This is a genomic window from Bradyrhizobium sp. UFLA05-153 (assembly GCF_054185185.1).
Genome location: NZ_JBBIAM010000063.1, coordinates 1 through 53,708, shown reverse-complemented (window position 1 = coordinate 53,708; position 53,708 = coordinate 1). Strand labels below are relative to the sequence as shown.

Here is a 53,708-nt window from a genome sequence, read left to right as displayed (position 1 = left end):
CGGGTAGGGCGGGCAGCGCACCGGGCAAGAGGAAATCTCAATCGGCCCCGTGCCCGGGCCGCCAGGGCGGCCAGCAAGAGGCGCCGGATGAGCCGATGCCGTTGTGATGAGGCCGCCGGCGAAAGCGACGATCAGAACGAGTTTCGTGAGACGCTTATTCATCTTTGTGCTCGCTGTTTTCGTGCCGGCATCCGGCCGGTCCGGTGAGCAGTACTGGGCTCACTAGGTGATGCTGGATTGAGCAGGGGTGCGCCGCCCAAAAATTCTTCGGCGTTCAAAATTCAGCTGTGACAAGCATTTAGGCCAACATTAAGAATATTTAATTTTCAGCGTCGAGAGTTCCGCCTTGACCTAATGAACATGGAGATTTCGCCCAAATGCCATTCGATGTGGAAACCGCACTACAGAACGTTCGAGCCATACATTGGCGGACGAACGCTCGCACACACCAAACGACTGAAATCAATCAGGAGAAGTTGGATCGTGCGCGGGAGCTCCAGCTCTCAGGCGATTACGCCGGCGCAAAAGAGTGTGTGGAGGCCGATCCCAATTGGAAGCTTGACGCCAGGGCGTGGCGGTTGGTTGGGCTCATCCATCAAGGCTTGGCGCGCTACGAAGGGAATCCAAAACGTAAAAAAGAGCATTACGATTTGTCCGAGAAAGCAGCTGCAATCGACCGCGGGCTGCGCGTAACGCAAACGGCAGAGGCTGATGTCAACTTGGCGGCAACGCTGCTTGATCAAAAGCGATACAACGAGGCATTAGATGTCGCGATGCGGGCACGCGATACGGCCCCACACTTGCCCACGGCCCACGTGGCCATCCTGGCCATTTACAACCGCCAGCGCCAAAAAGACGCAATAGAATACTTGGATTACTTGGCGCAGCATGAGGCATGGATATTCGAGAACACTATCTTTCGTGATCATCTCGCCACCGACCCCGACTTAGCGGGTCTTTCTGCGCGCATCCATTTGTTCGACAGGAGCTAATCATGAGACGATTTGTCCCCCAACTCCTAACTTTGGCGGGCGCGATCGCATTTTGGATTGCCTCATGGACCCCCCTGATCGCCGCTAGCATCGGCACTCATAACTGAGCGAACGGAAGCTCATAACTGAGACTGAGAACGGAAAGCGAGTGGTACATGACGTACTGCGATCAGGATCTGTTGGACGCTCTGCGGCAAACCGGCTCGGCCGGCGAACGATACAATCGTGCGATTGTGGTCTTCCATGGCTTGTTTTCTCAACACGGTGGAAGAGTGTTAGCTCACATCAAAGGTCGAGCTCGGGCGGCGCGTCTCAAGCCTGACAAGGTGCTGGGCGAAACAATCAAAAATTCTTTGCAGTACCTGGCGGAACAAGCAGAGGAGGCTGCCAAGAAGGAGGCTGCGGAGAAGGAGGCTGCGGAGAAGAAGCCCTCGGACAAGGAGTCTTCGGAGAAAACGAAGTCTTCGGAGAAGGAGTCTTCGGAAAAGAAGTATTTCGAGTTTACCGTCAAACCGGGTTTCGCGAAATGGCTGCTGGTAATTTGTGGCTCCCACAAGTACCCGGGGAACGGTGGCGTCATACCTACACTTCTGAGCGAACGCCGCAAGGCCAACACCCGGGAGCAACTTGTCTGGGAGCACGAAGACCTTCCCGATGAGTCTTCCTATGATGAGGCTGCGCCTACGGCTTTGCTGCAATCAAATGACCTCGATAAGCTTTTTGCGGGCGTAGATTCCGTCGACCGGTGTCTATTTGAGTTCAACAAGACTGGCCTGAGCGGTCCTCCCTCGGCGAACACCGTTGTTGCTCATATCAGCAGGTTCGGACTAACGCGAACTTCTTTGGACCGGTTGTGCCATCGCGCGCAGTTGATGGGATGGCCCAAAAGGAAAAGACCATATCTCATCACGCAAGAAGAGTTGGCGGTGCTGTTCGAGCTGCCCAAGGAGGATGTTACCGACCGCATCCGAACGACAATGCAGCATCTTCGAAATAGAATCGATCGGAGTGATGTGAGCCCTTACCCTCACTGGAGCGTCGCTTGCGGTCGACGAAAAAGCGCCGCCCAGATTGAGTATTGATGGCCTAGGGTCAGGCGATGGAGCGCTGGCCATTGGCTAGGAGGTTAACCGCGAAGTATCGATCGGACCGATGCTGCCGACAGCGCCGCACCGGTGGTTGGGATAACGCCCTGCGCCGCGATGCAGGCGCAGAGCCCCACTCCGGAAGTTCATTTTCTATAGATGTGCCAGACGGCCCTCGCTTCTCAACATGGTGGGGCCGTTCGCATCTCAAGCCGCATGTGCTAGAACCATCTCGTCCCAAGGGCAGCGTGAGCGGCGTGCGAGAAGGGTGATGCCTGACGATATCGACCGCGAGGACATCATACTGAGACGGTGCTGAAGCAGGCGGAATCGCTCTCGGCGGAGTGGGGTGCGGCGTGATTCCCGCGGGTTGGTTTGGCCCGCTTCCCGCCGTGAACAAGACAGACGATGGCCGATGCCGAGGCGTTGCGGCCGATCTCGCCACATGCCGGCCCACCGTATTGCCGAGGTATTGAACGGGCGTGACGTGCCCACCGCGCGCGGCGGCAAGTGGCACGCCAACTCGGTTGCGCGCGTCGTCGCCCGGCTCGGGCTCGCCCGATGAGCCTCTCCCTGGGGGTTGTTTTCTTGGGCGTGGAGATCTGCGCGCTGGGCTCGGGGTAGCGTCGAAGGTGACCGCAAAAGCGAGAGATCCGCTCGTCCTACCTGACCGACCGATACAGTGAACGAAAGGAAGCCGCGGTGAAGCTCGCGCAGCGCACGCGGTTGAATGAAGCAATCTGAGCTGGCGCGGGCTGTCGTATCCAGCTCGTGCTGTTCGGCCCCCCCGTTCAAACCGACTGACGCCGCACCGGCGCCGCGAAGCCATCGCGCGCCGCGACGCTGGCGACGAGATGCTGACCGACATCGCCCGCAATTACAACGTCAGCCACTCGACGATCGGTCACTTGCGATAGACCACCAAGCTCCCCCCGAGCGCCATCTCATTTACTCTTGCGATGTGGCTTGTCACCGGCATCCAACCGGCGCTCCCAAAGTCGCGTGAGCCAGGATCCGGCTTGCAGGAACACCAAGAACACGCCGGCGAGGAAGTGCATCCACAGCAGGTTCGGATCCTTCAGCACCTGCGCGTGACGCCCGAGGTCGATGCGCCGGGTCGGCATGCCCCGGCCGAACGTCCGCGTTGACTGCAAAATCAGGCCCGGCGCATTCGTCGCGGCGGAGATCTCGAAGCCGCGGTCCGATGCGAACGCCGCGCCGTTCCACGCAACCACGCTGTCCGCCGCCGCATCCGGCGGCGTGGACGCGGCGGCTGGCCGGCCGGGACACGGCGATTTGGGTCCCTCGCCAAGCGTCTGGTCCGCATGCGCCTCGGCGCAGACGACCACACCGGGCGGGACGTCGAAGGACATGACCGAATAGACGACTTCCGGCAACGTGACCATGAGGACGCGCTGCAGCGCCAGCGCATAGACATCGACGTTCGCTTTCAGGAGAAGACCCGGCGGCAGCTCGCCGGTCGCGCCCGGCTGCGCAAGCTCCTCGCCGAAGGCGGCCGGACCGCTGATCGGGAAGCGATTGGGCGCGACACCGGAACAGGAGGGGTCGAGGGTGAGCTGCAGCTTGCCGACCACCGGTCCGCCGTCGCCGCTGCTCGACGCCATGTTGGCCGTCGGCCCGTTGGCGGACGGCTCGATGGAGATCGTCAGCTGATCCTTGCCGCCGCGCCGGTATTCCACCCACGCGTTCTGTGCCGGCGTGACGATTGCGCTGACACACCCGAGATCGCGGGAATTCTCGCCGATCACCGCTCCGAACATGCCGCCGGCGCGCAATGTCGACGCATCGGGATTGATGACGCGATAACCGACATACTCCGATGTCGCCTTCAAGGCGGTCCAGTGCGGCGGCAGCGGAAGCAGCCATAGCCACAAGAGGTAAATCAGGAATGCGACAAGGACAGTGCCGAAACGCGCCTGCAGATGTCTATTCGACAACATCGCGCGAACGACGCGCGACGCTTTGTTGGCGGCGGGCGACATTACTTGTTGCCCCAGATCAAATGGAAATCCGTATTGGCGATGCGCCCGAGGTTGTTGACGTAAGTGACACGTAATGCCTCGGGCGTTGCGCCATTGAGGTCGGTCAGCGTGGCGCTGCAGACATCGCTGTAGAGCATCGCCTCCTTGTCCGGCGGCTCGCAACGCCCGACCGCGAGCGTCTTGTCGGATCTGACCAGTGAGATCTGGGCGTGCGAGCCCCTAACGTTCAGGTAGGCGAGCAGTTTTTGCGTGTCGGTCGCCCCCGGTGGCACGGCCGCGACAATGAACGCGTCGCTTGTCCCCGGACAGGTCGAGCCGGAGACGATGCGAATGATCATGTCGGCGGCGGAAAACTGCTGCGCCAACTCACTCGCATACCGCGATTTCGCCTCCACCCGCATGGCCGGCGACCGGGCCGTGGATTTCTGATAACGATTGAGCGCCGAATAGCGGCTGTCCGCCGACGCGATGCGGACGCAGTAGTCGCCCGGCGTACCGGCAAGGGGCAGCACGGCTCCGACCTGGTCGATCCTGAATGGGCCGGCGGCCGCGCCGCGGTGCAAACCTACCAACATCCGCAAGGGATCGGCGAGCGTATCTCGTCCTTTGATACCTTGCTCGAGCAGCGTTTCCGAAAAGCCACCCGGCACAAGGTCCAGCACAGGTTGAGAAGATTGAGCGCGCGCTGATGTCGTGAGCGCGGCCAGCACGAGCGCAACGGCGATCGAACACAGTCCTCGACGCATGCTCCACTCCTATCCTGGCTGCTCAAATTTGCCCAAGGAGCGCCGTTCTGAATTACCGCTGCCAATTCGGTCCGCCTTGTGCAACCAGAGGTTCACGCCTACGATGCACCACAGTGAGCATTCTGTCGAATGAGGATATCACCATGCTCATGCAGCCGTCTCGTGTTCATGGTCTGGTCCATGTTCTGCTCACTTTCCCCATCACTGCATGGGCGCTGTTGCTTTTGGCGACTGCGACAGCATCGGCGGCGACTCCGGCGAGTGATCGCGGAACGACATGCGAGGTCGCGCAACAATCCGCCGACGCACCCAGTCCGAAGCTCGTCGTCACGGTGGATACGCCGGCCGCTTCCGTCCGCACCGGGGATCGCATTGCCATCTCGTGGAAGGCGACCGGCCTGAACCTCGGCTGCCGCACCCCGCTCTACCTCGTGCTGACGACCCCGATGCGGACCCGCTACGAGGGCGACAAGCTCCTGGCCCTGCCTCGCGGCGCGGACGCGCCATATGGCATCAGGTATCGCCAGGACCTGACGCGGGTTTTCATTCCTCTGCATATCGGGCCGGGACAAACGCAGGGCACGCTGGCCGTCAAGATCTATGAGAACGGGCCCCTGCAGCTGGACTGGACGTTGATCGAAGTCCCAAGACTCGTCGCCGATCCACAGAAGCGGACGGATTTCGCCATCGGCGGGGAGCGAACGACGGCGGTGACGCCGCTCGGCAACGGCATCTCGATCGTCAGCGGCAACCCCGCCGTGGTGGTCAGGGACAGCTTTTCCACTGAGGTGCCGACGCAGACGTTCCGCTCCAATTCCGGCGAGTTCGATCTACAGGTTTTCAACGGCTACTATCGCGTTCTCGACGCCAGGACCGGAGAGCTGATCCAGGAGCGCGCGGGCTGGGATCCCAATTTCTCCCCGACCAGCCGGTTCCTCGGCGCGTATGCGGCCGGTCCGGGGTTCGAGATCATCGATCTCTATGCCGGCCAGGTCGTGACCGCGAATGATGTCTTGGTGCGCGAGCACGGGTTTTCCGGCAGCATCAACGTGGCCGCATGGTCGGCGGGCGACACGTTCTTCGCTTTGAGCGTTCAGAACTGGGGCGGCATCGAGCTGCAGCAGAGCCTGGTCGACGGCTCGCAGCGCTCCTTTCCCGCCATCGGCTGCCACTATTGCCCGGGGATCACACAAACGCTGCACCTGGATGGCGATGCCGGCGTCGTCGCGTATGGAGGCGAGTCGCGTGGCTGGGCGAGTCTGTTCGACCGCTCGGCCGGCACGGCGGCCGCAGCAGCGGAAGCCCTCAAGCGCGTCCCGTACCAGCCATGGGAGGATACGGACGATGTTCTCTCGAAGCGGAGAACGGCAATATACGAGCGCCGCACAGCGGTCCAAACGCAGGTTTCGCTGGCGATGATTGGCAGGCTGGCAAAGAGCTCCTTCTTCAAGGCTGATGATTTCTTCAAGCCGGACGCTGATGCTTCGACGGGCACCGACGGCGGCCCGATCGAGCGCCGCTGGCTCTCTCCCGACCAAATGCAGGTCAGCCACGTCTGCCGCAAGAATGAAGACAGGTGTGTCGGCCGACTGGCCGACTGGCAGGCGGGGATGAAGGAACTGGAGGAAGAGGACGCGCGCCTCGTGAAGCTGCGTGTCACGCATAAGAGGACTTCGCTGCCGGTCGCCGAGCACGAAGCGTTCGCCGACGTGCGTCTCATGGCGGCGCGCGGGAGCGGCGGCGGGGACCAGGGCCAGCAGCAGGGCGTTTCAACTCCGGACATTGTCTGGGACCGGCTTGCAGCGCTGCTGCAACCGGCCAAAGGGCCGACGAGATGGAAGAATAGCTCAGAAGGCTCGGCGGTTCGAATTGTGGCCAGCGCTGATGACGATGACGTCGCCGACCAGCCTAAGACCGGGGCGAAACTGTCGCGGCCTGCAAACAAAGGGACCGAGGACGTCGTGACGGTCATCGCCAGAACGATCCCGCGAGCTGAGCGGTTCGTTCGCGAGTACAATGATCGTGAAGAGGAGCAGTTCTGGGGCACCAAGAAGGAAGCAGTCGCCGTCGCGTCTGATATGACGAAGGAGTACGCGCAGTGGAGTGTCGGGGGCCGGAGTTACGTTCTGCTCCGGACTTTCTTCGACAACGGCGAATCAAGCCGCAACTGGCTCTTTTTGATCGAAGGCTCCAGGAACGCCGTCCCACACCTTCACGACCTCACGCACCGGCTGCGCTATCGTGTCGGCACGCGGCCGTCGGGGCTGGATGAGCACGGAAAGCTCGAGACCACACGGGAGTTTGCGACCACGATGGGCTTTGGCGGATGGCCGGAGAGCGTCGACCGCGTTTCCATTGCGTATGATCGCTATCTGCTGGCCTCGGGCACTTGGACCATCGACGATCGCCGATGGCTGCTGATGTACGACCTCCAGGCGGACAAGATCGCCTTTTTCAACCGCGACCTTCCGGACGCATCGACCGAGACGAAGTTCGCCATCACCGCGGACGGGGCCACCATCCTCCAAACCAATTCGAACGGCCACCTCTACTTCTACAACGTCGCCGACGAAAAGCTGGTCCTTTCCGGCCTCGATATCGACGACGAGCTAGTGGTCTACGATCGTCACGGTTATTATTCCTCGACCCCGGAGGGCGCTCAGTTCGTCTTCGTCAAGTTTCCGGGATTGTCCGGCTATAATTCCCTGCACCAGTTTTCGGCGATGCTGAACCGCCCGGATGTCATTCGAAACATCTTGACCGGGAAGACCGATTTGCCCGACCCGGCTCTCAATGCGCCCCCGGAAGTGAGCCTGCAGGCGCAAGCGATCGATTCCGGGAACGCCCGGTCCGCGAAGGTGAAGGTCGATGTGTCCTCGCCCATCGGCCTTCGGCGCTTGCGGATTTTCGTCGATGGCCGGCTGGCCGGGGAGTATCCGCTATCGGGAAGCAGTGGTCTGATTGAGACGACCGTCGGCCTGTTGCCGGAATCGCGCTGGATCACGACGGTAGCTGTCGATACCGCCGGCTACGAGAGCGTACCCCAGGGCAGGGACCTGGCTGGGGCGGGAGCGGCGACGCGGAGCCGGTTGTTCGGCATCACCGTCGGAACCGATCATTACGACGACGCCGGTCTGCCGTCGTTGTCGGTTGCCACGGCCGACGCGCGCAAGTTCCGCCAGGCGCTGATGGACCTCAAGAGCAGCCTGTACAACGCCGTGGAGGTCGAGGGATTCTTCGATGCCGCCGATCTGCGCAGCAGACTGCCTGCGAAGATCCGGGACATCGCTGCAAAAGCCGATGAGCACGATACGATCATGCTGTTCGTCGCAGGACACGGCGTCCGCGATGCAACGACGAGTCAATTCCTGCTAGCCACGCGCGAGAGCGATCTGGACCGGGCACGAGAAACGATGATCAGCTGGGACGAGATCGCCGCGAGCGTCGCCGACGCGAAGGCGCGCGTCATCGTGTTCATCGATGCCTGCCACTCGGGGGCAGCCGGCGCCGCAAACGATGATGCGGTCGCGACGTTCCTTGGCCGCAAAGCGCCGGTTACCCTGATCGCAGCCTCCAAGGGGCGGCAGATCAGCGGAGAGGACGCCGCTGGCGGAATCTTCACCACGACCCTGATCAAGGCGATCGGCGTCGCGCGCAAGGCGACGGATGTCAACGGCAACGGCGCGATCGAGCTGGCCGAGCTGTACGGCACGCTCAAGCGAGACGTCGTGAAAGCGAGCGGACACCAGCAGACGCCGTGGATTGCGCGCAACAACATGGTCGGCGAGACTCCCTTGTTTTGAGAAGAGATGGGATAGGTCCTCCACACCTGCGTGCCTACGGATGCCGACGGGCGTTCCCCGAGCCCGCGATCCGCACGCGGGTCGTGAAGCGGCATCCGGAGGCATCTCTATGATTCCAGCCCTTGCACGCCGCGCAGGCGGTGAAGACGCCGGATGGACGTCGGTATCAGCGATCTCCGCTCGATCCGCATGATCACCCACGTCAACAAGGTCCATCACGTCACCACGATTACCAAGGTCGCCAAGTACCTCGGCGAAGATGAAGATTGGCTGTGGGACATCGCCAACGAGATGGAGACCGAGGACGGCGTCATCCGGATCTATGGCGTCGGAGAAGACGGCGTTCAGGCGTTCGCCGAGTTCGGAATCGAAAATCTCATCGAGCTAATCAGATTCTACAAAGAGAACCCTGGACTGCTCAGGCGCTAACCCTGCGGCCTACGCCGAATGGATACTTTGCTCACTCACGCGTTCCCGTACTTCGAGCGCAGTGCCTTCGCCTCCTCAGCCCGACCGAGCGCATCCAGTGCATCGGCTGTGACAGGGGCAGAGTCGTGGGTCCAGGGGTGCCTCAGGGCCATTGGCTCGCTCGTGGATCGCGAGCGCGGCATTCTCGGCTCGAAGCGCTTCTGCTGCACGGTCATCAGCAGCAGGCGCGCATCGCTGCTCTGATAACGCTGTGTCCGCGCATGCTCTCGGGTCAGCGTAGTCCAGGTGTGAAATGGCTCACACCAGAACCAAGCGAGCACGTGTTACGGTTACCTCGAACACCGTGCAGCTGCCAACGACTGTTGAGAAGCTGCCATGCAAATGAAATTCGTAGATTTCGATCACGTTTTGGGCGGTCCTCGTTACGATATAAAGTCGAACCGAGAAACGTCGGTTTTCTCCGATGGAGTTTGTTGCGAGCTGGCATCTACGGCCGCCGCGATGAAGAATCGCAATCGGCGCCCTCGGGATCGCGGCAAGCCTGATCCTCGGCCGTGCTTCCGCCGCTACCGACGAGGCCAAATCGGCAACTGCCCGCACTGCGGGCTGCGCCCGATATGCGTGCCGCGGCACAAGCCCTCCGAGGAATCCCGCAGCCTTGTCGCAGCGCTGACGGGCACTGCGCAACCGGCAACAACGCCGGGCGCCAGTTACCTGAAGCGCCTGAGACTGGAACTGCGCAACGTCATCCTCGCGCAGACACAACGGCCGCGAACTGGATGCCGCTAACCGGTAGGGGAGGATGCAGATGCGCTCAGCAGCAAATGTGTTTTTCGCATGCCTGGCCGCGGGGGTTCTCGGAGGGTTGTCGACAGTGGCTGCCGCGGACGACAAGCAGACCTGCGCGGACGAGTCAGGCGATATCGCGATCGCGGCGTGCTCGCGTGCGATCGAATCCGGGAGTTGGCAGGGTCGCGATCTTGCGGAGATCTACGGCATTCGCGGTGCGGAACATGCAAACAAGGGCGACCTCGACCGGGCCATCGCCGATTACAACGAGGCGATCCGGCTCGACCCGAGCGATGGCAACGCCTACGAGAACCGCGGCGTCGCCCGGTACAAGAAGGGCTGGCCCACCGCCGCCATCCTCGATTACAACGAGGCGATCCGGCTCGACCCGAATCATGCGTCCACCTACTACTACCGCGCGATGGCATGGTACTACCGGCCGAATTCGGTGTACTACAACAAGGAGGACGACCTCGACCGCGCCATCGCGGACTTCAACGAGTCGATCCGGCTCGACCCGAGACATGCGGCCGCGTACTATTACCGCGGGATCGTAAAACAGCAAAAAGGCGATCACCCAGGCGGCGATTCCGACATAGCGGCTGCGAGGCGAATCGACCCGAACATTGGCAAGTAGCTCGCTACGAGCGGCGAGCGCATCAATGTCAGGCAACGGCTGCGAATCTTCGCTTGGGCCAAACTCGGTGGTCGTCTGTGAAGAACCGGGCTCAAGCGAAATTTTGAGCCGTGACGGTCTCGATGAAGGATCGGATGATGACACGCAAGAGCTCTGCGAGCCATCGCAGGCCTGTACGACGACGAGTTTCCGATCATCTACGTCAACAACAGCTCCGCGAAGTCGAGGCAGATCTTCACGCTCTTCCACGAATTGGGGCACCTGCTTTACCACACGAGCGGGATCGATATTATTGACGATCGGATCATCCAGCACCTGGGCGGCGACGAGCGGAAAATCGAGATCATCTGCAACGGCCTCGCGGCGCGTATCCTGGTGCCCCACGACGTGCTTACCAGCATGCTCAGTGGTAGGCAGCCGAACCGCGAAGCAGCGGCCTACCTAGCCAACCACTTCAGCGTTAGCCGTGAAGTCATCTATCGCAAATTCCTCGAGTGGCCTGATCGACGCAGCCGAGTACACGGAGGCGGCGAAGGAGTGGGATGCCCAGCTCAAGCCGAAGGAATCCGGCTCAGGAAACTACTACAACAGCCAGCACGCCGACCTGGGACAGCGCTACATCGATCTGGCCTTCACGCGCTACCATCAAGGCCGCTTCGATGAGGGCGCGCTTGCCCAGTACCTCGACATCAAGCCGAAGAACCTCCCGACCTTCGAGGCCAAGTTTGGGGGAGGTCACTGATGTATGTACTCGACACCTCGGTGATTTCGACCCTGCACCGCAACTACTACCGGCCGCATTTCGTGTCGCTTTGGAATGCCTTCGACGGCATGCTCGCCGGTGGGCGCTTCACCTCGACGCGAGAGGCGCGGCGTGAGTTGGAAGACCATGGGGGCGAACCGCTCGATTGGGCCAACGCTAACCCGACCTTGTTCAGCGCCCCCGACGCGAACGAAGGTGCCGTTGTAGCTTCAATCTATGCCGTTGATCACTTCCAAACCAATATCGAGCGTCAGAAGATACTGCAGGGCGGTCGCAACGCCGACCCCTTCCTGATCGCCCGGGCGGCCGTGCTCGGCGCAACGGTGGTGACGATGGAGCAGTTCAAGCCGAACGCGGCGAAGATCCCAACATCTGCAAGCACTTCAATGTGCCGTGTGTGGACTTGCGCGGCTTCATGGCGAAGGAAAGTTGGGTGTTCTAAGCAAATTGGCCTGGGGGATTCCGCTCAGCACGCGGCTTCGCTAGGCATGAATCCAAGCACCGGGACTTTGGGCGTCAAAAAACGTAATTTTCTGAATGCCTGTGTTCTTGAGCGCGTCGGATGCCCTCTCGATCATTTTCTGATCGCCTTTGTAAACGCTTACGGCCACCTTCTTTGCGCTCTTCGCGACGCGCTGGACTAGATGTTCGTCCTGGGGCCAGAACCCTAGCCCGTAAAAGGCGACGGCATCGCCGAGCGAGCCAAGCACCTCGATATGGACGCGCGATAGGTAGTTCGATCGGCGGATCGCGGTCAGTTTTTGTTCGGTTGTCCCCTCGCTTACAAACAACGGGGTGACCACCCCTTGCTCCCACTGCTCGGTAATCGTCTGGAGCAGGTTGTCGCCGCCGGCTGCGATTTTTATCTCGCCACCTTCGGCCTCGGTCCCGAGGCAGAGATTGCCATGCGGATAGAAGTAGAGCGTGGCACCATCGGCCTGGTAGGGCTCCCTGAGAACCTGCCAGTCATCTCGAAACGTTGCCTTGCCGTCCGCCGTTATGAACGCGTCTTTGAACCACCGGCCAAGCCCATTGTCGTTGTTCCACATCGCGGCCCAATAAAGCATCAAATCGTAGTTCGCCGACGTCACCGTTTGGAACCCCTTCAGGAAGGAGCCCATCGCCGGGAAATGCTTCTTGACCTCGTCGTAGGCTGGATGGATTGCATGGACTGTTGAGATCAGGGATTTGCGCACCTCAACGTAAGCTTCATCGACGCGCTTGTTGTCGATCTGCAGGGCTTTGTTGACGAGGGTGGCTTGCCAGAGCCGCCTGAGTACCAACTCGAAGTCCGTCGAGTCGAACGAGGTGAACACGGCTCGCGTGTCATCCGTGAGAAAGTTACCATCCTGCGCAGCCTGATAAAGTGATGGGTAGTTGAAGCGGTCGCTTAAGGGGCCTCGAATCCCGTGGCCGCCTCATGCTCGGCACCGGATTGAACTGTTACCTATGTCGCCCGTTGCTCAGACGGGCCGATATCCATGGATTGTCGAGACCGCCTTAACTCGCGACTTCCGGCAGTTCCGCGCACTCATCCCTGCCGGGGCCGCTGAATTGACATTTACTCAATTTGGTCGCGTAATTCTCATTCAACTAAAAGTAACACGGCCGCTAGAATGGAAATCCCGCCGTTTGATGATTTCAGCCGCCTTGCTGCCCGCGGCGAACTCTCGAAATCACTCCTCAAGACCCTGGCAGTCGGTCTGGGAGGTCTGTTGGGTGGTTTCGGGACCAAAGCCCAGGCACAGCCTGCACCTCCGCCATGTGACGTGGCGACCCTGAACACGTGCCTCACGCAAGCTCAAACCAGCGCGCAAGCAAATTTTGAAGCCTGCATTAAGAAATGCACTGCGCTGACTGATCCGCTCATGATGTCTCATAACTGCGCTGCGTGCGGCGAATCCTTTTCCGAAAGATTGAGCATCGCGATGCGCCAGTGCCACAGCATCTCCTGCGGAGGTCGGAACGAATACTGTCCTGATGTCGGGCGTGCTTCCGGGATTGGGTCGATCCCGGCCGTTTGTTGTCCGATAGGAACTCATTATTCCGGGGCGGCCTGTAAGCCCGGCTGTGGGTACTCCTGTCCTCCCGAGTACGTCCTTGATACGGATTTCTGCGTATGCGTGTGCGCACAAGATGTATGCCCTTGAGAGGCACGAACGAGGAGACCACGGTTTGGAGGAGCCGCCATGGAGGCACAGCGCTTCGATGATCTCTGCCGTGTTTTAGCTGCCCCCGGCTCTCGAAGGCGCGTAATGGGAAGCCTGGTTTGGACGCTAGGCGGCGGTGCCGCCCTGTGGCTGGCGGGGCCGAGCACAAGGCCGGCGTCGGCGCTAGCGGCCACGTGTGACATCCAACCTACCACTACCTGCATCCTGATGGTCTGGAAAAACTATGCTCAGGAAGCCGTCAAGTGCGGAAGGCCCAAGCTTGTTGAACCGGGCCGCCCCCCTCCAAGCCTCGCCCAGCACCTCCTTGGGTGGATTATGTGCACGGAGAGCAAGCTGGCCACGGCGCTGCGTGATACGATAACGTGTCGCGAAACCGCGTGCGTCTTGGGCGGCGAGTGTGTTCCCGACGGCGCTACCGGGACGTGCTGCCCGCCCGGCATGCAGGCTTCTGGCGGCGTCTGCTATCCACGATGCCCGCCGTGCCAAAAAGGTATCCCCCCTAATTGCAGTCCTTGCGGTCAGTGCGAGTTTTGTCGCGGTTTCAAGTCAAGAGCCATCGGCTCTTACAGTGTGTGCATCAATGTCGACACACTGGGCCACTATTGGGGAATATGCGCGCCAGGATTTGGGTTCTATAACGGGGGGTGCTGCGACGTCAGTAACTCGTATTGTTGCAACAGCGATCATTGCTGCCGGAACGAAGACTCCTGCTGCCCCGGGATCACCAGGGATACCGTTACCCCGAACGGCATCATTTGTGCTCCTCCAGGCTACCAATGCTGCGGCGATCACGTTTGCACTAAAGATAAGGTATGCTGCGACGACGTGGAGCAAGAGGGATGCTGCGCTCCACCACCTTAATTTCTGCAATGTCGACTGTGACGGGAAGGAATTTTGTGATGATCATTTGTGATTATCATTGGCCAATGAACGCGTAGGCCCCGTATTAAACGAGGAGCTGCCTGAGTGGATGAGGCATTGCTCGTAGCGCGATTGCTCCTCGCCGCGGTCTTCGGCGTCGCCGGGGGCGCTAAGCTCGCCGACTTTCCCGGCTCCACGAAGAACCTACGCGAATTCGGAGTGCCGCGGGCGTTCATCGCTCCAATGGCCTTTGCCCTGCCGCTCATCGAACTTTCCACGGCCGGGCTTGTCGTGCCAGTGTCATCAGCGTGGTGGGGCGCCTTGGGCGCGCTCGTCCTGCTGCTTGTCTTCATAGCTGTTATCGGCGCCAATCTCGTGCAGGGGTATGAGCCGGACTGCCATTGCTTCGGCCAGCTCCACTCGGCACCGGCCGGTTGGCAAACGTTGGCTCGCAATGGCGTCCTCGCAGCCATCGCCGGCTTCGTGGTGTGGCAGGGTCGGCCTCACCCAGGCCCCAGCGCCGTTGCCTGGCTCGGCGCTCTTTCGACAATGCAGGTCGTGCTCCTCATAACTGGACTTGCGATCACAGTTGCCCTCGTCGCGCAGGGATGGCTCCTCGTCCAGCTGCTCCGACAGCATGGACGATTGCTACTGCGCTTAGACGCCCTCGAGAGCGCCCTGCCCAGAGCCCGCGCGGGGCTCTTGCCTCTCCGCCCAGCGCCCAGCGCGCCATCGGGCTTACCAGTGGACGCGCCCGCACCGGGGTTTCGGCTGCCGAACCTCAGTGGCGAATTCGCCACTCTCGACAATCTCCGGGCAGGCGATAGATCCGTGGCGCTCACGTTTGTGGACCCCGGATGTGGCCCCTGCGCCGCCTTAGTCCCCGAACTGGCCCGACTCCAATCTACGTTCGATTTCCTGGTAATGGTGTTGGTTAGTCGCGGCTCGCCACCTGAAAATCGCGAGAAGTTCGGCAGTGACCTCAGCATACCAGTATTGCTACAGGCAAACCGCGAGGTAGCCGAAGCATATCAAGTGCATGGAACGCCGGGTACGGTGGTGGTTCGCCCCGACGGCACAATCGGAAGCGCTGTGGCCCTGGGGGCTGCCGCGATCGTGGAACTACTTGCACGCTCGGCCACGGCTGTGGCCATTCCGGCCGAAGGGTCAACGAGCAGCCATTCCGCCGATGACGCCAAACTCATGGACGTAACTAGTCTCTGACGACCCATCGCTGCGAAGCTCCAATTTCACGCGACCTATATGCGAAACCCCTAGCGAACGCGGCGCGGGCTTCATCGAACGTCGCGGCGTGCCGGTGCGGTGCTCGTCGGGCGCGGTGCCGGGATAGAAGCCGCACGCCCAGCCCCACCAAGACGCATCATATGGCACGCCGGATCGAAGGCCGATGGTGCCGACGTTCACGTCGCCGCAATAGATCTGCCAGTTCTCCTGATCTCGGTTTTGGTCGCGGCAGCGGGTCAATTCGGGCATGGCATGAGCAATCGCATGAGAGAGACAATCCGCGCGATTTCTATCCGACCTCGACTACCATTGTTTCCCGTGTTGCGTACATCGCCATCGTGTCCCGCATCCCTCGCAAGTTGCCCAATGCTTCAGATCTATCGACCGTCAAAGGCGAAATGACGGAAGGACTCCGCATTGTGATCGCCGATTCCGCTGGCGCACGGCTTGCCGGCAAGCGCGGCATCATTCTCGGGCCGGGGTCGACCAGCAACCAGGTCAAGATTCTGTTGGATGGATCCAAGCACTACATACTAATGCACGCGCGATTTGTGGATGTCGTCAGAGCTCCCGATCCATCGCGGGATGCGGTTCTTCACCTTCACCCAGTCGCACGTCCGTGGCCGGTAGCGGCGCTCGCGGTGCTTGTTTCCTTAATCCGCTTACCCTCGGCGTCAACGAGGCTGTGAATCGCTTTTTTTTCGACGCCGCGTAACTATCCCCAGACGTTTCATGCGCCAACCGAGATCGCATTGGCCGACACCTCCGAGAGAACGAGGTGGTACTCAATTACGGAAGATGCCGACCCTAGTTTGGCGGCTGGAATCAGCAGACAATCTGTGATCGAGTGCCGTGAGGGGGGCTCAATGCACATAAAATCGATTCGCATCAAGAATCTGCGCGCCTACTACGATGAAACCATCGATCTCGATAGCCACACCTGTCTGGTGGGGGCGAATGGTGCGGGCAAGTCAACCGTGCTGTGCGCGTTGAACATTTTTTTTCGTGAGACTGAAAGTGCGGCGACCAATCTGAGCAATCTGGAAAGAGAGGACTTCCATCGCGGTGATTCCAACACACCAATTGAAATCACGGTCACCTTTGGTGGGTTGTCTGAAGCCGCCCAGGCCGATTTCGCAGACTACTATCGGCAGGACTCCCTCATCGTCACCGCGAGGGCGCAATTTGATATCGGCACTGGCCACGCAGCCGTGAAGCAGTACGGCAATCGACTCGGGGTGGCCGACTTCACACCATACTTCAAGCTTTTGGGCGACGGCGCAAAGGTCGTCGATTTGCAAGCTCAATACGCGAAATTGCGCGAAGGCTACCCGGGTCTGCCCGCAGTCAAAGTCAAGGATGCGATGACGGCCGCGCTCCGCGAGTACGAGGCAGCCTGCCCCGGAGATTGTGTTCTAATCCCGAGTGAGGACCAGTTCTATGGCGTTAGCCTAGGGCAGGGACACCTCAGGAAGTATCTGCAGTGGGTTTATGTGCCCGCCGTAAAAGATGCGGCAGGTGAACAGGCGGAGAGCAAGAACACCGCGCTGGGACGTCTCTTAGCGCGTACAGTGCGAGCGCAGGTCAATTTCAGCGAAAAGCTGGCTACACTCCGTACTGAAGCGGAGGGGAAATACAAAGATTTGCTTGCTGCCGAGCAGGGCGCGCTGGACCAGATATCTGTCGCGCTTCAGGAACGTTTGACCGAGTGGTCGCACCCAGAGGCGACCGCAAAACTCACGTGGCACCAAGATCCAAAAACCTCAGTCCGCATCGAGGAACCGATGGCCCGTCTTCTCGCAGGTGACGGCGAGTTCGAGGGCTCTATCGCTCGCTTCGGCCACGGCCTCCAGCGCTCGTACATCATTGCCCTTCTACAAGGGCTGACGACAAACGATGATGAGACAAACCCCCGCATGATTCTGGGGGTAGAGGAGCCGGAGCTTTATCAACACCCACCTCAGGCACGGCACCTGGCAACAGTGCTCCAGGCGCTCAGCGAAAAGAACTCGCAGGTGATTGTCTCAACTCACAGCCCGTACTTCGTTGGTGGCAGCGGTTTTGATCAAGTACGCTTGGTCAGGAAGCGCCAGAACGACGGCCGTGCGACGGTGCGGTCCTGCACCCTCGATCAACTTGGTGCGGAGTACGCGAGAGTGACGGGCGACGCGCCGATGTCGCATGACAGCGTGCTGGTAAAGCTGCATCAGGTAATGCAGCCTCACCTCAGCGAGATGTTTTTCACGCCGAAGCTCGTGCTGGTCGAGGGCCTGGAGGATGCGGCCTACATCAATGCGTGGCTCGTTTTGTCGGGTCGCTGGGATGCCTTCCGTGCACGGGGCGGACATATTGTTGCAGCCAACGGCAAGAGCGAAATAATCCGGCCAGCAATCATTGCCGCCAAAATGGAGATTCCGACATTCATTGTGTTTGATTGTGATTCCGACAAACTCACGCACAAGAACCCGGACACCGAGAAGTCCATCCGCAAGGCCCACGAACGGGACAACAAGGCTCTTTTTGCGTTAGCCAACGCAGGTGACGATCCGTTCCCGAGCGAGGTAGTTTGGGGCGAGACCTTCGCAGCCTGGCCTTGCGACTTGGCGCAGAGCATAAAAATCGATGCCGATTCGCACTGGGAGCCCGCCGGCTCGTCAGCGTCGGCCGCTTTTGGGGGGGCAGGAGGTTTGCACAAGAACACGCTCCACATCGGTGCCCGACTCAAGGAGCTGCAGAAGCTGAAAGCCAATACCGCGACGATCGACCGGCTCTGCGAGGCAATCGTCACCTTCGCGTCTCAAGCTTAGCTCGCCCTTTGGAGGCCCCTGCGCTGCAAGGCGGAATCCTGGACGCAGGCTGGCGCCGTGTCTTGGGTAGCGCCATTAAGCGGCGTAGGTTCGCTTGCCGCAACGCTCGTGAGGACACGCAACTTAAAGCTTAACGATTTTCATGGTCTATCGGATCAGCTACGGGTATCAAGGCACTAAGGGGCCCATCGATGGGCGCAGGCAGGGGTGTCCATCTGAATGAATCAAGACCTCAAGAAGGCCCTCTGGGCGGCGGCAGACAAGTTGCGCTCCAGCATGGACGCGGCCGAGTACAAACACATCGTCCTGGGCCTGATCTTCCTCAAGTACATCAGCGACGCCTTCGACGAGCGCCGCACGCAACTTCTGGGCGCCTTCCGCGACAAGGCCAGTGATCTCTACCTGCCAGATCCAGCCGACCATGCGGACGCGCTGGAGGAGCGCGACTACTACACCATGGCCAACGTCTTCTGGGTGCCGGCGTCGGCGCGCTGGGAGACCATTCGCGACCAGGCCAAACAGGCCGACATCGGCGTGCGCATCGATGCCGCACTCGAGGCGATTGAGGCCGACAACCCGCGCCTGAAAGGCATCCTCGACAAGCGCTTCGGCCGCACGCAGCTGGAGCCCGGAAGACTGGGCGAGCTCGTCGACCTCATCTCTACCATCGGCTTCGGGGAAGGGCACCGAGCCAAGGACCTGTTGGGTGAGGTCTACGAATATTTCCTCGGCCAGTTCGCCTCGGCCGAGGGTAAGAAGGGCGGCCAATTCTACACGCCGGCGTCAGTGGTCAAGGTGCTGGTCGAGGTGCTGGCGCCGCATCAGGGACGAGTCTACGACCCCTGCTGCGGCTCGGGCGGCATGTTCGTGCAGAGTGAGAAGTTCATCGAAGCGCACGGCGGCAAGGCTGACGACATAGCATCTACGGCCAAGAGGCGAACCCGACCACCTGGCGCCTGGTCGCGATGAACCTCGCCATTCGGGGCTTTGCCGCCGATTTGGGCAAGGAGCCGGCCGATACCTTTCACCGCGACCAGCATCCCGACTTACGAGCGGACTACGTGCTTGCCAATCCGCCTTTCAACATTAGCGATTGGGGCGGCGAGCGGCTGGCTGACGACCGGCGCTGGGTCCATGGCACGCCACCGGCCGGCAATGCCAACTACGCCTGGCTGCAGCACATCCTGCATCACCTGAGCCCGCGCGGCCAAGCCGGCGTGGTGCTGGCCAACGGGAGCATGAGCTCCAACCAGAACAACGAAGGCACCATCCGCAAGGCCATGGTTGAGGTCGACGTGGTGGACGTGATGGTGGCGCTGCCGCCGCAGCTCTTCTTCAACACGCAGATCCCAGCGTGCTTGTGGTTCCTGGCAAAGGACAAGACCGGTGCTGCGGTGCCGGGCGGCAAGAAGGGGCGCGACCGGCGCGGCGAGGTGCTATTCATCGACGCGCGCAAGCTCGGCAGCATGGCGACGCGCGTCAACCGGGTGTTCGACGACGAGAACGTGGCGCGCATCGCTGTAACGGTGCACCGCTGGCGTGCCGATGGCGAGGACGGCGCCGATGAACCCTACGCCGACGTGCCCGGTTTCTGCCGCGCCGTGAAGCTGGCCGAGATTGCCGAGCACGGTCATGTGCTGACGCCAGGGCGCTATGTGGGCGCCGAGGAAGCCCATGACGACGACGAGGCGTTCAACGAGAAGATGGAGCGGCTGACCACGCAGCTCGCCGAGCAAATGGCCAAAGGGGCAGAACTGGATGAGGTGATCCGGGAGAAGCTCGGGGGGCTGGGCTATGCAGTCTAAGCTGGCTGCAATTGGCGAAGTTCCAGCCGACTGGCATGTTGGACCGCTTAGGGACGTCCTCGACCTAATCACCTATGGGTTCACGAATCCAATGCCAGACGCCACCAAGGGCCCGTGGAAGCTGACAGCAAAGGACATTGTTGAAGGGAGAATCCGCTACGAAGCCGCTCGGCACACTACCGAGACTGCATTCAATACGCTTTTGACAGACAAGAGCCGTCCACGTATTGGGGATGTGTTACTGACAAAGGATGGGTCAATCGGCCGCGTTGCCGTCGTTGACCGGGATGGGCTGTGCATCAATCAATCTGTAGCACTGCTCCGTCCCAACGGTCGAGTCTTGCCCCACTTTCTTGCTCTGCTACTTCGCGCTCCGTACTACCAGTCCAGGATGGAAGGCGACTCTGACGGGTCGACGATCAAGCACATCTACATCACGCGTGTAGACAAGATGGAGATTGCTCTTCCCCCGCTTGCAGAGCAGGAGCACCACCTCGCGTTGCTCGGCACGCTGGACGATCGGATCGACCTCCTTCGCCAAACCAACGCCACCCTCGAATCCATCGCGCAAGCCCTGTTCAAGAGCTGGTTCATCGACTTCGATCCTGTGCGGGCGAAAGCGGATGGCCGCGAACCGGACGGCATGGATGCGGCCACGGCAGCGCTGTTTCCGGCGGAGTTCGAGGATTCAGCGCTGGGACTGATTCCGAATGGGTGGGCGTCTACTCGTCTCGGCGGCATCATTGATCTCATGTACGGCAAGGCACTCAAGGCGACGGAGCGCCGCGAGGGTCTCATACCCGTCTATGGGTCTGGCGGCATCACTGGCTACCACGACGAGCCCTTAGTCCACGAAGGTTCGGTGATCGTTGGAAGGAAAGGTACTGTCGGCAGCTTGTACTGGGAAGATGGGCCCTTTTTTCCCATCGACACGACCTTCTATGTGCGACCAAAGTCAGTCCCTCTGACGTTTTGCTACTACGCAATGCAGCGTCTTGGGCTTGAAACCATGAACACAGACGCGGCGGTTCCGGGATTGAATCGCGAGAACGCCTACAGGATTGAACTGGTTCGTCCGCCCGATGCCGTCCTACGTGCATTTCATGAGTTGGCCGGCTCTTTGCGCGCAGCGATTCTGAGCAACGACACGCGCCAACGGGTACTTGCGCGCCTCAGAGACACCCTTCTCCCCCGCCTCATCTCCGGCAAACTCCGTCTGCCTGAAGCGGAAGCCCAGCTTGAAGAGGCGGCTGAATGAGCGGCATCAGCGAGGATGATGTCGAGCAGGCGATGCTGGAATGGCTGGCCGGCCTGGGCTGGTCCACCGCGCATGGTCCCAGCATTTCTCCTCCCGACGCCAAGACGCCAGGGACCGAGCGTGACAGCTACCGTGATGTGATCCTGCGCCATCGTCTCGCCGACGCCATCGCTCGTCTCAACCCGCACATCCCCAATGGTGCCCGCGACGATGCGCTGCGCCGCGTCCTGAATCCAAACATCCCGGGCCTGGTCAACGCCAATCGCCAGCTGCACCGCTGGCTGGTCGACGGCGTGCCGGTCGAATTCCAGAAGGATGGCGAGACGCGCGGCGACCGCGTGCGCCTGGTCGACTTCACCGAAGTGGCCGCCAACGATTTGTTGGCCGTCAACCAGTTCAGCGTGCAGGGCCCGAACCTTACGCGGCGGCCTGACGTTGTGCTGTTCGTCAACGGGCTGCCGCTGGTGGTGGTCGAACTCAAGAACCCTGGCGACGAGGATGCCGACATCTGGGCGGCGTGGAACCAGCTCCAAGCCTACCAGCAAGACATCCCCGACCTGTTCAACGCCAACGCGCTGCAGGTCATCAGCGACGGCATCCAGGCCCGCATGGGCTCGCTCACCAGCGACCGCGAGCGCTTCATGGCTTGGCGCACCATCGACGGCGTGGCCACCGACCCGCTGGGCGCGATGCGCGAGCTGGAGACGCTGGTGCTAGGCCTGTGCCAGCGCGAGTTGCTGCTAGAGTACCTGCGCCACTTCATTCTGTTCGAGGACGACGGGCGGTTGGTCAAGAAGGTGGCCGGGTATCACCAATTCCACGCGGTGCGTGCTGTCGTGCAGAGCGTGCTCAAGGCGTCGGCCCCCGGCGGCTCCCGCAAGGGCGGCGTGGTCTGGCACACGCAGGGTGCGGGCAAGAGCATCGAGATGACCTGCCTGGCTGGCGCCTTGATGGCGCACCCTGACATGGGCAACCCGACGCTAGTGGTGGTGACCGACCGCAACGACCTGGACAACCAGCTCTTCGGCGTGTTCGCGGCAGCCAGTGAGATGCTGCGCGAGACGCCGGCGCAGGCCGACACCCGGCCCGAACTGCGCCGGCTGCTGGCCAACCGCCCCTCGGGCGGCATCATCTTCACCACGATCCAGAAGTTCACGCCGGGCGAGGACGAGGACACGTTTCCCGTGCTCTCGGACCGGCGCAACATCGTCGTCATTTGCGACGAGGCGCACCGCAGCCAATACGGTTTCGAGGCGCGCCTCTCCGGTGAGTCCGTCTCCAACGGAGCCATGAAGGCGGCAGCAGGTGAAGGCAAGGGCACGACAGCGCCAGCCGTCGCCGGCTCCAAAGCGGTGCGCTACGGCTACGCCCAGTACCTGCGCGACGCGCTGCCCGGTGCCACCTTCGTTGCCTTCACGGGCACGCCGGTGTCGCTGGATGATCGCGACACACGCGCCGTGTTCGGCGACTACGTCCACATCTACGACATCGAGCAGGCGGTGCGCGATGGCGCCACCGTGCCCATCTACTACGAAAGCCGCTTGGCCAGGCTGGAGCTGAAGGAGGCCGACGTCACTCAGCTCGACAGCGAGGTCGACGAGCTGACCGAGGACGAAGAGGGCGACGCGGCCAAGGTGGCCAAGCTGCGCCGCTGGGCTGCGCTGGAGCAACTGGTCGGCGCGCCGCCGCGCATACAGAAGGTGGCGGCCGACATCGTGGCCCACTTCGAGAACCGCCTTTCCGCGATGGACGGCAAGGCGATGGTCGTTGCCATGAGCCGCGACATCTGCGTGCACCTCTACAACGCCATCGTCGCGCTGCGGCCCGAGTGGCACAGCGACGACCCGATGCAGGGCGTCATCAAGGTGGTGATGACCGGCTCGGCATCGGACAAGGCGCTGCTAAAGCAGCACATCTACCCCAAGGACGTGCGCAAGCGCCTGGAGACGCGCTTCAAGAACCCGGCCGACCCGTTCAAGCTGGTCATCGTGCGGGATATGTGGCTGACCGGCTTCGACGCGCCGTGCCTGCACACGATGTACGTCGACAAGCCGATGCGGGGCCACAACCTGATGCAGGCGATCGCCCGGGTGAACCGCGTCTTCAAGGACAAGCCCGGCGGCCTGGTGGTGGACTACATCGGCATCGCCAACGAGCTGAAAGCGGCGCTTGCCGACTACACCCAGGCCCACGGGCGCGGCAAGCCGACCATCGATGCCCACGACGCGCTCGCCGTGCTGCGGGAACAGATGGATGTGCTGCACGGCATGCTGCACGGAGTGGACTACACCGAATTCCGCAGCAAGGCATGGCAGTTGCTGCCGGCCGTGGCCAACCACGTGTTGGGCCTGGATGACGGCAAGAAGCGCTTCGCCGATGCCGTGTTGGCCGCGAGCAAGGCCTTCGCCTTGTGCGGCACGCTCGACGCGGCGCTGGCATACCGCGACGAACTGGCCTTCCTGCAGGCGGTGAAGGTTGCACTGACCAAACACGGCGGCACCGACAGGAGACTCACGGACGAGCAGAAGGAGCACGCGCTGCGGCAGATCATCAGCCGCGCAGTGGTCAGCGACGAGGTGGTCGACATCTTCTCGGCCGCCGGCTTGAAGCGACCGGATATCGGCGTGCTCTCCGACGAGTTTCTGGAGGATGTGCGCCACATGAGGGAGCGCAATCTCGCGGTCGAGCTGCTAGAGCGGCTGCTCAAGGGCGAAATCAAGTCGCGTTTCAAGACTAACGTCGTGCAGAGCGCCAAGTTCTCCGACCTGCTGCAGCAGAGCCTGACGCGCTACCGCAACCGCGCGGTCGAGACGGCGCAGATCATCGAAGAGCTGATCGCGATGGCCAAGAGGTTCCAGGAGGCGGCCCGGCGGGGCGAGGACCTGGGCCTGAACGCCGACGAGTTGGCCTTCTACGATGCGCTGGCCACCAACGAGGCGGCCGTGCGAGATCTGGGTGACGACACGCTCAAGAAGATCGCGGTAGAGCTGACGCTCAGCCTACGCAAGTCGGTAACGGTCGACTGGGCCAAGCGAGAAACGGTGCGCGCCAAGATTCGGGTGATGGTGAAGACGCTACTGCGCCGCTACAAATACCCACCGGACAAGCAGGAAGAGGCGACTGAGACGGTGCTGAAACAGGCCGAGGCATTGTCGGGAGCCTGGGCAGCGTAGCGCGCGCGGATCATCATCGTCATTGCGATTGCGCTCGTTTCCTCTCCGCAAGCCTCCCAGCAAACTTGTGGCACCAGTTCGGCCCGGGCCAGCGCCTCGAAGGCGCATGCCGGCCTCGCACAGACCTCGGGGCCGCGGGTGGAGCTAGGCTCGGCGCGATTGCCGGCGGTGGTGTGGATCGGAAGGCTCATTGCCGGCGCGCCTCCTCGATTTGACGCACCACTTTCTCGACCTCGATGTCATGGGCTTCCGGCAGCACCCCGGAACCGGCGAGTCGCCTCCTGATCTTGGCCTCGATCCTGGCGGCGCTGTTGGTCGGAAGCCCGGCGACTGACTTCTTGCGTAGTAATCAGGCTGCGTCTGCCATCTCGGCTCTCGCCGCCTCAGAAAGCCTCAGCAGCATGCCAACCTGGGCGCGTTCACGCGCGTCCCCCATCACACTCAAACTGTGGCGCAGTTGCATCCGCATCGCGGCGGGGCTGATGCCGCGCTCCGTGCGGATGGCCTCCGTCGTGGCGTCGTAATCGCTGTTCTCCGGGATCAGCCGCACGGTCATCGCAAGCCGGTAGACAACCTCCAGCGCCTCGCAGATCTCCGGCATGGTCAGAACCACGACCGCGACGCCGCCCTTGCCACGGCCTGCCTGTGCACGCGGCGCGACCTCGTCCTCCGACTCGTCCCGAGCAGCCGCGCGGGGCAGGCGGGTACGCCTCAGAGCGGGACCTCGTGCATATTGGGACACTTTGGTGGACAACCTGCGCCAACTTAGTTGATTTTACTGTAGTTTTTTCGAATTTATCGTCCCCCCGGACGGGTCTTTTCTTTTTGGCTCTCGATCTTCCGAAGCGCTCCGCCTTTCAGCTCCGGGTTGAGTCAGCGCACATGATCGTTTGCGAATCGCCCGGCGCATTGCGCTGCAAGTCCGCCATGCTTGTGCGGGGCTTGACCACAAAAGCCCACGAAATCTCCGCACGACTACGGAATTTCGCGCCGAAATTTGTGTCGTCGCTGGACAAGTCAAAACTTTTCCACAAAATAATCACGTCACGTCTAAATTGATTCGTCTGCGTTGCGTCCCGCGTCCGTTGTTCTCTCCTGACGGGCTCATTCATGACACATCGCCAAGGCGTGGCTCGCGGCCGCGACATCGCGGAGCGCTGGTGCGCACTCGCCGAGCAACGGCTGGAACATCTCACTGAAATGTTCGAGACCGGACGCTGGCGCCGCTATCACTCCGAAGTCGCCTTTCTCGAAAACATCCAGGAAGCCAAGCGTGCCGTGCAGACGTGGCGGGCGCTCGCCGACGGCGCTGACGTGCCCGCGATGAGCCCCGTCGGGACGTTCGCATTGGGCTGGTCGCCGGCGGTCCTGTCACGCGAAACGGTGCGGCGCGAGCACGCCCAGACCGTACAGCCGAAGGCCGTGCACATCGTGCCGGAGACGGTCGTGCCGGTCGGCCTCGCCGGCATGCCCGAACGGCTTGCCGGGATCACCGAAGCCCCGATCGCCCCCGAGCCGGTGCCCGCAATCCCCGAACACGTGGTCGAATTCACCTTCAGCCTCGACGGCATCGAAGCGAAATATCCGCTGCTGCGGAATGCGTTTTAGGTCCGCATCCTCCGTCATTGCGAGCGCAGCGAAGCAATCCAGATTGTCTGCGCGGAACGATTCTGGATTGCTTCGCTGTGCTCGCAATGACGGTGTGGCGTCAGCACGCGCGGCGGAGCCACTTTAGCGTCGTCGCACTTACCGCCGCACCGCATTCCCACCCACTACCACCTGCGCAAACCGTTGCGCACTGTCAGCCGACAAATCCGTTGTCACGGTGCGCGCATGGTCGAGCCCCACGACCGCGCCGAGCGGAGTTTCGGAGATCATGTTGTTGTTGACGAGCGCAGTGCCGGCGCCTGGCACGACGGACACGCCGACGCCGGCGAGGGCCTTGCGGATCACGTTGCCCGAGATCGCGACGTCGCGCAGATACTTGCCCCAGCCCGCGACGATGCCGTAGGACGGCGCGTTCTCGATCACGTTGCCGGTGACGGAGGTGTCCGCCTCGATGTAGATGCCGATGCCGGCATCGTCGTCGGGTGCGGTGCCGATGGGGCGCTTCGGGATCAGATTGCGGATGATGTTGCCCTGGACCACCGCGATGCGGCCGCCTTCGTTGAAATTGCAGACGGAGACGCCGACGGCGGCGCCATCCACCGTGTTATTGGCGATCACCGCGGCCTCGAACGAGAACTCCGAGTAGAGCGCGACCTCGCGCACGTCGCTGATGCTGTTGCCTGATATCTGGATGTTGGAGGCTGAGTTGCCGCGCACCGCCGAGTAATCGCAATTTTTGATGCGGTTGCCGCGCACGATGACGTTGCCAGCGCGGAAGGCGTTGATGGCGTTGCCGTATTGTCCGGACCCGCCGGGGCCGGCCATGATGTCCTCGATGCGGTTGTCGGCGACCAGCGTGCCGTCGTCGCCAATGGCGGTGCGCAGGATCTCGATGCCGTTGTCGTTGGTGCCGAGAATCGTGTTGCGCGAGACGATGAGTCCCTTGGCATCGAACGAGACCACAGCCGTCACGGCGATGTTGGTGAAGACATTGCCCGAAATGTCGCCGGCGATCTGCTCGAGCCAGATGCCGCTGCCGCCGGAGCCGGTGATCTCGCAATCGAGAATGCGGACGTCGCGTCCGCCGAGACAGTGGATGAGGCCGCGCCGTGTCGGCAGCGCAATGCCGCCGCCGTCGAAGGTGATGCCGGCAAGGCCGATCGAGCCGGCGCCTTCGCTGAGGAGGATCGAAGGACCACCGGTGAAGACCAATTTCGTGGCACCGCGCACGCCAACGAGTTGCGAGCCGTTTTGCAGCCGCAGCATACCGGTGCGGTAGATGCCGGGTGGCAGCGCCAGCGGCACCTGCGCGCGCGCCGCGTCGTCGATGGCGCGCTGGAGCGCGCGTGTCTGGTCCTCGCTGCTGCCGGGCCGCACGCCATACTGTGTGGCGTCGCGCCCGAGCACGGACGTCAGAGGGGCTGCGCGCGCGGCATCGACGGGCATGGCCAGCGCACCGGCAACGCCGGCGGTGGAAGCTCCGATGAGATGACGGCGACTGAGGTCCATAACGCGTCCTCCAGCGGACGCGGGACGCATCCGCGAGCGTTAGGTAGCGCAGAAATGGGGCAGGGCGGTTGTAGGCGGCAGAATTGTTCGGGGTAGGGTTAAATGTTTACGCAAACACGGTGCCGTAGGAGCCGAAGGCGTAACCCACCATAATCTCAACGCGAGTACGGAGCCCGCGGAAGCCAGGGTGGTGGGTTACGCTGTGCTAACCCCACCCTACGCAGCTGCATCCCGGCGCGCCAACTTCACCATTTCCATCAGCATAGCTTCGCCGGCATCGACCAGTTCCTCCAGCGTGATGCGCGGCGCTCCCTTGCGCCGTGCTGCGCCAGTGCGTGCCAGCAGCGGGATGTGGATGAATGCCGCAAGCTTCGGCCCGCCGGCGTTCACGCTCTCGATCGCGCGCCAGCTCAGATAGTTGCAGAGATAGGCGCCGGCATCGCGCGAGGCCCGCGCATCGATCCCGGTCAGTCGCGCGGCCCGCAAGAGCTTTGCGGTGTGCGCGCCGAACATCATCGCGTCCGCGTTTGCCCTGATCGCGCCTTTGCGGGAACGGGTATTGGCGGCATCAGGCCAGAGCATGGTGACGGCGTTACGCGCGCGGGTCTCGATGCGCAGGTACGAGGTGCGCGCGGCGAGGCCGAACATCAGAAGCGCATCGGGCCTCGCCTTCGCGAGGACCTCCGGCAATTGCCGGTCGACCGCGGCATAGGTCACCGGGAAGATGTGGGTCGCAAGCTCGACGCCGTCGAACGCCGGACGGCGCAGCCGCGCCAGCCGCCCGACCAGCGGCTGCGTCGGGTTATAGGGTGCGCCGGGGAATGGACCGAAGCCGGTGAGGAGGACGCGAAGCTTGCCGCTCATTGCAGGAGCTCCATGATGTGCTCGGCGGCGAGCGACGGCGTGACACGGCCGTCGGCCACCTCGGCCTCGATCTTCTTCACCCTGGTGCGGACGGAGGCCTCGGTGCGCAGCCGGGACAGCATGCGCTGCTCCAGCATCGACCACATCCATTTCACCTGCTGCTCGCGCCGGCGCTGGGCGAAATCGCCCGACGCGCTCATCGCCTTGCGATGATCGAGGATTTTTTGCCAGAGTTTTGCGATGCCGTTGCCGGTCAGCGCCGAATAGGTCTCGACCGGCGGATGCCAATGCTCGGAGCGGGGGCTGAGGATGTGCAGCGCGCCGCGATAGTCCGCGGCAGTCATGTTGGCGCGCTTGAGGTTGTCGCCGTCGGCCTTGTTGATCGCGATCATATCGGCGAGCTCGACCAGGCCCTTCTTGATGCCCTGCAATTCGTCGCCGCCGCCCGGCAGCATCAGCGCGAGGAAGAAATCGGTCATGTCGCAGACCGCAGTCTCGGACTGCCCGATGCCGACGGTCTCGACCAGCACGACGTCGAATCCGGCCGCCTCGCAGAGCAGCATTGCCTCGCGCGTCTTGGCGGCGACGCCGCCAAGCGTGCCGGATGACGGCGACGGGCGGATATAGGCGTGCTCGGACGCGGATAGCTGCGCCATCCGGGTCTTGTCGCCGAGGATCGAGCCGCCACCGCGCGCCGAGGACGGATCGACCGCGAGCACCGCGACCTTGTGGCCTTGCGCGATGAGATAGGTGCCCAGCGCATCGATGGTGGTGGACTTGCCGACGCCCGGCGAGCCGGTGATGCCGACGCGAACCGCCTTACCGGTGTCCGGCAGCAGCAGTTGCACCAGCTCGCGCGCGGCCGCTTGATGGTCGCCGCGCCGACTCTCCACGAGCGTGATGGCGCGGGCGAGCGCCGCGCGGCTGCCGGAACGGACGTCCCGGGCGAGGGCTTTGACGTCGAGCGAAGCCTTCTTCTGAGTCATGCCCTGCTTTACAACGGCCGGGCGGGACAGGCGAGGGCCGGGGCCGGGATCAACGCGGCCGGCTTTACCCTGCTCGACACGTTAGCCCTTGGCGAGGCCGGCGGCTTTCATCGCTGCGCCCATCTGGACATCGCTCTTGTCCATGAAGTCGGCGAACTGGCCGGCATCGCGCCACGCCATGCCGAAGCCGCGATTGGCAATGAAGGTCCTGAACTCCGCGGAGTCGAAGATCCTCTTCGCCGTCGTCGTGAGCCTGGCCACGATCTCCGGAGGCAGGCCCTTCGGTCCGCCGATGCCCCGCCAGCCGCCGGTCGAATAGTCGACCCCCATCGCTTCCTTCAGGGTCGGCACGTCGGGGAAAACAGGGTTGCGCGCCTGCGCCATGATGGCGAGGCTGCGCGCTTTCCCGGCATCGATCGTGGCACGGGCCTCGGGCACCGAGCAGGTGGCGAGATCGATGTTGCCAGCCGCAAGATCCTGCATCGCGGGTGCGGCACCGTTCGACGGCACCCAGGCGACCTGGTTGGCCGGCAGTCCCATCGCCTGCATCCAGCCGATCAGTGCGAGATGCCAGATGCCGCCCTGACCGGTACCTGACGCAATGAACTTGCCGGGCGGTGCGTCCTTGATGGCCACGGCCAATTCCTTGGCCGTTCTGTAAGGCGAGGAAGAGGAAACCTGGATGCCCGGCGCGTCCTCGTTCATCATGGCGAGCGGCGTGAAGCTCCGCGGCGTCAGGTCGGTGAGCCCCTGCCAGTGCATCATGGTGAGCTCCACGGTCAGCATGCCGATCGTGTAGCCGTCGGGAGCGGCGGTTGCGATCGCGGTGTGGCCGACGACGCCCGAGCCGCCGACCCGATTGACCACGTTGAAGGGCTGGCCGAGCTCCTTCTCCAGCATCGTCGCGAGAACGCGCGCGGTTGCATCCGTGCCGCCGCCCGCACCCCACGGCACGATCAATGTCACCGGCCGCGCCGGATAGGCCTCAGCGCGTGCCGGCTTGAGTCCAAGAGCGGCGGCAGCGACGGACGATGCCGCGAAGGCGCGGCGCGTGATGGCAGACATGAGCACCTTCCAGAGGCGCCTGTAACGTCGGACGCCCTGTCTATGGCGACACTTTTGGCAGCTTTGCACCAGCGCGGCAAGCCGGCCGGACCAGTTGCGCTGTGAGTAACGCCTCGTTCATGCCGCGACGAATCACTGCCCGTCGTCTTCGTCGCCCTTTGGTCGCATGCCACCAAAAATCCGCGCGCCTTCCGGTGTCAAATAGGGTTTCAGCGTCTCCCACGAGGCGAAGGCGACATATTCGCCTTCGGCGTAGGGGCCGACAGCATAGGGCGGATAGTGGAAGGTGAGACCGGAACTCTTGCCGGCCTCGGTCGAAGGCGCGAGCGTCACGGCGCCGATCTTGAGCAGGCTCGGCTCGACGCCCTTGAACCACTCGTTGGTGGCCGTCTCGCCCGCATCGCGCTTCTTCTTCTCGATTCGCAGCGAGGCGATCACGGCCTTCTGCAGTGCCTTCATCGTCGCGCCGTTGTCGGCGGTCTCGGTGAAGAACGGCCGGATTGATATACGCTTGGCCTGCGCCTTGTCCCACAGGATGGTGTCGACGCCCGAATTCGGATGCGCGCCGTGGGTATCCATGTAGTCGGCGCGGATCAGGCTGACATAGCGGTCGGCAACCACCGAGCGGATTGTGTATTTGCGCTCGAAATCCCAGCCGCCGTTTTGGAAGAATTGCGGATCCTGCTTGCGCGAGGCGGCGGCATCGGCCGCATTCTTCTCGAGCCACTTCTTGCCCTCGGCGAGGCAATCGGCAGCGAGCGCAGGATCGGCCTTGATCTGGTCGTCGAGCAGCACGCGGGCTTCGATGGTCCTGTTCTTGATGATCGCATCGGGCTTGGGATCAGCCGCATGGGACGGCGAGGCGATGACGAGCGTTGCGAGGATCGCGATGGCGCGCAGGGCAAACCCCGGCTTCGAACTTGCTTGATGGTCAGTCACGTCAATAGCCATAAATTTCACGCTCTTTCCATGTGCCGCCGAAGATCGCACGGCCGCGCGGTGACAGATAGCGGCTGGTTCTTTGCCACGGCATAAACACCACAAGATGAACCGGCGCAAAACGGCAGGGTGTGAACACCGGATAGTGAAAATTGAGGCCCAGCTCTTTCTGGGAGCCGTTTGTCGCGATGAAGGCCCTTCGGGTTCACCCAGGGCAGCGCGACGACTGAGAAATCACGCAATTCAACTGGACGATGCGCTCTTCGGCAGATCGAGACGGCTGGGCGAGCACGCCGCACTGATCCTCGCCGTGATTGCTATCGCTAAGGCTGAAACCGCGATACCGGCGATGATGTCGGACAGATAGTGGCCTCCGCCCAGCGGGGTCGCCACGATCATCACGATGTTCCATGGGATGACGACGAGCCTGAACCAGCGCAAGGGCCAGAACGCCCACATATAGAGAATCGCGGCTGCGGCGTGGAAGCTTGGAAAGGTGAGCACGCCCACGAGCTGCGTCAGATGCAATTTGTGAAGCAGGCCAGCGCGTACGAGCGGTGCATCGCGCAGAGTGTCGTAGTAACCCTGCGGTTCGAAGTGAGGATAATCGGCGGCGTGCAAGTCCAGCGCCTGATAGACGCCGATGGCCGGCACCAAAGCCGAAATGCAGGTCGTTGCCAGCAGGGCGATGACGTAGGCGCATATCGCCTCCGCGCTACGCCGGTAGCATCCGGCCAGCGGAAGAACGATCACCATCATGATCATCTGGAGATGGATGGAGCTATAGGTCGCGCAAAGAATGGGATCAGCTCGCGATAACGGTTCGTAAAATCGAGGAGGCTCCTGAAATCGAATCCGAGCGCGCGATCCCAGGCTAGCAGTCGCTCATCCTGCAGTGGAAGGTTGATCGACGTGGCCACATAGGTCAGCGTCACGATCACCGGTATGGCCAGCATGACCTGCGCTAGCGAAACGAGGGAGAAGTAGACTCTCGGATTTGCGCGGGCGGTCGAGCGTGCATTGCGTAAGCCGAACCACCAGTAGACTGCGGCCAGCGTGAAAATCGCCACATAGCCCGATGGGTCGACATAGAATTCGCTGGCGATCAGCAACGCAATCACGACGCCGGCGATGCTGCCCAGCAGTTTCCAGTTGAACATGAGCAGTCGCCAAGCGGAGACGACTTCGTCATCGGAATGAACGAGAGGCAGGTGCACCTCGGCCGCGCGCGCGATCGATGCTTCTGTCCCCGGAAAGCTGCGGACCGGTTTTCTGGCTTCTGGTTGTTGATTGGGTTGGTGGTCACGCCCCGCATCGAAAACGCGTGGTGACGCCAAGAGCTCGCCGGCGGGGCGCATTCCAATATTCCCATTCACGAACCCCGTAGAAATACGAGACCGCAAGTTAAGGTTGCATGAATCAATGCGGGAAATTTTTCAGACCACGCGCAAAAAGAGTGTTCTGTTGGGGAACCTCGCTGAAACTGCTCGTCTTTTTTCGACATGGAACCGGGGCGGCCGACGGCGGTGTGACGCCGAATGACGTCACAGCCCGCAGTCGGGCGCTGTAGTTCAACGATAAAGCGAAATTCTGGGCGGCCAGACGGCGCGACGAACTACTCCGCCGCCGCGCTATGGCCGAGCCGGGCGTTGAGCTTGTGGATCAGTTCCTCGGCGGCATCAGCGATCACGGTGCCGGGTGGGAAGATCGCTTCGGCCCCTGCTGCATAGAGTGCGTCGTAGTCCTGCGGCGGGACCACGCCGCCGACGATGATCATGATGTCCTCGCGGCCGTGCTTCTTCAGCGCCGACTTCAATTCCGGCACCGCGGTGAGGTGGGCCGCGGCGAGCGAGGAGACGCCGAGGATGTGCACATCGTTCTCGACCGCCTGGCGCGCGGCTTCATCGGCGGTCGCAAACAGCGGCCCGATGTCGACGTCGAAGCCGATATCGGCAAAGGCTGAGGCGATCACCTTCTGCCCGCGGTCGTGGCCATCCTGGCCGATCTTGGCGACGAGAATGCGCGGACGGCGGCCTTCCGCCTCCTCGAAGGCGTCGATCAGCGCCTGCACCTTTTCAACCTGGCTGCCCATGGCGGACGCCTCCCGCTTGTAGACGCCGGTGATGGACTTGATCTCGGCGCGGTGGCGGCCGAACACCTTTTCCATTGCGTCGGAAATTTCGCCGACCGTTGCTTTCGCGCGCGCCGCGTCGATCGCGAGCGCGAGCAGATTACCGTTGCCTTCGCCCGCCGAGCGCGTCAGCGCGGCGAGCGCGGCTTCGACGTCCCTCTGGTTGCGCTCGGATTTGAGCCGCGTCAGCTTGTCGATCTGCAGGCGCCGGACATTGGTGTTGTCAACTTTGAGGATCTCGATCGGCGCTTCGTCCGACGGCTTGTACTTGTTGACGCCGATCACCGCCTGCTTGCCCGCATCGATCCGGGCCTGCGTCTTGGCGGACGCCTCCTCGATGCGCAGTTTCGGCACGCCGGCTTCGATGGCCTTGGCCATGCCGCCGAGCTCCTCGACCTCCTGGATATGGCCCCAGGCCTTCGCAGCGAGGTCGCGCGTCAGCCGCTCGACATAATAGGAGCCGCCCCAGGGGTCGATGATGCGCGCGGTGCCGCTCTCCTGCTGCAGGAAGAGCTGGGTGTTGCGGGCGATGCGCGCGGAAAAGTCGGTCGGCAGCGCGAGCGCTTCGTCGAGCGCATTGGTGTGCAGCGACTGGGTGTGGCCTTGTGTCGCCGCCATCGCCTCCACCGTCGTGCGCATGACGTTGTTGAAGACGTCCTGCGCGGTCAGCGACCAGCCGGAGGTCTGGCAATGGGTACGCAGCGAGAGCGAACGCGGATCCCTGGGGTTGAACGGCTTGAGCAGCTTCGCCCAGAGCAGGCGCGCGGCGCGCATCTTGGCGACTTCCATGAAGAAGTTCATGCCGATTGCCCAGAAGAACGACAGGCGCGGCGCGAAGCGGTCGACGTCGAGCCCGGCAGCAAGGCCCGCACGCAGATATTCGACGCCGTCGGCGAGCGTATAGGCAAGCTCGAGATCCTGCGTCGCGCCGGCCTCCTGCATGTGATAGCCGGAGATCGAGATCGAATTGAACTTCGGCATCCTCGAGGAGGTGAAGGCGAAGATGTCGGAGATGATCCTCATCGATGGGCTCGGCGGATAGATGTAGGTGTTGCGCACCATGAATTCTTTTAAGATATCGTTCTGAATGGTGCCGGAGAGTTTTTCCGGCGGCACGCCCTGTTCTTCGGCCGCCACCACGAACAGCGCGAGGATCGGCAGCACCGCGCCGTTCATGGTCATGGACACGCTCATCCGGTCGAGCGGAATCCCGGCAAACAGCGTACGCATGTCGTAGATGGAATCGATGGCGACACCGGCCATGCCGACGTCGCCGCCGACGCGCGGATGGTCGGAATCATAGCCGCGATGGGTCGCGAGATCGAAGGCGACCGAGAGGCCCTTCTGTCCGGCCGCGAGGTTGCGACGATAGAAGGCGTTGGAATCCTCCGCCGTGGAGAAGCCGGCATACTGCCTGACCGTCCACGGCTGGTTGACATACATGGTCGGGTAGGGGCCGCGCAGGTAGGGCGCGATGCCGGGGTACGTATCGAGGAAGTCGAGGCCGGCGAGATCGGCTTCGCCATAGGCGCTCTTCACCGGTATGCCCTCAGGGGTCAGCCATGGCTCGGCGCTTCCGGTCGGAGCGCCGGTTATGGTCCGCTCGAAGGCGACATCGGCGAAATTGGGAATGCGGCTCATCTCTTGGAGTCCTCAAACCTGCGATGGTGCTCGATCAGCCTTTGCACATTCTTCTTGTAGACCGGATCGTCCAATCGGCTCTCAGTCATCACACCAGTTCCGCTCCAGAGCAGCCGCGCAAGCAGTGTTCCGAGCTTCCATTCCGCCAAACCTAGCAACGTCTCTCCGAACAACCGAAGCATGGTATAGCCTATCAGAGTTGCTGCCTCGACTCTTTCGCTCTCAATCATGATCCGGATGCTGATAGCTGACGATGGTCGCCATCTTCTCCGGCCCGTAATTCTGCTGCGTGGTCTGGCTTGGCAGGTTGGCGATTCCGACGACCCAACCGAGCCGGGATTCAGTTCCGTATTGCCGTGTCGGCACCACGTGATCCGGGCGGTCGAACGCGCCGGTCATGATCTCGATCCGCTCGCCGTCAATGCGGCCGAAACTCAGCGGGGTGCCGCAGGCAGGGCAATAGCCGCGCTCGGCGATGGTGGAGGAGCGGAAGAACGACGGCTGTCCCTTGGTCCAGGAAAAGTCCGTCCTGTTGATATCGGCGAAGGAGGCGAACGGCGCGCCGCTCGCCTTCTGGCACATCCGGCAATGGCAGATGCTGATCTTGTTCGGCGCGGTCGTAGTCGCAAAGCGTACCGCGCCGCATTGGCAGCCGCCGGTGAGAACGGGTTTTGTCGTCTCGGTCATGCCTGCTCCATCCGTCGATAGGCGTCTTGCAGCATGGCCAGCGCATCGGCACCGGCGAAGATGAATCCGCTGACGCCGGCCGAGCGCAACGCGGCTTCGTTCTCGCCCGGCCGGCCTGCCAGATAGATATGCTTCGTATCAGCACTTTGCAGGGCCTTGGCCGCAGCTTCTCCATGGGCCGCGTAGACCTTGTCGCTGGAACAAAGGCAGGCGAGCTCGGCGCCCGACGCCTTGAAGGCGGCTGCAAGCTTTGCCGGATCGGCAAAGCCCTCGCTGTCGACCGCCAAGATGCCGCCGGCTTCGAAGAAACTCTTTGCGAAGGTTGCGCGCGCGGTGAAATCGGCCGCCGTGCCGAGATTGGCCAGAAACACCTTTGGTCGCGCGCCGCTTGCCTTCAGCTTTGCGTCGGATTTGTCGCGCAGCGCCTCGAAAGGTTCCGCAAGGCGGATCGGCGCAAGCGGGTCGAATTTGAACTTTTGCTCGCCGTAGGGCGCAAGAGCGACGGGCGTCGCCGGCAGCAGGGCCACGTCGCTCTCTTGCAGGTTCGGAAACTCGCTCGCGCCAGTCAGCACGTCGCGGCGCTTTGCGATGTTGGTCTCGCGCGCCTTGCGCGTTGCGGCGACCTTGCCCTGGATCAGGCCTTGCTGAAGCGTGGCAAAGGCGCCGCCAGCTTTTTCGGTTTCCTGGAACAGCGCCCAGGCGGTCTCGCAAAGCTGCGCCGTGAGCGTCTCGATGCCGCCTGCGCCCGCGGCGGGATCGGCGACCTTTGCGAGATTGCTCTCCTCGATCAGCACGAGCTGCGTGTTGCGCGCCACGCGCCGTGCGAACGGATCGGGCAGGCCGAGCGCCAGCGTGTGCGGCAGCACCGTGATTGCGTTGGCGCCGGCGAGCCCCGCGGCGAACGTCGCCATGGTCGCGCGCAGCATGTTCACGTAGGGGTCGCGCTGCGTCAGCATGCGCCAGGCGGTGTCGGCCGTGATGAACAGCGGCTTCGGCGTCAAGCCGCAGGCCTGCTCGATGCGCGCCCACAATAGCCGCAGCGCGCGGAACTTTGCCATGGTCAGGAACTGGTCGGCGTCGGCCGCAAGCCGCGCATAGACCATGCCTTGGGCCTCCTCGAGCGGAACGCCGACGCCTTCGATCGCGCGCAGATACGCAACGCCGCAGGCGAGCACGAAGGCGAGCTCCTGCACCTCCGATCCGCCGGCATCATGGATCACGCGTCCGTCTGCGGAGGCGAACGGTCCTTTGAAGCCGAGCGCTGCGAGGCCCTTGATCCCAGAGGTCACCGCGGGAACGATCTCTTCCCAGGCGTAGGGGCTGTGACCCCAGACCGCGCAGGCCGCGAGTGGATCGAGGCCAAAGCGGATGTCGCAGGCCGCAGGATCGATGCCCTTGCTCTTCACATATTCCGCAACATGGATCGCGGCCATCCGCGATTGCGGGCCGACCTGAAGCTCGATGCCGATGCCGGCATCGAGGTGAACATCCTTCAGAACCTTCGCGACCGCATCCGCCGTCGGTTCCAGGCCAAAGCCATGGCTGCCGTTGCCGCCGGCGAACACCAGCGCCAGACCCGTCGCGCCATTCTCGAGATCCGCGAGCGCCTGCGCGTTTGCCTGCGTTGCATCGGGATGGTCGATCCGCTGCATCACCTCCCAGGGCGCGGCCGCCGCCCGTCCCACCACGGCCGCGACATCCTTCGCGCGCGGATAGAGCGGATCGATCTTCAAGCCATCATACGTCTTGCCGACGAGCTTTTCGAACGGCGCGCCCTTCAGCACGCCATCGACCAGCTTGCGCCAATCCTCGTAACTCGCCTGCGGGAAATCCGCCGCCAGCGGCAGATCGTCGGTCGCGGAGGTCATTCGGCAGGAAACTCCCGGAAAAATCCGTTTTCGTCGTTTGGGGGCGAAATTGCCACGGCCGGCCGCCCCTGCAAACGGTTGTTTTTGGTTAACCGGTATCCGGAAGCCGCACGATTCCTTGTGCTGAGACGCTGGCGAGGCCGTCGCGAACGCGGGTGCCGCCAATCATGCGGTCGGGCGCGATTTCGGCGAGCGGCACCAGCACGAAGGCGCGCTCGAACAGGCGCGGATGCGGCAGCGTCAGCTCCGGCGTTCGCAAGGACACATCGTCATAGGCGATCAGGTCGAGATCGAGTGTGCGCGGCCCCCAGCGCCGCTCCGTGGCCCGGGCACGGCCGAAGCTCTGCTCGACCTTTTGCAGCACGGATAGCAGCGCAAGCGGATCGAGCGCGGTCTCGATCGCGATGCAGGCGTTGATGAAGGGTGCCTGGTCCTCATCGCCCCAGGGCGGAGTGGAATAGTCGGACGAGCGCGCGAGCAGCTTTGCCTGCGCCATGCCGCAGATGTCCGGGATCGCGTCCTTGAAAGTCGCACGGACGTCGCCGACGTTGCCGCCCAGCGCGATGAGCGCGCTAGCGGACCGGATTTGACGTTCGCTCTCCATTTGCCGAGCTTCCTTCTGCGAACGTCAAATCCGGTCCGCCAGCAAACAATAAAGTTGCTAGTGGCCCTTTGGTTCTGACATTCGCAAACGTGCCTCCGCGAGGGTATGCGAATGTCAGAATCGGGCCACTAGCCATGAGCCGGGTGGCGCGAGCGCGTCAGCACCACGCCGACGTCATCGAAGATGGCGGCGATCGGCGCATGCGGCTTGTGCACGGTAACCTTCACCGCACGGATGCGCGAAAAATGCGACAGGATGGCATCGGCGACCGCGCCGGCCGCGCGCTCCAAGAGCTTGTAGTTGGTGTTCTTGAACGCGGCCGTCGTGGTCGCGACCACGTCGGCATAGGAGACGGTGTCAGCTAGCCGGTCAGTGCGCGAGGATTCCTGGAGGTCGGCGTAGAGCTCGAGGTCGATGACGAAGCGCTGGCCGACCTCGGTCTCATGCTCCATCACGCCGTGGCGGGCATGGATCACGAGGCCGGTGACGAAGATCGTATCGGTCATGGCTTGCTCTCGATGGCGGTGGCGACCCGCAGGGCTTGCAGGGTCTCGGCGACGTCATGGGTGCGGATGATCCGCGCGCCGCGCTGCGCGGCGATGAGATGGGCGGCGATCGAGCCGCCGAGCCGCTGCTGCGGCTCCGACGGAGATACCGATGCGATGAAGCGCTTGCGCGAGGCGCCGACCAGCACCGGCAGCCCGAAGGCGCTGAGCTCGTTGAGGCGCGCCAGTGCCGTCATGCTCTGGTCAGGCGTCTTGCCGAAGCCGATGCCGGGGTCGAGCACGATGTAGTCCTCAGGGATGCCTGCCTTCGCCGCGATGTCGAGCGAGCGCTGAAAGAACGCGGTCATGTCCTGCATGATGTCGATGGCAGGGTCGACGCTATCGCGGTTGTGCATCACGATGACGGGGATTTTTTTCGCCGCTACTACCGCCGCCATGCCGGCATCACGCTGCAGGCCCCAGACGTCGTTGGCGATCGCGACGCCCTGGTCCAGTGCGAAGGCCACGACCTCCGACTTCATGCTGTCGATCGAGACCGGCACGCCGAGCGCGACGATGTCGGCGAGGACAGGTTTTAGCCGCCGCAACTCCTCCTCCGCTGTGACCGGCTGGGCGCCCTTGTAGGGCCGGGTGGATTCCGCGCCGATGTCGATGATGTCGGCGCCATCGGCGATCATGGTGCGCGCCCGCGCCAGCGCCTCGTCGGGCGCGATGAATTGCCCACCGTCAGAGAAGGAATCCGGGGTGACGTTGAGCACGCCCATCACGGCCGGGACCGGCCTGGCCAGCAGCGTCTGCAGCCATGGGGCAGTGGACGGGGCTGGGTGCGAGGGCGAGGCGCTCATGCGGTCGCTTTGCGCGGTCGGGAACGGCGAGTCAAGACGGGAAGAGGAGGCGACCGTCATCCTGAGGTGCCGGAGCGAAGCGTTGGCCTCGAAGGATGAACGGCCCTGCTGCTGCATCTCGGCCGTTCATCCTTCGAGGCTCACGCAGCAGCGCAATTGCGCCGCTGCTCTCGCGCCTCAGGATGAAGGAATAAGCTAATACGAAATCTTCGGCGGCAGCTTGCGGGCCTTGGCGATGAGGTCGCCGACGGACTTCTCCGACGGCAGAACGCGGACCAGCTTCCGCTTCTCGTTCACCGCGCGCATGTTCTGCGCCAGCCGCGACGGGTTGCGATAGGCGAGCTCGCGGACGGTGGTGACGCCGGCGGCGCGGACGAGGTTGACCTTGGCCTTGCCCATTCCGGGAATGCGCATGTAGTCGGAGACGTTGGCCCATTCCAGGAGCTGCTGCTCGCTGATGCCGGTCCTGGCGGAGAGCGCCTTGCGACCCTTCAAGGTGCTGGCAGCTTCGAGCAGCGCGACGGTGGTGCGGATGCCCTGCGCCTTCAGCTTGCTGGCGGCGAAGGCCGACAGGCCCTCAATCTCGGAGATGGGATATGTCATGATGCTCGATATGAAGTGCGAAAGCCTCAGGCGAATTGGCCAAGGCCCGGCGTCCCCGCAATGATCTTGCCCATCTGATCCGCTCCGATTTTGTCTCGACCGAAACGAAAAAGTTCACGGGCGATCTTTTGAATGTCGGACATGCCGAGACCAAGGCCCATCAGCCGGGTACCGACAGCCATCAGGCCGCCGCCCATCAGGCGCGACAGACCGCCGCCGCTTTGCGACGCGGCAATCGCGGCTTCGGCACCGGGAATGTGGTCGATCAGAGCCTGGACGCCGTCGGAAGGGCCTTCGTTGCGCAGAAAACCCAGGATAATGCCGATGGTTTTTTCAGCGACAGCACTATCGATGCCGGCGTTTGTCGCCAGCCGCCCGATCAGCTCGTCCATCTTGCCTGCCCCTCAGCCGGTTCAAGTCCGGAGTCTTTGCTTCTGAAAATGATCTTGAGCCGGTGCGTTAAGAATTACAAGCGACGAACGCATGAGCGGCGACGAATCGCGCGGGGAGTGTTGCAGCGATGCAAGAGCAAAAGATGGAATCCGCGAAAAATTGCCGCGGTGGGCACTTATCGTTCCGACTTTTGTCGAAGGATTAGGCGTCTCGCCTCCGATAATGTCGCATGTGCGCGCTTCGTGAAATGCGTTGACCCGTTCAATCGGCACCCAACATACGTTAAAGTACGGAACCTGCGATCGCACTCCCGCACCAAGGCAATCAGTAATGGCAGCACAAGACATCAAGCTCGGAGATACCGGCGACAAGATCTTTGTCGGCAAGGGAGATGAGACCGCCTGGCTGACGCTTGCACTCGCCAACCGCCATGGCCTCGTCACCGGAGCAACCGGAACCGGCAAGACGGTGTCACTGCAAGTGATGGCGGAAGGATTTGCGCGCGCGGGTGTCCCGGTCTTCGCCGCCGATATCAAGGGCGACCTTTCGGGCATCTCCGAAGTGGGAGAGGCCAAGGATTTCATCGTCAAGCGCGCCGCTGACATGGGGCTGACGTTCCAGCCCGACCAGTTCTCGACGGTGTTTTGGGACGTCTTCGGCGAGCAGGGGCATCCCGTGCGCGCGACCGTCACCGAGATGGGCCCGCTTCTCTTGGCCCGCATGCTTGATCTCAACGACGTGCAGGAGGGTGTGCTCAACGTCGCCTTCCGCGTCGCCGACGACAATGGCCTGACCCTGATCGACATGAAGGACCTGCGGGCGTTGCTCGACGCCATCGTGCCCGACACGAGCAAGAAGGGGCCGGATGCCGGGGAAGATCCGCTGGCGCCGATCCGGAAAGCTGCCCAGGGTTTCGGCAACGTCACCAAGGCAACCGTTGGGACCATCCAGCGCCAGCTCCTGGTGTTGGAGAATCAGGGCGGCACGAAATTCTTCGGCGAACCGGCGCTGACGCTGAAGGACTTCATGAGGGCCGACCGCGACGGCCGCGGCATGATCAACATCCTGGTCGCCGACAAGCTGCTGCAGAGTCCACGGCTTTACGCGACATTCCTGTTGTGGATGCTGTCGGAGCTGTTCGAGGAGCTGCCCGAGGCGGGCGATCTGCCCAAGCCGAAGCTGGTGTTCTTCTTCGACGAGGCGCACCTTCTGTTCAACGACGCGCCCAAGGCGCTGATGGACAAGATCGAGCAGGTGGTCCGCCTGATCCGCTCCAAGGGCGTCGGCGTCTACTTCGTCACGCAAAACCCGATCGACGTGCCCGACCGGGTGCTTGGGCAGCTCGGCAACCGCGTGCAGCACGCGCTGCGCGCCTTCACCCCGCGCGACCAGAAGGCGGTCGCCGCCGCGGCGCAGACCTTCCGGCCCAATCCGAAACTCGACACCACCAAGGTGATCATGGAGCTCGGCAAGGGCGAGGCGCTGGTGTCCTTCCTCGAAGGCAACGGCACGCCTTCGATGGTCGAGCGGGTGATGATCCGTCCGCCCTCGGCGCGGATCGGGCCGATCACGCCGGAGGAGCGCAAGGCGATCATGGATGCAAGCCCGGTGAAGGGCAAATACGACACCGCGATCGATGCCGAATCCGCCTATGAGATCCTGCAAAAGCGCATCGCCGGCACGGCGGCGACGGCTGACGGCTCGGCGGGCGGAGGCGGGGGCGGCATCCTCGGCCAGATCGGCTCGATCGTCGGCACCATCTTCGGCACCAACACCGGGCGCGGCCGGCTCACCACCGGTCAGCGTGTCGTACGCGACGTGACGCGCACGGTCACGAATCAGGTGGTCGGCGGCGTTGTCGCCGATCTCGGCAAGTCGGTCGGCGGCCAGCTAGGCGGCTCGGTCGGCCGCGCCCTGGTGCGTGGCGCGCTGGGCGGATTGCTGCGACGCTGACGCACGGGTGTCTGGCTCGAAAGCCGCGGCGGCGCTAAAAGCAGCGCCTTGAGAACCACTGCAAGTCAGGAACGAAAACAATGTCCAATGCACAGCTCCAGTCCGTGCTCGATCACATCGACAAGGATTTCGACAACAGCCTGACGCGCCTGTTCGCGCTGCTGCGGATCAAGTCGATCTCGGCCGACCCGGCCTTTGCCAATGATTGCAAAGCGGCGGCCGAGCATCTCGCCAAGGACATCGCAAGCCTCGGCGTTGCAACGGAGGTCAGGCCGACCGCGGGCCATCCCGCCGTCGTCGGCAAGAGCAAGGCGAGCGGACGTCCGCACGTGCTGTTCTATGGACACTACGACGTGCAGCCGGTCGATCCGCTCGATCTCTGGCACCGTCCGCCATTCGAGCCCGTCGTCACCGATCATGCCGACGGCCGCAAGATCATCGTCGCGCGCGGCGCCGAGGACGACAAGGGGCAGGTGATGACCTTCGTCGAGGCCTGCCGCGCCTGGAAGACCGTGACGGGCTCGCTACCCATCGACGTCACCTTCCTGATCGAAGGCGAGGAGGAGGTCGGCTCGAAGAACTTCGTGCCGTTCATCGAGGCCAACAAGGACGAGTTCAAGGCCGACTATGTGCTCGTCTGCGATACCGGCATGTGGGATCGCAACACGCCGGCGATCACGACGTCGCTGCGCGGCCTGCTCTATGAAGAGGTGAAGATCACCGCCGCCAACCGCGATCTGCATTCCGGCGTGTTCGGCGGCGCGGCGATGAACCCGATCCGCGTGCTGACGAAGATTTTGGGCGGGCTATTCGACGATGACGGCCGCATCACCATTCCCGGTTTTTATGACGGGGTGAAGGACCTGCCCGCGGATATTCTCGAGCAGTGGAAGAAGCTCAATCTGACGCCGGAGACGTTCCTCAAGCCGATCGGCCTGTCGATCCCGGCCGGCGAAAAGGGACGGCTGCTGATCGAGCAAGCCTCCTCGCGCCCAACCTGCGACGTCAACGGCATCTGGGGCGGCTACATCGGCGAAGGCTCCAAGACGGTGATCCCGTCACATGCCTCCGCGAAAGTCTCGTTCCGCCTGGTCGAAGGGCAGGATCCCGCGAGGATCCGCAAGGCCTTCCGCGACTACGTGTCGGCGCGCATTCCGGGCGACTGCAAGGTCGAGTTCGGCGACCATTCGGCTGCGCCCGCGATCGCGCTCGACTGGAACATGAAGCCGCTCGCCGCCGCCAAGAAGGCACTGACGGACGAATGGGGTAAGGAGACCGTGCTGATGGGCTCGGGCGCCTCGATCCCGATCGTCGCCGACTTCAAGCGCACGCTTGGGCTGGACTCGCTGCTCGTCGGCTTCGGCCTCGACGACGACAACATCCATTCGCCGAATGAAAAGTACGATCTGCAAAGCTTCCAGAAGGGCATTCGCTCCTGGGCCCGCATCCTCGCCGCGCTCGCGGAGGTGAAGTAGGCGCGGGGTGCGTAGGGTGGGCAAAGGCGCGAAGCGCAGTGCCCACCATCTTTCAAAGATTGCGACGGAAGAGGTGGGCACGCTTCGCTTTGCCCACCCTACGAAGTTACGCAAAATAAAAACGCCGCCCTGGATTGGGCGGCGTTTCATTCCAGAACGTGCAGAGGTCATTCGCAGAAGATCCTACACGAATTTTCGCAAATCTCAAGTCCGGTAGCCCGGATTGACGCGGTCGAGCTTACGCAGCAGAGGCGGCCATACCAGATTGGTGGCGCGCAGCTCGGCGCGATCGCGGTTCGACAACAGCTCGGTGTTCTTCTCGATGGCGATCTCCTCGACCGGATAGACCGGCGTGCCGAGGGCACGCGTACGCACCTGCATCGAGCAGGCGCGCTCGAGATGGTACATGCGCTCGAACGCGGAGGCGACCGAGCGGCCGACCGTGAGCGTGCCGTGGTTGCGCAAGAGCATGTGGTTGTGGTCGCCGAGGTCCTTCTGGAGCCGCGGCCGCTCCTCGTGATCGAGCGCGATGCCTTCATAGTCGTGATAGGCGAGGTCGTGCGTGACGAGCTGCGCGGTCTGGTTCAGCGGCAACAATCCTTCCGCGCTGCTGGAGACCGCGGTGCCGTCGAGCGTGTGGAGGTGCAGCACGCAGATCGCGTCCTCGCGCACCTCATGGATCGCCGAATGGATGGTGAAGCCGGCGGGGTTGATGCTGTACTCGCTCTCGGTGAGCTGGTTGCCGTGCAGGTCGACCTTGACCAGGCTCGATGCGGTGATCTCGTCGAACATCAACCCGTAGGGGTTGATGAGGAAGTGATGCTCGGGGCCGGGCACGCGGGCTGAGATGTGGGTGTCGACCAGGTCGTCCCAGCCGTAGAGGGCGACCAGACGGTAGCAGGCGGCGAGATCGACCCGCTGTTGCCACTCGGCCTCCGTCATGTTCGACGGCGCTTCCTTCAGGCGCGCTTCCGCTGGTGACATGGCAAATCTCTCCGAACCTCGTTGTTGCGGAGCGGGAGCCTAGTCCTGCGAGGAAGTCGCAGCAAGGTAGCTATTGCGCGGCAGTCACGCGTAGCCCGCATGAGCGAAGCGACATGCGGGATTTCCATCCAGGTCCCCTGATATCGCTGCGCTCATCCGGCTACGGGAGATGATCCTGAACTACGGCGCCGGGATCGACAGCAGGCTGGAAATGCTGCGGCCGCGGATGTCGTAGACGCGGGCGAAGACCACGTCGTCGCGCTTGATCTCGACCATGACCGGCGCGGTGAGGCCCTTGCAGTAGAACTCGCCGAGCGTCATGGCGAAGTCTGCGGCATTGGAATCCCAGCCGATGGTGAAATCGGGACCGAGCGCGACCTGCGCGGGCCGCTGCGGGCCGCACACCGCGACCTTCCATTTGCGATTGCGCGGCGGGACTTCCTGCCGCTCGATGAGCTGCTCGCGCAGCTCGTCGGAGGCCTGCTTCAGGGCAAGGCCCCAATAGTCCAGCATGAAGCGGTCGTCGGCGGCGCGCACGGTGCCGGCGATATGGTTGAAGTGGGTGTATTGATAGGGATGCAGCCGGATCATCTCGGCGAGCGGCAGCGCGAGGCCGAAGCAGAAGGTGGCGAGCACGACCGGCTGCCAGGCGCGATGATTGGCCCGCAGACGCTCTATGGTCCAGGCTAAGGCGACGCCGCCCAGGACGGCCATCGGCGGAATGACGAAGACGAAGTGGCGGATGCCGTTGTAGAGCGCGGGCCGCTTCACCATCGCGATCACGAGCGGCAGCGTGGCTGCTAGCGTCAGCATCAACAGGATGGTCTTGCGGCGCGCCGGAACCTCGCGGCGCGGCAGGATGACCAGAGCGCCGACGACGGCGCCGATCATCAGCAACAGCATCACTTCGGGCAATTGCAGCGCGAACAGCGTCGGCAGATAGGACCAGGGCATGTCGGGCACGGACACCAGCGCGCCGTCGAACATCTCCTTCCAGGGCTTCTCGAAGAAATGCGAGAAGTAGGTCAGCGCCTGGAACGGATTGCCGGGCTCCATGATCGACCACGGCCAGATCAGGCCCATGATGAGATAGCCGAGCACGAGGCCGGGCAGCAGCACGTAGACGACATGGACGAAGCGGCGGATCGCTTCGCGGGTGCCTTCGACGCGCAGCTCTTCCAGGAACAGCGGCATGAAGCCGATCATCGCATAGACGAGCGAAAGGCCCCCGAGAATGCGCGTGCCGATCGAGAGGCCCGCGCCGAGGCCGACGATCAGAATCGTGCGCGGCGAGGGCTGCGGATATTCCTCGGCCAGTCGTACCAGGCCGAGCATCAGGATGGTCATCGCCACCGCGAAGGGCGCATCCTTCGGGTTCATGAACATGTGCCCGTAGAAGATCGGGCAGAGCGCGAGCAGCAGGAGTGCTGCGAGGCCGGCAAGCGGTCCGCCGACGCGGCGAGCGAGCCGCCAGGTCACCGCAAGCCCGATCACGCCGACGACGGCGCCGACGAGACGCCGGGTCTCGAACAGCTCGAGCGGCATGACCTTGTGCAGAAGCGCCGCGACCATGTCGAAGCCGCCGCCATACATGTAGAGATTGGCGAAGGAGAGCGCCGCGGTGTCCTTGAAGCCGGACCCGAACATGCGCAGCAGGAGGTCGGCATATTCGGCGTGGGTATAGTCGTCCCAGCCAAGCCCGTAGTCGCGGAAGGTCAGCCCCGCGATGACCGCGACCGCCGCCAGCACCAGCATGGCAAGGTCATCGCATGTCCGCTCAATCGAGCGCCCCAGAGGCGTGTCGATCGCCGAAGTGGTGATGGATGTCATGGCAATCGGTGACCCGGAATCCCCTCTCGGCCGTGCTGGCGCGCACGGCCCTTTTCCCCGGGAACCCTATAGCGCAGTTCCATTTCCAAGTAATTGCGCATTATGGCTAAATTCCTGATGCAACGCAGCAATTTCCGAATCCTGGAGTTTTGATAGAGCTAGCGAGATGTTGCTGAAGGGAATGTGAATAAGTCCCTGATTTCGCTATTTTAAGGAACGGCTAGGGCAATTGGTCGTTGGCGAGGCGTGCGATATGACGGTATCGTGGCGTAGGTGGTGTCGCGCGCTCATGCGCGGCCGGGGGTGAGTTCGATGACGCTGGCATTGCTGATCGCGGGGATTTTCGCCTTTGTGGCGGGTCTCCTCACGGTCCTCTGGGGCATCTCGCTCAAGGAATTCAGTCTCGGCAGTACTCTCATACTCAGCGGGACCATCGGCGTCTGCTCCGGGATGTTACTGATCGGCCTGTATGCCGTCGTGCAGGAGCTGAAGGGCATTGCCCGCCGGCTCGCCGCAACGACGCCACTGTCCGAGGTTCGGGTCAGGCCGGTGCTTCCGCCGGGCCTTGCGACTGCGGGCATGCCTGGGCCGGAAGCGGTTCCTGCCGAGGCCGCCAAGTTCGAGCCGTCGATGCCGGTGTCTCCGGCTGCGCCGCCCCCCTGGCAGGATGAAGCAGCGGCGCGTACGCGCGCCGAAGTGCCGCCGGTCCCGGAAGCGCCTGAAGCACCGCGCCGGCGCAATCTCTTGTTCGCTTCGACCTCGCGCAAGGAGCGCGAGCGCGCTCAGGCCAAGGCTGCGGAGGCCGCACCGGGTGAGGAGCATCCGGCGCCCGTGGCTGCCGAGCCTGCAGAGCCGCCGCCGGCGAGCTTCGACGATGCCTGGCCGAAGCCCGAACGCATGCGGCCGCCGGAGGCAACTCCGCCGCGCCGCCCGCCGCCCCCGCCGCTTCGTACACCCTCGACCTCTACGGAAGCCGCGCCGCCGCCGGCACCTGAGCCGCGTCCGGCGCCACCGTCCGAGCAGCCGGCTATCACCGTGCTCAAATCGGGCGTCGTCGACGGGATGGCCTATTCACTCTATTCCGACGGCTCGATCGAGGCGCAGATGCCCGAGGGCATGATGCGCTTCGCCTCGATCGACGAGCTGCGCACGCATCTCGACCAGCGGTCCTGAGGTCCATCCGTGTCAGAAGCGGCGGGCAAAAACTTCATCGAGCTGACGGCAAACATCGTCTCGGCGTATCTCAGCAACAATCCGACGCCGGCGGCCGAGATCCCGAACCTGATCAGCCAGGTGCATGGCGCGCTGGTGCGGGTCTCCGCGGGTCGGACCGAACCGCCGCTCGAGCCGGCCAAGCCCGCGGTATCGCTGAAGAAGTCGATCGCGCCGGACTATCTGGTGTGCCTCGAGGACGGCAAGCGCTTCAAGTCGCTGAAGCGCCATCTGCGCACCCAGTACAACATGACGCCGGAACAATATCGCGAGAAATGGGGCCTGCCGGCCGACTATCCCATGGTGGCGCCGAACTACGCGGTGGCGCGGTCGCAACTGGCGAAGAAAATGGGGCTGGGGCAGCAGCAGCGCAAACGCAAATAGCGTTGCGTCACGAGGCCTCGGCGAGCGCCTCGCGCGCATCGGTGCGGATGCGTTCGACCATTGAGCGCAGGCCGTTGGAGCGCTGCGGCGTCAGGTGCTCGCGAAAGCCGAACTCGTCGAACACCACGAGCGCGTCGGTCGCAAGAATCTCCTGCGGTGAGCGGTTGGAATAGAGCGAGAGCAGGATCGCCACCAGCCCGCGCACGATATGGGCGTCGCTATCGCCGCGATACTTCAGGACCGGCGTACCGTTCTCGCGATCGATCCGCTTGGACAGCCAGACCTGGCTGACGCAGCCCTGCACCTTGTTCGCGGCGGAGTGTTCCGCCTCCGGCATCGGTTCCAGGGAACGGCCGAGTTCGATGACGTACCGGTAGCGGTCGTCCCACTCGTCCAGAATCTCGAAATTGTCCCTGATTTCGTCGATCGTTGTCATGATGGCCCGTGTGTGATCTCACGGCCAATATAGGGACGCAAGGATGCGAAATCGATAGGGTTTGGGCCCTAATTCGCCGTTTCCGGCCCGCGCCATTCGAGCGCCAGGTCGTCCTGGGTCAGGGTGTCGCGCTGTGCCGTAGTCGGGTCGAGATCGGCTTCAGCCATGCTGCCGATCGAGCCGGTGTGGTCAGGCGCCTTCTTGTCGCTCTTGTCGTTCCTGCCGTTGGAAATCTGCTCCTTCTTGTCGTTGATGATCTGGTAGAGCTTGCGTGCCCCGTCCTGCGCCCGCTGACCGATGATGGTCGCGGCCTGTCCGCCGACCTCACAGGCCGCCGGCTGCCTCTTGCAGAACTGGCTCATGTCGGAGACGGCCGCAGTCGCAGCCGAGACGGCTTCGGCGGCGCCGACCTGCGGCAGCTTCTCCGATTCGGGAGTCTTGTCCCGCGGCAGAAGCACCAGCACCAGCCCGAGCCAGAATGTGATGCGGAGCAGAAAACGCATCGTGCGACCTTGCGTGTTAGATCCAGCCGGCGGCACCCCCGCGGGCCTTCGACCTAGCACCCCTCGATAAATCGCAAGTGATTGCGTTGAGCTTAATTCGGCGAAAATTTGTGTGAGATTTGAACGAATCGAAAGGCTCGTAAATTTTCGATTGATGCCGGCTCGCGATCGCCCGTTTGCGCCCTTCCACCAATTCGAAACCATAAGGCGAGGGGGGCGGAAACCCCGCGTTCACCATCCGCGCGAATGAAACCGTCAAATCGCGTAAAATTTCCCACGATCACACGGTGTTCTGCCGCACGCGCCACCGCCTTAGCGTTCGTTTAATGTCACTCTGACACGGTGGCTCAACGATAAGGAGGCGTTCCGGCGCGTCTTTTCGATGCATGAGCCGAAGCGCGAGACCCGTGACAGTTTTGAGTATCATCCGCGATTGTCTCGATGCGCTGTTGCATCCCTCGGCGCGTTATGACGCGCTGACGCGGGCACGCCATCGGGCTTTCATGGCCCCCAGGCTCCTCGGCAGCCTCGCCGCCTTTGCCGCATTCCCGATCTATCTCGCCATGCGCGGCGCACCCAGCGCGATCGAGGTCGCGGCTTTCGCCTGGCTGATCGCGCCAATCCTTCTGTCGTGGTTCCTTTCGCGCACCGGCCGCTATGAAGGCGCCCATGTGCTGTCGTCGCTGGCGCTCGCCGGACTGATCATGGCCGTGGCGGTAACCACGGGCGGCATCGAATCGTTTGCCGCAGTCTGGCTGGTCGTCGTTCCCTTGGAGGCTGCGCTGTCGGCCTCGCGCCGGGTAGCTGCCTTTGCCTCGGTGCTGGCGCTGTCCTGTGCGGCGCTCTTGATCCTGTCCGGTCATCTCGACTGGTTGCCGCTCGACCAGGCCAATGCGGCCGAACGCGGCATGTTCACCGCATTCGGCGTTGCGTCGGCGACGCTCTATGCGGCGGGTCTCGCTTTCGGCGCTGAATCGCTAGCCCGCACCAGCGTTGCGCTGCTGTCGCGCGAAGAGGAGCGCTACCGCCTGCTGGCGCGCAACATGAGCGACGTCATCTCGCGGCATCAGCGCAACGGCGCAGTCCAGTTCATCTCGCCCGCGGTCGAAGCCATGCTCGGCCTGCCGGTCGCCCAGCTTACTGGTCACGGCCTGTTCGACCGCGTCCATGTCGCCGACCGCCCGGCCTACCTCACTGCGCTGTCGGACGCCGCGCGCGGCGACGTGCGCAGCGCCGAATTCCGGCTGCGGCGGGAGATCGGCGGCAGCGAGCGCGGCCAGGTCGATTTCATCTGGGTCGAGATGCGCTGCCGGCCGCTTGACCAGGACTTGGTTGACAAGGACTTGGTCGACCAGGATTTGGGCCGCGGCGTGACGCGCGAACCCGAGGTCGTCGCAGTGATGCGCGACATCACCGATCGCAAGATGCAGGAGCAGGCGCTCGATCAGGCCCGCAGCGCCGCGGAGGCGGCCGATGCCGCCAAGACGCGCTTCCTCGCCACCATGAGCCACGAGCTGCGCACGCCGCTCAACGCCATCATCGGCTTCTCCGAGATGATCGCGCAGGAACAGACCCTGATGTTAGGGGCGGCCCAGCGCAAGGAATACGCAGAGCTCATCAACGCTTCCGGCCAGCATCTGTTGTCGGTCGTCAACGGCATCCTCGACATGTCGAAGATGGAATCCGGCAAGTTCGAGATTTCGCCGGAACCGTTCGCGCCGCGCGCTGCGTTGTTGCATTGCTGCAATCTGCTCGCGCTGAAGGCGCGCGAGAACGGCATCGATCTCATCACCGATGCGCCGCAGGATCTGCCGGTGATGATCGGCGATCCGCGCGCCTTCAAGCAGATCGTGCTCAACCTCGTTTCGAACGCGATCAAGTTCACCGAGCGCGGAGGGCAGGTCACTGTTGCCGCCACGGTTTCGCCATCGCACCTCTTCCTTCGCATCAGTGACACCGGAGTCGGCATCGCGCCCGACGACTTGAAACGGATTGGCGCGCCGTTCTTCCAGGCCGGCAAGACCTATCAGCGTCGCCACGAAGGCACGGGTCTCGGATTGTCGATCGTGAAGAGCATCGTCGCCTTGCATCTCGGCGAGTTGACGATACAAAGCAAGCTCGGAGAGGGGACGGCCGTCACCATCAAGTTGCCGCTCGTCTGCGCGCCGTCACAAGGACGGCAAGCCGAAAGCAAGATTGCGACGCTGATGCCGCCGCCGCGCCATGATGTTCAGGACCAACCGGCTTTGGTGAAGAAAAGTGCCTAGAAAGTCTGCAAGGGACGAGGATGCTCCGCGCCGCCGTGGCGCCAAGGCGGCGGTCGTCGACGTCGAGACCGAGCGCAATCTCGCGATGCGGATCCTGCTGCACAGCCCCAAGGATACGCTCGCCGGCCTCGTGGCCTTTGCCGCGGTCAGTGCCATCGTCGCCAACGCGCTGTTCCTGCAAACCGGCCGCCATCCGGCTCCGATGTTCGGCACCGTGATCAATTTGCCGGCGCCGTCGGCCGCTGCATTGTCGAACCCGTTGCCGCGGCCGCGCCCGCTCGCGGCCGATTCACTGCCGCTCGAGCCGAAGCCGATGGAGTTCCGGGTCGCTGAGCCCAAGGCGGCAGAGAAGCCGCCGGCGCCCGAGAAGGCACCCGAGGCAACGGCCTCGACCTCGAGGTCTGCCGATCCTCTGACCAATCTCGTCAAGGCCACGGCGACGACGTCTCCGTCGCAGTCCGTCGTCGTCGCGCGACCGCCGGCGCCGATCCCGGCGCAGCAGAGCCCCGCAATGCGCCGCGTCGCCGCCGTGCAGCGCGCGCTCTCCGAATATGGCTACGGGCAATTGAAGGTGACCGGCTCGATCTCCGGCGAAACCCAGGCCGCGATCCAGAAATTCGAACGCGAGCACAAGATGCCGGTGACCGGTCAGGTGTCCGACCGGCTGTTGCGCGAGCTCGCGGCGGTGATCGGACATCCGGTCGAATAATCGCCGTCGCTTGCCGCTGACACTGGTGCTGCTTCCGCGGCTGGCCTATCGTCCTGTCCATGCGATTGAAATCGAACATATGGGTGGCAGCGTACTTGCGCCGCTGCCAGACCGAGGGCGTGTTCGGCGCGGTACGCCGGCGCGGCGCCGAGGAGGCCGGCGCGGTGTTCGTCAAGGTGTCGCTGCTTGACGGCAATGCGATGCTGTACGTGCCCGCGCCCCAGACCGTTTACCACGATGGCCGGCCGGTCGACCGCTTCTTCGTGCCGATGGCGCCGCAGCCTTTGCCGGAGCCTGCGGTCGAGGAACGGATCACCAAGGAAATCCGCTTCGATCCCGACGCCTGGATCGTCGAGACGGAGGATCGCGCCGGGCGGCATTTCCTGGAACTGGCGCGCGCGTGAAGATTAGAGTGTGACGACAGCCGGGGGTCACCTCTCCCTATGGGAGAGGTGACCCCCGGCTCGTACTGATTCAACCTAACCCGTCCCTCGCTAGCGCTCCGATCCGCCGGTGCCTGTCCGCATCGGCGGGATCGCGCCGGGCTGCACCGCGGGCCGCGGCTGGCTCGCGCCGCTGCGCGCACGCTGGCGTTCGCCGTCGTAGAGTGACGACTGATATTTTGCCCGCGTCACCGCGAGCGTCGAGCCGCGCCAGGCGGCGAGCATCACAAGTGCCGAGCGATCGCTGAGGCGGTCATAGAGCCGCGACAGCCGGTAGACGGTATTCACCGAGGTCCCGATCTCCGGCTTGAAGAACAGGAGGATGCGCTGGAAGTTGGGGCTCGGCATGTCGAGCGCGCGCGCGGCGACCGCAAGCGCTTCCCCGCCGGCATCATCCACGATCTGCGCGGCAACGCGCGAGGGCAGGATCAGGCTCTCGCCGAGTTCCAGCGTGAAGCTCTCGGTGTCCTCGGCATAGGCCGCCCACTCCAGCGTCTGGATGGCGCGCGTGGCGCGGGCGGTCGGAATGCGGGGCGCAGCCTTCAGGGGAGTCTGCGCGAGATTGTGCAGGATCAGTGCGCGCTCCGAGGCCGTGGCGCGGAAGAACATGTCGTGGATCTCGGCGGCGTCCTTTGGTTGCATCGCCATGTTCGCGGACATCCGCAGCTCCGCATCTGTCTCTTATACACATCTGAC

Annotated in this window: 44 protein-coding genes and 4 pseudogenes; 22 read left to right on the top strand and 26 right to left on the bottom strand. The window is 63.1% G+C overall.

All coding sequences use genetic code 11. The features are described from left to right. The first annotated feature begins 377 nt into the window (after positions 1 to 377). Both Q2941_RS30565 and Q2941_RS30560 read left to right on the top strand, forming a co-directional pair. Positions 378 to 992: a tetratricopeptide repeat protein gene (locus Q2941_RS30565; RefSeq protein WP_458194716.1), complete on the top strand. Its 615-nt coding sequence runs from the start codon at positions 378 to 380 to the stop codon at positions 990 to 992. A gap of 155 nt (positions 993 to 1,147) precedes the next feature. Beyond that, on the top strand, positions 1,148 to 2,074 hold the full coding sequence (locus Q2941_RS30560) for a hypothetical protein (RefSeq protein WP_458194715.1): 927 nt from the start codon (positions 1,148 to 1,150) through the stop codon (positions 2,072 to 2,074). 947 nt (positions 2,075 to 3,021) lie between these two features. On the opposite strand, the gene Q2941_RS30555 is transcribed toward Q2941_RS30560, so the two are convergent. Both Q2941_RS30555 and Q2941_RS30550 read right to left on the bottom strand, forming a co-directional pair. Beyond that, on the bottom strand, positions 3,022 to 4,038 hold the full coding sequence (locus tag Q2941_RS30555; RefSeq protein ID WP_458194714.1) for a hypothetical protein: 1,017 nt from the start codon (positions 4,036 to 4,038) through the stop codon (positions 3,022 to 3,024). Between the two features lie 41 nt (positions 4,039 to 4,079). Further along, a complete protein-coding gene (locus Q2941_RS30550; RefSeq protein WP_458194713.1) occupies positions 4,080 to 4,826 on the bottom strand; it encodes a hypothetical protein in 747 nt (248 codons plus the stop codon). Between the two features lie 143 nt (positions 4,827 to 4,969). On the opposite strand from Q2941_RS30550, the gene Q2941_RS30545 reads away from it, so the two are divergent. The 6 genes and pseudogenes from Q2941_RS30545 to Q2941_RS30520 form a co-directional block, all read left to right on the top strand. Then, positions 4,970 to 8,629: a caspase family protein gene (locus tag Q2941_RS30545; RefSeq protein ID WP_458194712.1), complete on the top strand. Its 3,660-nt coding sequence runs from the start codon at positions 4,970 to 4,972 to the stop codon at positions 8,627 to 8,629. Positions 8,630 to 8,782: 153 nt separating this feature from the next. Then, on the top strand, positions 8,783 to 9,058 hold the full coding sequence (locus Q2941_RS30540) for a hypothetical protein (protein ID WP_458194711.1): 276 nt from the start codon (positions 8,783 to 8,785) through the stop codon (positions 9,056 to 9,058). A gap of 808 nt (positions 9,059 to 9,866) precedes the next feature. Next, the gene (locus Q2941_RS30535) at positions 9,867 to 10,484 is read left to right on the top strand and encodes a tetratricopeptide repeat protein (RefSeq protein ID WP_458194710.1); all 618 of its coding nucleotides are present in this window, start codon (positions 9,867 to 9,869) and stop codon (positions 10,482 to 10,484) included. A gap of 153 nt (positions 10,485 to 10,637) precedes the next feature. Then, positions 10,638 to 10,910, top strand: a pseudogene (locus Q2941_RS30530) (ImmA/IrrE family metallo-endopeptidase); the annotation flags it as partial. Positions 10,911 to 10,950: 40 nt separating this feature from the next. After that, on the top strand, positions 10,951 to 11,226 hold the full coding sequence (locus tag Q2941_RS30525) for a hypothetical protein (RefSeq protein WP_458194709.1): 276 nt from the start codon (positions 10,951 to 10,953) through the stop codon (positions 11,224 to 11,226). Next, positions 11,226 to 11,606: pseudogene (locus tag Q2941_RS30520) on the top strand (DUF4411 family protein); the annotation flags it as partial. The gene Q2941_RS30525 and the pseudogene Q2941_RS30520, both read left to right, overlap by 1 nt. A gap of 123 nt (positions 11,607 to 11,729) precedes the next feature. Here the strand turns inward: Q2941_RS30520 and Q2941_RS30515 are convergent. Beyond that, positions 11,730 to 12,653, bottom strand: a complete 924-nt coding sequence (locus Q2941_RS30515) for a DUF4917 family protein (RefSeq protein ID WP_458194719.1) — start codon at positions 12,651 to 12,653, stop codon at positions 11,730 to 11,732. Positions 12,654 to 14,384: 1,731 nt separating this feature from the next. Between Q2941_RS30515 and Q2941_RS30510 the strand changes: the two genes are divergently transcribed. The 6 genes and pseudogenes from Q2941_RS30510 (at position 14,385) to Q2941_RS30485 (ending at position 24,567) form a co-directional block, all read left to right on the top strand. Further along, a complete protein-coding gene (locus Q2941_RS30510; RefSeq protein ID WP_458194708.1) occupies positions 14,385 to 15,503 on the top strand; it encodes a TlpA family protein disulfide reductase in 1,119 nt (372 codons plus the stop codon). Between the two features lie 161 nt (positions 15,504 to 15,664). Next, positions 15,665 to 16,213: a hypothetical protein gene (locus Q2941_RS30505; protein WP_458194707.1), complete on the top strand. Its 549-nt coding sequence runs from the start codon at positions 15,665 to 15,667 to the stop codon at positions 16,211 to 16,213. A 177-nt stretch (positions 16,214 to 16,390) separates the two neighbouring features. Further along, the gene (locus tag Q2941_RS30500; RefSeq protein WP_458194706.1) at positions 16,391 to 18,331 is read left to right on the top strand and encodes an ATP-dependent nuclease; all 1,941 of its coding nucleotides are present in this window, start codon (positions 16,391 to 16,393) and stop codon (positions 18,329 to 18,331) included. Between the two features lie 219 nt (positions 18,332 to 18,550). Continuing rightward, a pseudogene (locus Q2941_RS30495) lies at positions 18,551 to 20,136 on the top strand (type I restriction-modification system subunit M). Then, the gene (locus Q2941_RS30490) at positions 20,126 to 21,394 is read left to right on the top strand and encodes a restriction endonuclease subunit S (protein ID WP_458194705.1); all 1,269 of its coding nucleotides are present in this window, start codon (positions 20,126 to 20,128) and stop codon (positions 21,392 to 21,394) included. Before Q2941_RS30495 ends, Q2941_RS30490 begins: the two are co-directional and overlap by 11 nt. Beyond that, complete coding sequence (locus tag Q2941_RS30485) at positions 21,391 to 24,567, top strand: type I restriction endonuclease subunit R (protein WP_458194704.1); 3,177 nt, start codon at positions 21,391 to 21,393, stop codon at positions 24,565 to 24,567. Before Q2941_RS30490 ends, Q2941_RS30485 begins: the two co-directional genes overlap by 4 nt. 349 nt (positions 24,568 to 24,916) lie before the next feature. Here the strand turns inward: Q2941_RS30485 and Q2941_RS30480 are convergent, their stop codons facing one another. Together Q2941_RS30480 and Q2941_RS30475 are read right to left on the bottom strand one after the other, a co-directional pair. Then, positions 24,917 to 25,180, bottom strand: a complete 264-nt coding sequence (locus tag Q2941_RS30480; protein WP_458194703.1) for a hypothetical protein — start codon at positions 25,178 to 25,180, stop codon at positions 24,917 to 24,919. Between the two features lie 244 nt (positions 25,181 to 25,424). After that, a complete protein-coding gene (locus tag Q2941_RS30475) occupies positions 25,425 to 25,679 on the bottom strand; it encodes a hypothetical protein (RefSeq protein WP_254106934.1) in 255 nt (84 codons plus the stop codon). On the opposite strand from Q2941_RS30475, the gene Q2941_RS30470 reads away from it, so the two are divergent. Next, a complete protein-coding gene (locus tag Q2941_RS30470) occupies positions 25,678 to 26,175 on the top strand; it encodes a TIGR03809 family protein (RefSeq protein ID WP_156944951.1) in 498 nt (165 codons plus the stop codon). The two genes, Q2941_RS30475 and Q2941_RS30470, sit on opposite strands and share 2 nt — an antisense overlap. A 138-nt stretch (positions 26,176 to 26,313) precedes the next feature. Here Q2941_RS30470 and Q2941_RS30465 read toward each other — a convergent pair whose 3' ends face one another. The 16 genes from Q2941_RS30465 to Q2941_RS30390 form a co-directional block, all read right to left on the bottom strand. Further along, positions 26,314 to 27,684, bottom strand: coding sequence for a TIGR03808 family TAT-translocated repetitive protein (locus Q2941_RS30465; protein ID WP_027528151.1), 1,371 nt, complete (start codon positions 27,682 to 27,684; stop codon positions 26,314 to 26,316). A gap of 216 nt (positions 27,685 to 27,900) precedes the next feature. Beyond that, entirely contained in the window at positions 27,901 to 28,548 is a 648-nt protein-coding gene (locus tag Q2941_RS30460; RefSeq protein ID WP_027528150.1) for a pyroglutamyl-peptidase I, read from the bottom strand. Continuing rightward, entirely contained in the window at positions 28,545 to 29,534 is a 990-nt protein-coding gene (gene meaB / locus Q2941_RS30455) for a methylmalonyl Co-A mutase-associated GTPase MeaB (protein ID WP_458194702.1), read from the bottom strand. The genes Q2941_RS30460 and meaB overlap by 4 nt, the downstream gene beginning before the upstream one ends. A gap of 81 nt (positions 29,535 to 29,615) precedes the next feature. Next, on the bottom strand, positions 29,616 to 30,599 hold the full coding sequence (locus Q2941_RS30450) for a tripartite tricarboxylate transporter substrate binding protein (RefSeq protein WP_027528148.1): 984 nt from the start codon (positions 30,597 to 30,599) through the stop codon (positions 29,616 to 29,618). A 132-nt stretch (positions 30,600 to 30,731) separates the two neighbouring features. After that, positions 30,732 to 31,499, bottom strand: a complete 768-nt coding sequence (locus Q2941_RS30445) for an RsiV family protein (RefSeq protein ID WP_458194718.1) — start codon at positions 31,497 to 31,499, stop codon at positions 30,732 to 30,734. A 282-nt stretch (positions 31,500 to 31,781) separates the two neighbouring features. After that, positions 31,782 to 32,297 (bottom strand): phosphatase PAP2 family protein, encoded by a 516-nt coding sequence (locus tag Q2941_RS30440; protein WP_458194701.1) that lies wholly within the window; start codon positions 32,295 to 32,297, stop codon positions 31,782 to 31,784. A 2-nt stretch (positions 32,298 to 32,299) separates the two neighbouring features. Next, a complete protein-coding gene (locus Q2941_RS30435; protein WP_458194700.1) occupies positions 32,300 to 32,896 on the bottom strand; it encodes a hypothetical protein in 597 nt (198 codons plus the stop codon). 257 nt (positions 32,897 to 33,153) lie between these two features. Further along, positions 33,154 to 35,310 (bottom strand): methylmalonyl-CoA mutase, encoded by a 2,157-nt coding sequence (gene scpA, locus Q2941_RS30430; protein ID WP_458194699.1) that lies wholly within the window; start codon positions 35,308 to 35,310, stop codon positions 33,154 to 33,156. Beyond that, positions 35,307 to 35,540, bottom strand: coding sequence for a hypothetical protein (locus tag Q2941_RS30425; protein ID WP_254113305.1), 234 nt, complete (start codon positions 35,538 to 35,540; stop codon positions 35,307 to 35,309). Before Q2941_RS30425 ends, scpA begins: the two co-directional genes overlap by 4 nt. Beyond that, positions 35,533 to 35,997 (bottom strand): GFA family protein, encoded by a 465-nt coding sequence (locus tag Q2941_RS30420; protein ID WP_458194698.1) that lies wholly within the window; start codon positions 35,995 to 35,997, stop codon positions 35,533 to 35,535. The genes Q2941_RS30425 and Q2941_RS30420 overlap by 8 nt, the downstream gene beginning before the upstream one ends. Further along, complete coding sequence (locus Q2941_RS30415; protein WP_458194697.1) at positions 35,994 to 37,865, bottom strand: methylmalonyl-CoA mutase family protein; 1,872 nt, start codon at positions 37,863 to 37,865, stop codon at positions 35,994 to 35,996. Before Q2941_RS30415 ends, Q2941_RS30420 begins: the two co-directional genes overlap by 4 nt. An 88-nt stretch (positions 37,866 to 37,953) precedes the next feature. Next, positions 37,954 to 38,469 carry a 2-amino-4-hydroxy-6-hydroxymethyldihydropteridine diphosphokinase gene (gene folK, locus Q2941_RS30410; protein ID WP_035665299.1) on the bottom strand — a complete coding sequence of 172 codons (516 nt, stop codon included), beginning with the start codon at positions 38,467 to 38,469 and terminating at the stop codon, positions 37,954 to 37,956. A 128-nt stretch (positions 38,470 to 38,597) separates the two neighbouring features. Then, the gene (folB, locus tag Q2941_RS30405; RefSeq protein ID WP_027528142.1) at positions 38,598 to 38,975 is read right to left on the bottom strand and encodes a dihydroneopterin aldolase; all 378 of its coding nucleotides are present in this window, start codon (positions 38,973 to 38,975) and stop codon (positions 38,598 to 38,600) included. Next, positions 38,972 to 39,820: a dihydropteroate synthase gene (folP, locus tag Q2941_RS30400; protein ID WP_458194717.1), complete on the bottom strand. Its 849-nt coding sequence runs from the start codon at positions 39,818 to 39,820 to the stop codon at positions 38,972 to 38,974. The genes folB and folP overlap by 4 nt, the downstream gene beginning before the upstream one ends. A gap of 195 nt (positions 39,821 to 40,015) precedes the next feature. After that, on the bottom strand, positions 40,016 to 40,423 hold the full coding sequence (locus Q2941_RS30395) for a DUF4332 domain-containing protein (protein WP_027528140.1): 408 nt from the start codon (positions 40,421 to 40,423) through the stop codon (positions 40,016 to 40,018). A 26-nt stretch (positions 40,424 to 40,449) separates the two neighbouring features. Then, the gene (locus Q2941_RS30390; protein ID WP_458194696.1) at positions 40,450 to 40,815 is read right to left on the bottom strand and encodes a DUF2267 domain-containing protein; all 366 of its coding nucleotides are present in this window, start codon (positions 40,813 to 40,815) and stop codon (positions 40,450 to 40,452) included. A 331-nt stretch (positions 40,816 to 41,146) separates the two neighbouring features. Here Q2941_RS30390 and Q2941_RS30385 point away from each other — a divergent pair, with 331 nt between their 5' ends. After that, positions 41,147 to 42,769 carry a helicase HerA-like domain-containing protein gene (locus Q2941_RS30385; protein ID WP_458194695.1) on the top strand — a complete coding sequence of 541 codons (1,623 nt, stop codon included), beginning with the start codon at positions 41,147 to 41,149 and terminating at the stop codon, positions 42,767 to 42,769. 80 nt (positions 42,770 to 42,849) lie between these two features. Next, positions 42,850 to 44,244, top strand: coding sequence for a M20/M25/M40 family metallo-hydrolase (locus Q2941_RS30380; protein ID WP_027528137.1), 1,395 nt, complete (start codon positions 42,850 to 42,852; stop codon positions 44,242 to 44,244). Between the two features lie 204 nt (positions 44,245 to 44,448). Here Q2941_RS30380 and Q2941_RS30375 read toward each other — a convergent pair whose 3' ends face one another. After that, on the bottom strand, positions 44,449 to 45,228 hold the full coding sequence (locus Q2941_RS30375) for a class II aldolase/adducin family protein (RefSeq protein ID WP_027528136.1): 780 nt from the start codon (positions 45,226 to 45,228) through the stop codon (positions 44,449 to 44,451). Between the two features lie 180 nt (positions 45,229 to 45,408). After that, positions 45,409 to 47,058: a glycosyltransferase family 39 protein gene (locus Q2941_RS30370; RefSeq protein WP_027528135.1), complete on the bottom strand. Its 1,650-nt coding sequence runs from the start codon at positions 47,056 to 47,058 to the stop codon at positions 45,409 to 45,411. Between the two features lie 312 nt (positions 47,059 to 47,370). Here Q2941_RS30370 and Q2941_RS30365 point away from each other — a divergent pair, with 312 nt between their 5' ends. Together Q2941_RS30365 and Q2941_RS30360 are read left to right on the top strand one after the other, a co-directional pair. Then, positions 47,371 to 48,231 (top strand): hypothetical protein, encoded by an 861-nt coding sequence (locus Q2941_RS30365; RefSeq protein WP_027528134.1) that lies wholly within the window; start codon positions 47,371 to 47,373, stop codon positions 48,229 to 48,231. A 9-nt stretch (positions 48,232 to 48,240) separates the two neighbouring features. Beyond that, complete coding sequence (locus Q2941_RS30360) at positions 48,241 to 48,654, top strand: Ros/MucR family transcriptional regulator (RefSeq protein WP_027528133.1); 414 nt, start codon at positions 48,241 to 48,243, stop codon at positions 48,652 to 48,654. Between the two features lie 7 nt (positions 48,655 to 48,661). On the opposite strand, the gene Q2941_RS30355 is transcribed toward Q2941_RS30360, so the two are convergent. Continuing rightward, entirely contained in the window at positions 48,662 to 49,090 is a 429-nt protein-coding gene (locus Q2941_RS30355) for a SufE family protein (protein ID WP_027528132.1), read from the bottom strand. A gap of 68 nt (positions 49,091 to 49,158) precedes the next feature. Further along, entirely contained in the window at positions 49,159 to 49,593 is a 435-nt protein-coding gene (locus Q2941_RS30350) for a DUF5330 domain-containing protein (protein ID WP_027528131.1), read from the bottom strand. Positions 49,594 to 49,979: 386 nt separating this feature from the next. On the opposite strand from Q2941_RS30350, the gene Q2941_RS30345 reads away from it, so the two are divergent. The 3 genes from Q2941_RS30345 to Q2941_RS30335 are packed head-to-tail and all read left to right on the top strand — an operon-like array spanning position 49,980 to position 52,973. Further along, on the top strand, positions 49,980 to 51,860 hold the full coding sequence (locus Q2941_RS30345; RefSeq protein ID WP_458194693.1) for an ATP-binding protein: 1,881 nt from the start codon (positions 49,980 to 49,982) through the stop codon (positions 51,858 to 51,860). Beyond that, complete coding sequence (locus Q2941_RS30340) at positions 51,853 to 52,569, top strand: peptidoglycan-binding domain-containing protein (protein ID WP_254113299.1); 717 nt, start codon at positions 51,853 to 51,855, stop codon at positions 52,567 to 52,569. Before Q2941_RS30345 ends, Q2941_RS30340 begins: the two co-directional genes overlap by 8 nt. 59 nt (positions 52,570 to 52,628) lie before the next feature. Continuing rightward, positions 52,629 to 52,973, top strand: a complete 345-nt coding sequence (locus Q2941_RS30335; RefSeq protein WP_027528128.1) for a DUF1491 family protein — start codon at positions 52,629 to 52,631, stop codon at positions 52,971 to 52,973. A 90-nt stretch (positions 52,974 to 53,063) separates the two neighbouring features. Here the strand turns inward: Q2941_RS30335 and Q2941_RS30330 are convergent. After that, a pseudogene (locus Q2941_RS30330) lies at positions 53,064 to 53,690 on the bottom strand (DUF2336 domain-containing protein); the annotation flags it as partial. Between the last annotated feature and the right edge of the window lie 18 nt (positions 53,691 to 53,708).

What these genes read in the sequence shown, in the direction of transcription:
- Q2941_RS30380 (WP_027528137.1), top strand. Translation starts at nt 42,850, where the DNA reads ATGTCCAATGCACAGCTCCAGTCCGTGCTCGATCACATCGACAAGGAT.
- Q2941_RS30395 (WP_027528140.1), bottom strand. Translation starts at nt 40,423, where the DNA reads ATGACATATCCCATCTCCGAGATTGAGGGCCTGTCGGCCTTCGCCGCC.
- Q2941_RS30540 (WP_458194711.1), top strand. Translation starts at nt 8,783, where the DNA reads ATGGACGTCGGTATCAGCGATCTCCGCTCGATCCGCATGATCACCCAC.
- Q2941_RS30465 (WP_027528151.1), bottom strand. Translation starts at nt 27,684, where the DNA reads ATGGACCTCAGTCGCCGTCATCTCATCGGAGCTTCCACCGCCGGCGTT.
- Q2941_RS30490 (WP_458194705.1), top strand. Translation starts at nt 20,126, where the DNA reads ATGCAGTCTAAGCTGGCTGCAATTGGCGAAGTTCCAGCCGACTGGCAT.
- Q2941_RS30390 (WP_458194696.1), bottom strand. Translation starts at nt 40,815, where the DNA reads ATGGACGAGCTGATCGGGCGGCTGGCGACAAACGCCGGCATCGATAGT.
- Q2941_RS30560 (WP_458194715.1), top strand. Translation starts at nt 1,148, where the DNA reads ATGACGTACTGCGATCAGGATCTGTTGGACGCTCTGCGGCAAACCGGC.
- Q2941_RS30485 (WP_458194704.1), top strand. Translation starts at nt 21,391, where the DNA reads ATGAGCGGCATCAGCGAGGATGATGTCGAGCAGGCGATGCTGGAATGG.
- scpA (WP_458194699.1), bottom strand. Translation starts at nt 35,310, where the DNA reads ATGAGCCGCATTCCCAATTTCGCCGATGTCGCCTTCGAGCGGACCATA.
- meaB (WP_458194702.1), bottom strand. Translation starts at nt 29,534, where the DNA reads ATGACTCAGAAGAAGGCTTCGCTCGACGTCAAAGCCCTCGCCCGGGAC.
- Q2941_RS30505 (WP_458194707.1), top strand. Translation starts at nt 15,665, where the DNA reads ATGGCACGCCGGATCGAAGGCCGATGGTGCCGACGTTCACGTCGCCGC.
- Q2941_RS30335 (WP_027528128.1), top strand. Translation starts at nt 52,629, where the DNA reads ATGCGATTGAAATCGAACATATGGGTGGCAGCGTACTTGCGCCGCTGC.
- Q2941_RS30350 (WP_027528131.1), bottom strand. Translation starts at nt 49,593, where the DNA reads ATGCGTTTTCTGCTCCGCATCACATTCTGGCTCGGGCTGGTGCTGGTG.
- Q2941_RS30460 (WP_027528150.1), bottom strand. Translation starts at nt 28,548, where the DNA reads ATGAGCGGCAAGCTTCGCGTCCTCCTCACCGGCTTCGGTCCATTCCCC.
- Q2941_RS30385 (WP_458194695.1), top strand. Translation starts at nt 41,147, where the DNA reads ATGGCAGCACAAGACATCAAGCTCGGAGATACCGGCGACAAGATCTTT.
- folP (WP_458194717.1), bottom strand. Translation starts at nt 39,820, where the DNA reads ATGAGCGCCTCGCCCTCGCACCCAGCCCCGTCCACTGCCCCATGGCTG.
- Q2941_RS30535 (WP_458194710.1), top strand. Translation starts at nt 9,867, where the DNA reads ATGCGCTCAGCAGCAAATGTGTTTTTCGCATGCCTGGCCGCGGGGGTT.
- Q2941_RS30435 (WP_458194700.1), bottom strand. Translation starts at nt 32,896, where the DNA reads ATGCGCCCCGCCGGCGAGCTCTTGGCGTCACCACGCGTTTTCGATGCG.
- Q2941_RS30500 (WP_458194706.1), top strand. Translation starts at nt 16,391, where the DNA reads ATGCACATAAAATCGATTCGCATCAAGAATCTGCGCGCCTACTACGAT.
- Q2941_RS30555 (WP_458194714.1), bottom strand. Translation starts at nt 4,038, where the DNA reads ATGTTGTCGAATAGACATCTGCAGGCGCGTTTCGGCACTGTCCTTGTC.
- folB (WP_027528142.1), bottom strand. Translation starts at nt 38,975, where the DNA reads ATGACCGATACGATCTTCGTCACCGGCCTCGTGATCCATGCCCGCCAC.
- Q2941_RS30420 (WP_458194698.1), bottom strand. Translation starts at nt 35,997, where the DNA reads ATGACCGAGACGACAAAACCCGTTCTCACCGGCGGCTGCCAATGCGGC.
- Q2941_RS30375 (WP_027528136.1), bottom strand. Translation starts at nt 45,228, where the DNA reads ATGTCACCAGCGGAAGCGCGCCTGAAGGAAGCGCCGTCGAACATGACG.
- Q2941_RS30550 (WP_458194713.1), bottom strand. Translation starts at nt 4,826, where the DNA reads ATGCGTCGAGGACTGTGTTCGATCGCCGTTGCGCTCGTGCTGGCCGCG.
- Q2941_RS30370 (WP_027528135.1), bottom strand. Translation starts at nt 47,058, where the DNA reads ATGACATCCATCACCACTTCGGCGATCGACACGCCTCTGGGGCGCTCG.
- Q2941_RS30475 (WP_254106934.1), bottom strand. Translation starts at nt 25,679, where the DNA reads ATGAATGAGCCCGTCAGGAGAGAACAACGGACGCGGGACGCAACGCAG.
- Q2941_RS30545 (WP_458194712.1), top strand. Translation starts at nt 4,970, where the DNA reads ATGCTCATGCAGCCGTCTCGTGTTCATGGTCTGGTCCATGTTCTGCTC.
- Q2941_RS30365 (WP_027528134.1), top strand. Translation starts at nt 47,371, where the DNA reads ATGACGCTGGCATTGCTGATCGCGGGGATTTTCGCCTTTGTGGCGGGT.
- Q2941_RS30355 (WP_027528132.1), bottom strand. Translation starts at nt 49,090, where the DNA reads ATGACAACGATCGACGAAATCAGGGACAATTTCGAGATTCTGGACGAG.
- Q2941_RS30415 (WP_458194697.1), bottom strand. Translation starts at nt 37,865, where the DNA reads ATGACCTCCGCGACCGACGATCTGCCGCTGGCGGCGGATTTCCCGCAG.
- folK (WP_035665299.1), bottom strand. Translation starts at nt 38,469, where the DNA reads ATGGAGAGCGAACGTCAAATCCGGTCCGCTAGCGCGCTCATCGCGCTG.
- Q2941_RS30345 (WP_458194693.1), top strand. Translation starts at nt 49,980, where the DNA reads ATGAGCCGAAGCGCGAGACCCGTGACAGTTTTGAGTATCATCCGCGAT.
- Q2941_RS30425 (WP_254113305.1), bottom strand. Translation starts at nt 35,540, where the DNA reads ATGATTGAGAGCGAAAGAGTCGAGGCAGCAACTCTGATAGGCTATACC.
- Q2941_RS30440 (WP_458194701.1), bottom strand. Translation starts at nt 32,297, where the DNA reads ATGATGGTGATCGTTCTTCCGCTGGCCGGATGCTACCGGCGTAGCGCG.
- Q2941_RS30450 (WP_027528148.1), bottom strand. Translation starts at nt 30,599, where the DNA reads ATGTCTGCCATCACGCGCCGCGCCTTCGCGGCATCGTCCGTCGCTGCC.
- Q2941_RS30470 (WP_156944951.1), top strand. Translation starts at nt 25,678, where the DNA reads ATGACACATCGCCAAGGCGTGGCTCGCGGCCGCGACATCGCGGAGCGC.
- Q2941_RS30565 (WP_458194716.1), top strand. Translation starts at nt 378, where the DNA reads ATGCCATTCGATGTGGAAACCGCACTACAGAACGTTCGAGCCATACAT.